This is a genomic window from Novosphingopyxis sp. YJ-S2-01, assembly GCF_016093175.1.
In the GTDB taxonomy this organism is placed as follows: Bacteria; Pseudomonadota; Alphaproteobacteria; order Sphingomonadales; family Sphingomonadaceae; genus Novosphingopyxis; species Novosphingopyxis iocasae.
Map to the genome: position 1 here is coordinate 2,408,762 of NZ_JAEDAI010000001.1, position 57,051 is coordinate 2,465,812.

52 protein-coding genes and 1 tRNA gene (2 of these 53 only partly in view) are annotated in these 57,051 nt (G+C 62.3%); 23 read left to right on the plus strand and 30 right to left on the minus strand.

The window, feature by feature from the left end; translation table 11 throughout:
- From I6A82_RS11820 to I6A82_RS11845, 6 genes are all read right to left on the minus strand, one after another.
- Nucleotides 1-537, minus strand: the 5' portion of a protein-coding gene (locus I6A82_RS11820; RefSeq protein WP_198095028.1) for a cation diffusion facilitator family transporter. 393 nt of this gene lie to the left of the window's left edge; 537 of the gene's 930 nt are visible here — the first part of the coding sequence; it begins with the start codon at nt 535-537; the stop codon falls past the left edge of the window.
- A gap of 93 nt (nt 538-630) precedes the next feature.
- Complete coding sequence (queA, locus tag I6A82_RS11825; RefSeq protein ID WP_198095029.1) at nt 631-1,659, minus strand: tRNA preQ1(34) S-adenosylmethionine ribosyltransferase-isomerase QueA; 1,029 nt, start codon at nt 1,657-1,659, stop codon at nt 631-633.
- Nucleotides 1,660-1,684: 25 nt separating this feature from the next.
- Entirely contained in the window at nt 1,685-2,353 is a 669-nt protein-coding gene (locus I6A82_RS11830) for a peptidylprolyl isomerase (protein WP_198095030.1), read from the minus strand.
- A 103-nt stretch (nt 2,354-2,456) separates the two neighbouring features.
- A complete protein-coding gene (coaD, locus tag I6A82_RS11835; protein WP_187336562.1) occupies nt 2,457-2,954 on the minus strand; it encodes a pantetheine-phosphate adenylyltransferase in 498 nt (165 codons plus the stop codon).
- Between the two features lie 14 nt (nt 2,955-2,968).
- Nucleotides 2,969-3,877, minus strand: coding sequence for a polyprenyl synthetase family protein (locus tag I6A82_RS11840; protein WP_198095614.1), 909 nt, complete (start codon nt 3,875-3,877; stop codon nt 2,969-2,971).
- A gap of 14 nt (nt 3,878-3,891) precedes the next feature.
- A complete protein-coding gene (locus tag I6A82_RS11845; RefSeq protein ID WP_187336563.1) occupies nt 3,892-4,155 on the minus strand; it encodes an exodeoxyribonuclease VII small subunit in 264 nt (87 codons plus the stop codon).
- A gap of 125 nt (nt 4,156-4,280) precedes the next feature.
- On the opposite strand from I6A82_RS11845, the gene I6A82_RS11850 reads away from it, so the two are divergent.
- The 7 genes from I6A82_RS11850 to I6A82_RS11880 all read left to right on the plus strand — a co-directional run bounded on the left by I6A82_RS11850 (nt 4,281) and on the right by I6A82_RS11880 (nt 10,930).
- Nucleotides 4,281-4,727: a hypothetical protein gene (locus I6A82_RS11850; protein ID WP_198095031.1), complete on the plus strand. Its 447-nt coding sequence runs from the start codon at nt 4,281-4,283 to the stop codon at nt 4,725-4,727.
- Between the two features lie 276 nt (nt 4,728-5,003).
- A complete protein-coding gene (locus tag I6A82_RS11855) occupies nt 5,004-5,606 on the plus strand; it encodes a hypothetical protein (protein WP_332310968.1) in 603 nt (200 codons plus the stop codon).
- 63 nt (nt 5,607-5,669) lie between these two features.
- Nucleotides 5,670-6,539, plus strand: coding sequence for a 3-methyl-2-oxobutanoate hydroxymethyltransferase (gene panB / locus I6A82_RS11860; protein WP_198095032.1), 870 nt, complete (start codon nt 5,670-5,672; stop codon nt 6,537-6,539).
- Between the two features lie 155 nt (nt 6,540-6,694).
- Nucleotides 6,695-7,465 carry a tetratricopeptide repeat protein gene (locus I6A82_RS11865; protein ID WP_232343429.1) on the plus strand — a complete coding sequence of 257 codons (771 nt, stop codon included), beginning with the start codon at nt 6,695-6,697 and terminating at the stop codon, nt 7,463-7,465.
- On the plus strand, nt 7,465-8,793 hold the full coding sequence (locus I6A82_RS11870; RefSeq protein ID WP_198095033.1) for an outer membrane protein assembly factor BamB family protein: 1,329 nt from the start codon (nt 7,465-7,467) through the stop codon (nt 8,791-8,793). The genes I6A82_RS11865 and I6A82_RS11870 overlap by 1 nt, the downstream gene beginning before the upstream one ends.
- Before the next feature lie 264 nt (nt 8,794-9,057).
- Nucleotides 9,058-10,413, plus strand: coding sequence for a ribosome biogenesis GTPase Der (der, locus tag I6A82_RS11875; RefSeq protein WP_198095034.1), 1,356 nt, complete (start codon nt 9,058-9,060; stop codon nt 10,411-10,413).
- Nucleotides 10,414-10,495: 82 nt separating this feature from the next.
- The gene (locus I6A82_RS11880) at nt 10,496-10,930 is read left to right on the plus strand and encodes an Hpt domain-containing protein (RefSeq protein WP_198095035.1); all 435 of its coding nucleotides are present in this window, start codon (nt 10,496-10,498) and stop codon (nt 10,928-10,930) included.
- On the opposite strand, the gene I6A82_RS11885 is transcribed toward I6A82_RS11880, so the two are convergent.
- On the minus strand, nt 10,931-12,205 hold the full coding sequence (locus tag I6A82_RS11885; protein ID WP_198095036.1) for a DUF418 domain-containing protein: 1,275 nt from the start codon (nt 12,203-12,205) through the stop codon (nt 10,931-10,933). It abuts the gene before it with no gap.
- Between the two features lie 21 nt (nt 12,206-12,226).
- A complete protein-coding gene (locus tag I6A82_RS11890) occupies nt 12,227-12,901 on the minus strand; it encodes a nitroreductase family protein (RefSeq protein ID WP_198095037.1) in 675 nt (224 codons plus the stop codon).
- Nucleotides 12,902-12,981: 80 nt separating this feature from the next.
- Here I6A82_RS11890 and I6A82_RS11895 point away from each other — a divergent pair, with 80 nt between their 5' ends.
- Nucleotides 12,982-13,782, plus strand: a complete 801-nt coding sequence (locus tag I6A82_RS11895) for a Coq4 family protein (RefSeq protein ID WP_232343430.1) — start codon at nt 12,982-12,984, stop codon at nt 13,780-13,782.
- A gap of 64 nt (nt 13,783-13,846) precedes the next feature.
- Here I6A82_RS11895 and purL read toward each other — a convergent pair whose 3' ends face one another.
- A complete protein-coding gene (purL, locus tag I6A82_RS11900; RefSeq protein ID WP_198095038.1) occupies nt 13,847-16,051 on the minus strand; it encodes a phosphoribosylformylglycinamidine synthase subunit PurL in 2,205 nt (734 codons plus the stop codon).
- 130 nt (nt 16,052-16,181) lie between these two features.
- On the opposite strand from purL, the gene I6A82_RS11905 reads away from it, so the two are divergent.
- Nucleotides 16,182-17,318 carry an endonuclease/exonuclease/phosphatase family protein gene (locus tag I6A82_RS11905; protein ID WP_198095039.1) on the plus strand — a complete coding sequence of 379 codons (1,137 nt, stop codon included), beginning with the start codon at nt 16,182-16,184 and terminating at the stop codon, nt 17,316-17,318.
- A gap of 1 nt (nt 17,319) precedes the next feature.
- On the opposite strand, the gene I6A82_RS11910 is transcribed toward I6A82_RS11905, so the two are convergent.
- From I6A82_RS11910 to guaA, 8 genes are all read right to left on the minus strand, one after another.
- Complete coding sequence (locus I6A82_RS11910; protein WP_198095618.1) at nt 17,320-18,345, minus strand: glycerophosphodiester phosphodiesterase; 1,026 nt, start codon at nt 18,343-18,345, stop codon at nt 17,320-17,322.
- 71 nt (nt 18,346-18,416) lie between these two features.
- Nucleotides 18,417-18,698: a DUF427 domain-containing protein gene (locus I6A82_RS11915; RefSeq protein WP_198095040.1), complete on the minus strand. Its 282-nt coding sequence runs from the start codon at nt 18,696-18,698 to the stop codon at nt 18,417-18,419.
- Nucleotides 18,699-18,757: 59 nt separating this feature from the next.
- Complete coding sequence (locus I6A82_RS11920; protein WP_198095041.1) at nt 18,758-19,621, minus strand: DMT family transporter; 864 nt, start codon at nt 19,619-19,621, stop codon at nt 18,758-18,760.
- A 195-nt stretch (nt 19,622-19,816) separates the two neighbouring features.
- Nucleotides 19,817-20,164, minus strand: coding sequence for an ArsC family reductase (locus tag I6A82_RS11925; protein ID WP_198095042.1), 348 nt, complete (start codon nt 20,162-20,164; stop codon nt 19,817-19,819).
- Entirely contained in the window at nt 20,161-20,844 is a 684-nt protein-coding gene (locus I6A82_RS11930) for an endonuclease III domain-containing protein (protein ID WP_232343432.1), read from the minus strand. Before I6A82_RS11930 ends, I6A82_RS11925 begins: the two co-directional genes overlap by 4 nt.
- Before the next feature lie 55 nt (nt 20,845-20,899).
- Nucleotides 20,900-21,610, minus strand: coding sequence for an endonuclease III domain-containing protein (locus I6A82_RS11935; protein ID WP_198095043.1), 711 nt, complete (start codon nt 21,608-21,610; stop codon nt 20,900-20,902).
- Between the two features lie 17 nt (nt 21,611-21,627).
- Complete coding sequence (locus I6A82_RS11940; protein WP_198095044.1) at nt 21,628-21,849, minus strand: YrhK family protein; 222 nt, start codon at nt 21,847-21,849, stop codon at nt 21,628-21,630.
- A 10-nt stretch (nt 21,850-21,859) separates the two neighbouring features.
- Nucleotides 21,860-23,419 carry a glutamine-hydrolyzing GMP synthase gene (gene guaA / locus I6A82_RS11945; RefSeq protein WP_198095045.1) on the minus strand — a complete coding sequence of 520 codons (1,560 nt, stop codon included), beginning with the start codon at nt 23,417-23,419 and terminating at the stop codon, nt 21,860-21,862.
- Nucleotides 23,420-23,549: 130 nt separating this feature from the next.
- Between guaA and I6A82_RS11950 the strand changes: the two genes are divergently transcribed.
- Both I6A82_RS11950 and I6A82_RS11955 read left to right on the plus strand, forming a co-directional pair.
- Nucleotides 23,550-24,089, plus strand: coding sequence for a hypothetical protein (locus tag I6A82_RS11950; RefSeq protein ID WP_198095046.1), 540 nt, complete (start codon nt 23,550-23,552; stop codon nt 24,087-24,089).
- Entirely contained in the window at nt 24,086-26,647 is a 2,562-nt protein-coding gene (locus tag I6A82_RS11955) for an HWE histidine kinase domain-containing protein (protein WP_198095047.1), read from the plus strand. Before I6A82_RS11950 ends, I6A82_RS11955 begins: the two co-directional genes overlap by 4 nt.
- A 4-nt stretch (nt 26,648-26,651) precedes the next feature.
- On the opposite strand, the gene I6A82_RS11960 is transcribed toward I6A82_RS11955, so the two are convergent.
- Nucleotides 26,652-28,241 carry a class I adenylate-forming enzyme family protein gene (locus tag I6A82_RS11960; RefSeq protein ID WP_198095048.1) on the minus strand — a complete coding sequence of 530 codons (1,590 nt, stop codon included), beginning with the start codon at nt 28,239-28,241 and terminating at the stop codon, nt 26,652-26,654.
- A gap of 7 nt (nt 28,242-28,248) precedes the next feature.
- Nucleotides 28,249-29,682, minus strand: a complete 1,434-nt coding sequence (locus I6A82_RS11965) for a M20/M25/M40 family metallo-hydrolase (RefSeq protein WP_198095049.1) — start codon at nt 29,680-29,682, stop codon at nt 28,249-28,251.
- Between the two features lie 105 nt (nt 29,683-29,787).
- Here I6A82_RS11965 and gyrB point away from each other — a divergent pair, with 105 nt between their 5' ends.
- Nucleotides 29,788-32,361, plus strand: a complete 2,574-nt coding sequence (gyrB, locus tag I6A82_RS11970; RefSeq protein ID WP_198095050.1) for a DNA topoisomerase (ATP-hydrolyzing) subunit B — start codon at nt 29,788-29,790, stop codon at nt 32,359-32,361.
- Nucleotides 32,362-32,430: 69 nt separating this feature from the next.
- Here the strand turns inward: gyrB and I6A82_RS11975 are convergent, their stop codons facing one another.
- A complete protein-coding gene (locus tag I6A82_RS11975; RefSeq protein ID WP_198095051.1) occupies nt 32,431-33,237 on the minus strand; it encodes a BON domain-containing protein in 807 nt (268 codons plus the stop codon).
- A gap of 333 nt (nt 33,238-33,570) precedes the next feature.
- On the opposite strand from I6A82_RS11975, the gene I6A82_RS11980 reads away from it, so the two are divergent.
- Both I6A82_RS11980 and I6A82_RS11985 read left to right on the plus strand, forming a co-directional pair.
- A complete protein-coding gene (locus tag I6A82_RS11980; protein ID WP_198095052.1) occupies nt 33,571-34,659 on the plus strand; it encodes a hypothetical protein in 1,089 nt (362 codons plus the stop codon).
- Between the two features lie 17 nt (nt 34,660-34,676).
- Complete coding sequence (locus tag I6A82_RS11985) at nt 34,677-35,258, plus strand: fasciclin domain-containing protein (protein WP_198095053.1); 582 nt, start codon at nt 34,677-34,679, stop codon at nt 35,256-35,258.
- A gap of 16 nt (nt 35,259-35,274) precedes the next feature.
- Here I6A82_RS11985 and dinB read toward each other — a convergent pair whose 3' ends face one another.
- Nucleotides 35,275-36,372 carry a DNA polymerase IV gene (dinB, locus tag I6A82_RS11990; RefSeq protein ID WP_198095054.1) on the minus strand — a complete coding sequence of 366 codons (1,098 nt, stop codon included), beginning with the start codon at nt 36,370-36,372 and terminating at the stop codon, nt 35,275-35,277.
- Between the two features lie 91 nt (nt 36,373-36,463).
- Between dinB and I6A82_RS11995 the strand changes: the two genes are divergently transcribed.
- Nucleotides 36,464-37,753, plus strand: a complete 1,290-nt coding sequence (locus tag I6A82_RS11995) for a multidrug effflux MFS transporter (RefSeq protein ID WP_232343433.1) — start codon at nt 36,464-36,466, stop codon at nt 37,751-37,753.
- Between the two features lie 26 nt (nt 37,754-37,779).
- Here I6A82_RS11995 and I6A82_RS12000 read toward each other — a convergent pair whose 3' ends face one another.
- The 4 genes from I6A82_RS12000 to I6A82_RS12015 form a co-directional block, all read right to left on the minus strand.
- A complete protein-coding gene (locus tag I6A82_RS12000; RefSeq protein ID WP_198095055.1) occupies nt 37,780-39,198 on the minus strand; it encodes a sodium-dependent transporter in 1,419 nt (472 codons plus the stop codon).
- A 107-nt stretch (nt 39,199-39,305) separates the two neighbouring features.
- Entirely contained in the window at nt 39,306-39,683 is a 378-nt protein-coding gene (locus I6A82_RS12005; protein WP_198095056.1) for a histidine triad nucleotide-binding protein, read from the minus strand.
- Nucleotides 39,684-39,710: 27 nt separating this feature from the next.
- Nucleotides 39,711-40,028 (minus strand): phosphoribosyl-ATP diphosphatase, encoded by a 318-nt coding sequence (locus I6A82_RS12010; protein ID WP_198095057.1) that lies wholly within the window; start codon nt 40,026-40,028, stop codon nt 39,711-39,713.
- Nucleotides 40,029-40,060: 32 nt separating this feature from the next.
- On the minus strand, nt 40,061-40,537 hold the full coding sequence (locus tag I6A82_RS12015; protein ID WP_232343649.1) for a MarR family winged helix-turn-helix transcriptional regulator: 477 nt from the start codon (nt 40,535-40,537) through the stop codon (nt 40,061-40,063).
- A 165-nt stretch (nt 40,538-40,702) separates the two neighbouring features.
- Between I6A82_RS12015 and I6A82_RS12020 the strand changes: the two genes are divergently transcribed.
- Nucleotides 40,703-41,788 (plus strand): branched-chain amino acid aminotransferase, encoded by a 1,086-nt coding sequence (locus I6A82_RS12020; protein WP_198095059.1) that lies wholly within the window; start codon nt 40,703-40,705, stop codon nt 41,786-41,788.
- Nucleotides 41,789-41,902: 114 nt separating this feature from the next.
- Nucleotides 41,903-41,977: transfer RNA gene (locus I6A82_RS12025), tRNA-Gln, on the plus strand.
- A 246-nt stretch (nt 41,978-42,223) separates the two neighbouring features.
- Here the strand turns inward: I6A82_RS12025 and I6A82_RS12030 are convergent.
- The 3 genes from I6A82_RS12030 to I6A82_RS12040 all read right to left on the minus strand — a co-directional run bounded on the left by I6A82_RS12030 (nt 42,224) and on the right by I6A82_RS12040 (nt 46,889).
- Complete coding sequence (locus I6A82_RS12030; RefSeq protein ID WP_198095060.1) at nt 42,224-42,928, minus strand: TetR/AcrR family transcriptional regulator; 705 nt, start codon at nt 42,926-42,928, stop codon at nt 42,224-42,226.
- Nucleotides 42,929-42,994: 66 nt separating this feature from the next.
- On the minus strand, nt 42,995-45,970 hold the full coding sequence (locus tag I6A82_RS12035; protein ID WP_198095061.1) for a TonB-dependent receptor domain-containing protein: 2,976 nt from the start codon (nt 45,968-45,970) through the stop codon (nt 42,995-42,997).
- A gap of 208 nt (nt 45,971-46,178) precedes the next feature.
- Nucleotides 46,179-46,889 (minus strand): hypothetical protein, encoded by a 711-nt coding sequence (locus I6A82_RS12040; RefSeq protein ID WP_198095062.1) that lies wholly within the window; start codon nt 46,887-46,889, stop codon nt 46,179-46,181.
- 6 nt (nt 46,890-46,895) lie between these two features.
- Between I6A82_RS12040 and I6A82_RS12045 the strand changes: the two genes are divergently transcribed.
- On the plus strand, nt 46,896-47,378 hold the full coding sequence (locus I6A82_RS12045) for a hypothetical protein (protein WP_198095063.1): 483 nt from the start codon (nt 46,896-46,898) through the stop codon (nt 47,376-47,378).
- Here I6A82_RS12045 and I6A82_RS12050 read toward each other — a convergent pair.
- Together I6A82_RS12050 and I6A82_RS12055 are read right to left on the minus strand one after the other, a co-directional pair.
- Entirely contained in the window at nt 47,366-48,904 is a 1,539-nt protein-coding gene (locus I6A82_RS12050) for an MmgE/PrpD family protein (protein WP_232343434.1), read from the minus strand. The genes I6A82_RS12045 and I6A82_RS12050 overlap by 13 nt on opposite strands.
- Nucleotides 48,901-50,520 (minus strand): carboxylesterase/lipase family protein, encoded by a 1,620-nt coding sequence (locus I6A82_RS12055; RefSeq protein WP_232343435.1) that lies wholly within the window; start codon nt 50,518-50,520, stop codon nt 48,901-48,903. The genes I6A82_RS12050 and I6A82_RS12055 overlap by 4 nt, the downstream gene beginning before the upstream one ends.
- Before the next feature lie 314 nt (nt 50,521-50,834).
- Here I6A82_RS12055 and I6A82_RS12060 point away from each other — a divergent pair, with 314 nt between their 5' ends.
- From I6A82_RS12060 to I6A82_RS12080, 5 genes are all read left to right on the plus strand, one after another.
- Entirely contained in the window at nt 50,835-52,412 is a 1,578-nt protein-coding gene (locus I6A82_RS12060; protein ID WP_232343436.1) for a carboxylesterase/lipase family protein, read from the plus strand.
- An 83-nt stretch (nt 52,413-52,495) separates the two neighbouring features.
- A complete protein-coding gene (locus I6A82_RS12065) occupies nt 52,496-53,827 on the plus strand; it encodes a carboxylesterase/lipase family protein (RefSeq protein WP_332310987.1) in 1,332 nt (443 codons plus the stop codon).
- 386 nt (nt 53,828-54,213) lie between these two features.
- Nucleotides 54,214-55,497 (plus strand): nucleotide sugar dehydrogenase, encoded by a 1,284-nt coding sequence (locus tag I6A82_RS12070; RefSeq protein ID WP_198095066.1) that lies wholly within the window; start codon nt 54,214-54,216, stop codon nt 55,495-55,497.
- Between the two features lie 61 nt (nt 55,498-55,558).
- Nucleotides 55,559-56,350 carry a metallophosphoesterase family protein gene (locus I6A82_RS12075; protein ID WP_198095067.1) on the plus strand — a complete coding sequence of 264 codons (792 nt, stop codon included), beginning with the start codon at nt 55,559-55,561 and terminating at the stop codon, nt 56,348-56,350.
- A 55-nt stretch (nt 56,351-56,405) separates the two neighbouring features.
- Nucleotides 56,406-57,051, plus strand: the 5' portion of a protein-coding gene (locus I6A82_RS12080; RefSeq protein ID WP_198095068.1) for a polysaccharide biosynthesis/export family protein. It continues 56 nt past the right edge of the window; only the first 646 of its 702 coding nucleotides appear in the window; it begins with the start codon at nt 56,406-56,408; its stop codon lies off the right edge, out of view.

Consider the following 57,051-nt stretch of genomic DNA (forward strand, 5'->3'; position numbering starts at 1 on the left):
CGCGCCCGCAATCACCACGCCCGCCGACACGGCGGCATCGGCGGCCATGTGGAGATAGGCGCCACGGATATTGACGTCTCCCTTGCGCCCGCGCGCGAACAGCATCGCCGTGGCCCCGTTAATTAGGATGCCAATGCCCGCCACAACCATTACCGTGACGCCGGGGATCGGCGGAGGATCGGCAAAACGCTGGATCGCCTCCAGTGTGATCATGCCGACCGCGACCATCAGGACGAGGCCGTTGGCAATCGCCGCAAGGATCGACGATCCGCGAAGGCCATAGGTGAACCGTTCGGACGGTGGGCGCTTGGCCAGTTCCGATCCGCCCCATGCGATCAGAAGCCCCAGCACGTCGGACAAATTATGACCTGCATCGGCCAGAAGCGCGACCGATCCGGTGATCAGCCCCGCAGCCCCCTCGATTGCGACGAAGGCGATGTTGAGCGCGGTGCCGATGGCAAAAGCGCGGCCGAAATCTGCCGGCGCATGACTGTGACCGCCCGGTCCGTGGTGATGATGGCCGTGGGAGTCGCTCATGAAGCCCGCTTAGCGGAGATCGCCGGGGTTATACTAGAACTTCGATACCAGGACACCAAGCGAGTGCATTCGGACGAGGCGGACCGGTGGAGATCAGTCCGGCAGCAACAGACTGCCGTCGCCATAGCTGTAGAAGCGATATTCCTCGGCAATCGCATGGGCATAGGCCGCCTGCATCCGTTCGCGGCCCATCAGCGCGCTGACCAGCATGAAGAGCGTGGAGCGCGGCAGATGAAAGTTCGTCATCAAACCGTCGATTGCTCGGAAACGATAACCCGGCGTAATGAAAATGGCAGTGTCGTCTTCGAAAGGCTGGATCACACCGTTCTCATCAGCCGCGCTCTCCAGCAACCGCAGGACCGTGGTACCGACAGCGATCAGCCGTCCGCCTTTCGCGCGCACAGCGTTGAGCCGTGCCGCCGTCTCGGCATCGATCCGGCCCCACTCGCTATGCATCTGGTGAGCATCGGTATCCTCGGCTTTCACCGGCAGAAACGTTCCCGCACCTACATGCAGAGTCAGTGTTTCGGTCGCGATGTCAGATGCATGCAAGGCGTTGATGAGATCGGGTGTGAAATGCAGCGCGGCGGTCGGCGCGGCGACCGCACCTTTTTCCCGCGCAAACATCGTCTGATAATCTTCGGCGTCGCGTTCATCGGTGGGGCGCTTGGCGGCAATATAGGGCGGCAGCGGCATATTCCCGGCGCGCTCGATCAATGTCTCGACCGGCTCGTCGCCTTCGAACGCCAGGATGAAGCTGCCGTCCTCCAGCCGCTCCTCGGCGATCGCAGCGACCCCTTCATGAAATTCTACGCGCTCGCCGGGCCGCAGCCGCTTGGCATTGCGCACAAAAGCCTGCCACCGGCGCAGGTCGATCCGTTTGTGGAGCGTAACGCCGATGCTGGCCTCTCCGCGCCGCCCCTCCAGCTGCGCCGGAATGACGCGGGTATCGTTGAAAACAAGGACGTCGCCCGCCCGCAAGAGCGAGGGAAGCTCGCGCATTGTGCGATCGGCAAGAGCATCGCCCTGCACCAGCAGCAGGCGCGCGGCATCACGCGGCGATGCCGGCCGCAGCGCAATCCGCTCGGCCGGCAGTTCGAAATCGAACAGGTCTACGCGCACGGCGCGCCTTCCCGTCCCGCCGGGCTCACTGGCCGATCGGCGCGTTCAGATCGGCGGCGCTGGGAGCCGGTGCAGCAGCGCCCGCTGCCGCATTCAGGCGCGCGCGCACCGCGGCATAATCAGGCTCCGGCTTCGGCGCATCGCCAAGCGAGGCCTGAATGATGATGTCCGGATTGGCCGGCGGCTCGCCACGCTGGATTGCGTCGACATATTCCATGCCGGAGGTGACGCGCCCGAAGATCGTATATTTGTTGTCCAGCTTGAAATTGGGCTGGAAGACGATGAAAAACTGGCTGTTCGCACTGTCTTCGCTCTGCGCGCGCGCCATGGACAGCGTACCGCGCAAATGGGGAAGCTTGCTGAATTCCGCCGTCAGATCGGGCAGGTCCGATCCGCCCGTGCCGGTGCCGGTGGGATCGCCGGTCTGCGCCATGAAGCCTTCGATCACCCGGTGGAACTTGACCCCGTCATAAAAACCCTGGCGCGTCAGGGTCTTGATCCGTTCGACATGATTGGGCGCAATGGTGGGATACAGCCGGATCGTCACCCGCCCGCCGCTCGACAGATCGAGATAAAGGACATTGCTGAGATCGGTATCGTCTACCGGCGCGTTAACCGTGCCGACCGATTGTGCGTGGGCGGCAACGCCCAGCAGCATTGCGATGACAAAGGCAAAAAGGCTGGCAATACGCATCGGTTCTGATCGTCCTGACACAAAGGGATGGACAGCGCCTCTAACGAACATGGCTGGCCCTGTCATGAACGAATGGTCTGGCGGGACGTGAGAGCGCGTGTCGTCAGGCGCGCCCTTGTGCCACACGCGCCACCACTTCTTCGCGCACGGCGGGCGTCACGAAGTTCGTGATATCTCCGTCGAAGATGGCGATTTCCTTCACCAGCCGCGATGCGATCGGCTGCAAGGAGACATCCGCCATCAGGAAAACGGTTTCGATACTGTCGTTCAGCTGCTGGTTCATGCCGGCCATCTGATACTCATATTCGAAATCAGCGACGGCGCGCAGACCGCGCACGATGACGGACGCACCGGTCTCTTCGGCGAAATGCATCAGCAGGTTGCCAAAGCTGGTTACCTCGATTTCGGTGCCCTCGATACCCGCCACTTCGCGACGCACCATGGAGAGGCGCTCTTCCACGTCGAACATCGGGTTTTTGGACGGGTTGGTGGTGACGCCGATCACCAGCTTATCGACCAGCTTCGCGCCGCGGCGGATGATATCCATATGGCCCAGGGTGATCGGATCGAACGTGCCCGGATAAATGCCGATTCGCGTCATATCATGCCCCTTGTTTAACGATCGCGCTCAACGATGAAGCGGGCCAGCGCGCGCAGCAGATCGGCCTCCGCGCCAAAACCATGCAGATGGCCCACCGCCTGTTCTGTCAGGATGTGCGCCTGTTCACGCGCGCGTTCGAGACCGAGCAGGGTGACGAACGTCTCCTTTCCCTGCGCCTCATCCTTGCGCAGGGCCTTGCCGGCCTTTTCCTCATCCCCCTCCACATCCATCAGATCGTCAGCGATCTGGAAGGCAAGGCCGATATCGCGGGCATAACCGCGCAGCGCCGTGCGCGCTTCCTCCGATGCACGGCCAAGCGCGGCCCCCATCTCCACCGATGCGGTGATGAGAGCCCCGGTTTTCAGCTGCTGCAACCGGGTAACGGTATGCAGATCATAGCCTTGCTTGTCTGCCTCCAGATCCATCATCTGGCCGCCGGCCATGCCATCCGGCCCGCTTGCCTCCGCAAGAATACGGACGAGCTCGATCCGCACGAACGGATCGCCATGCACGGCCTCATCCGCCAGTAGTTCGAAGGCCAGCGCATGCAGGCTGTCGCCCGCCAGCACGGCCGTCGCCTCGTCAAAGGCCTTGTGTACAGTTGGTTTGCCGCGCCGAAGATCGTCATCGTCCATTGCCGGCAGATCATCATGGATCAGCGAATAGACGTGGATCGCCTCCACCGCGCCCGCAGCGCGGATCGCCGCCCCGCGCTCTACGCCGAACAACTCTGAGATGGTCACAAGCAGCAAAGGCCGCAGCCGCTTGCCTCCGCCCACCGCGGCGTGGCGCATCGCATCATAGAGCCGGGCGCGCGCATCTTCGGGCGCCTTCAGCAGATGTTCGAACAGCGTGTCGATCTCCGCCGAAATACGGTCGAACGCGGAATGGAGGCTGATGGGCTGAACGGTGCTGGACGCCATCATCAGGTCCCTGCTCAGGCGTCGCCAAACGGCGTTGTGCCGCCGGGCGAACCATCTGCCTTGACGCGAATCTGGTCGATCTTCGCGCGCGCCGCGTCGAGGCGCTTCTGGCACTGGGCGCGAAGACGATCTCCCTCGGCGTAAAGGTCGATCGACTTGTCGAGCGGTACATCGCCGCGCTCAAGCTGATTCACGATCTCCTCGAGCCGCTTCAGCGCCTCTTCGAAGCTCAAATTCTCGGTTGCCCCGGCGGGGCCCGTTTCCGCTTGATCGGTCATGGTCGCTGCATGGCCGCCGCTACGGACGGGGTCAAGCAGGGCAGCGCCGAAGCGGGATAATTCACTTGGAACCGAGCGCGCGCAGGTTCATTGTGCAATGCGCAAAAAAACCAATCGGAGTTTCCATGCGTCTTTCTTTCCTCTCCCTTGCCCCAGTGGCGCTGCTGGCACTGTCTGCCTGCAACAACAGCGACAATGCTGCCGAGCCTGAAGCCGAAGCGACCCCCGCCACCGGTGAAGCGCCGATCGAGCTGCCGCCGTCGATCGTCGATAGCGGCGTTTATCGCTGTGCGGACAGCTCCGTGGTTTATGTGGACTTCTATCAGGGCGGGAAGCGCGCGGGCATCCGTACCGAACAGAACGGCCAGCCGATCATCCTGAACGCACCGGAAGCGGACATGGCTTCGTCCGAAGCCACCCCGGAGGCAGGCGCAACGCCCGAGGCCGCGGCGACTTCCGAAACCGGCGATCTGACGCTCACCGGTGGCGACGGCTACGCCTTGAAGGGCACCGGCCAGACCATCGAGGTGCAGCTACCCGGCAAGGAAATGCAGACCTGCAAGTCGAGCTAAGAGCTCGCCAGCAAATAATTTCAGGAGGGGCGCCGGTGATCCGGCCCCCTTTTCTATTCATGGGCACTTCTTGCCCTATCCGGGAACTGCCGCGTTCGCGCCGAGCCGAGCCGCACGAGCGCCCGCATCTGTCCACCCGGGTTGACAGCCCTAAGGGCGAGCGGCGATTGATGCCGCTTACTCGAAGGGTGGGGTCCGCTTATCTTTATCGGTCATTACGCACCGGCGCTCGTCGTTGCGGCGCAGCGCAAATCACCGAAGCTCGGCATCCTGTTCGTGGCGGCGCAGTTCGTCGATTATCTGTTCGCGATTTTTTTGCTGATGGACGTGGAACATATGCGCTTCCTGGAAGGCGCGACCAAGCTCGTTCCGTTCGACCTTTATGACATGCCGCTCAGTCACAGCCTTTTGGGCACGATCATCGCGGCCTTATTTTTCGCGGTTCCCGTCTATGTCTATCATCGAAAAATGCGCCCCGCGATCCTGGCGGGTGTGGTGGTGCTGACACATTGGTTCATCGATTTGCTCGTCCACGGTGCGGATCTCAGCCTTGCCGGCGGCGCGCCGAAATTCGGTTTCGGGCTGTGGAACGCGCCTGCTTACGCCATTGTGCTGGAACTGGTTCTGACGGGGGCGGCGTTCTTTTACTATATCCGCGCCACGCGGCCGCCCGTGCGGCATGCTGGCCACAGCCGGGTTTACATTCTTGCCGGCGTGATGCTGGCATTGCAGCTGTTCAACTGGTTCGGGCCGGAGGATAGCGATGTGACAATGTTCGCGATATTGATGCTGGTCGTGTTCACCGGGCTCGCCTTTCTGGCCGATTGGGCCGGGCGCGGGCGCCGCCCGGTTCCTTTTCGCCGACGTCGCTTCCACTGACCGGGCGGCCCGCCGCGGCTTTTTTCAGGACCATTTTCAGGCTCAATCAGGAAGGTATTCATTATGTCCACGACCTTCACCGTCGATAGCGCCACCAGCCGCGCCACCCCCACGCCGAAACCCATGAAACGCGTCACCATCCCATCGATCATGGCGCGCAAGGGCCAGGATAATGCGGAACCGCTGGTGATGCTGACGGCCTACACCGTGCGCACCGCGCAGCTGCTCGATCCGCATTGCGACATTCTTCTGGTCGGCGATTCGCTGGGTCAGGTGATCTACGGGCTTCCGTCCACCCTGCCCGTCACGCTTGACATGATGTGCGCGCATGGCGCCGCAGTCTCGCGCGGCAGCTATCACGCCGCAGTCGTGGTCGACATGCCATTCGGCAGTTATGAAGCATCCCCCGTCCAGGCGTTCGAAAGCGCCAGCCGCATCATGGCTGATACCGGCGCGGCGGCGGTGAAGATGGAGGGCGGCGCAGCAATGGCCGAAACCGTGCGGTTCCTGACAGAGCGCGGCATTCCGGTGATGGGCCATGTCGGCCTCACCCCGCAGGCCGTGAACGCGCTGGGTGGCTATGGCGCGCGCGGCCGATCGGACGCCGAATATGAAAAGATCGTCGGCGATGCCAAGGCTGTGGCGGACGCAGGTGCCTTCGCCGTGGTGGTGGAAGGCGTTGTCGAAACACTTGCCGATGCGATCGTCAAGGCGCTCGACGTTCCCGTCATCGGTATCGGAGCCTCGGCCAACTGCGATGGGCAGGTGCTGGTGACCGAGGACATGCTCGGCCTGTTCGAGCGCACGCCGCGCTTCGTGAAGCGCTATGGCGACATGTCCGGCATGATGACCGAAGCGGTGAAGCATTATGCGCGGGAGGTGCGCGCCCGCGAATTTCCCTCGGCCGATCAGGTCTACAAGCCGAAGGATTAGCGGACCGGGATCCACTGGGGCAGAGCGGGCGGCTAACGGCATCGGCGGGGTGCACGCCCGCCCCCTTCCCCGTTCCGGCCCCTATTCCTCCCTTGTCACCTACCCACGCGCGAAGCTAAGGCGAGCGCCGATTATCCCGAGACCGGAGAGCCGCCTTGGCGCTTACCCCTACCAAATCTGGCGGCAATGCCAGCGACAAGAGCGATGATGTGTTCATGCGCGAAGTGGACGATGCGGTCCGCCGGTCCGACATGGAAGCGTTCGGCAAGCGCTATGGCTGGTGGATTCTGGGGCTGATCGTCCTCGGCCTTGCAGCGTTCGGCGCTTATATCATCTGGCAGAACAATCAGACTGCCGCGGACGGCAAATTGGCAGAGCAGTACATCACCGCCATGGATGCAGCGCAGGCGGGCGACGCCAAGACGGCGCGGCCCATCCTCCAGAAGCTCGCAGATGGTTCGAACGAGGGATATCGCGCTGCCTCCCTGATGATGGAAGGCAATCTTGCCAGCGAGCGCAAGGACGAGAAGGCTGCCATCGCCGCCTATCAGACGGTGATCGACGACGAGAGCCTGCCGGAGCCGTTTCGCAATCTGGCGCTGGTGCGCCAGACCGCCTTGCAGTTCGATAGCATTTCACCCGATCAGGTCGTCGCGCGGCTCAAACCGCTCGCGATCGAGGGCAATCCCTGGTTCGGCCCCGCCGGAGAGATGACGGCGATGGCCTATATCAAGCAAGGCAAGACCGATCTTGCCGGAACGCTGTTCGCCGCGCTTTCCAAGGACAAGGCACTGCCGGAATCCACGCGGCGGCGCACCCGCCAGCTCGCCGGGGTTTACGGCGTGGACGCTGTTCAGGATGATGAAAGTCCCGCTGGTGCAGCGCCTCAGCAAACGGCGCCCGCGAAGGGAGAAGGAGCCAATTGATGAAGCGATCAACCACCAGTCTGATCTGCGGCGCCGCACTGCTGGCGCTATCCGGCTGCAGCCTGTTCGGCGGCGGCGGCGACAAGAAATCCACCCCCACGCTGGGCGACCGCGTTGCCATTCTGGGCGCGGAAAGCGACGCGGTGGTCGATCCCGCGCTGGCCAGCGTCCCCGTGGTGCTTCCCGCGCCCGTGGCGAACGATAGCTGGGCGCAGCCCGGTGGCAACGCGGCCAAGAACCCTGCCCAGCTTGCGCTGGGGCAAAGCCTTTCGCGCGTCTGGACAGCCAATATTGCGGGCGCCAGCAACCGCGAGCGCTTGGCCGCTGCGCCGGTGATCGCCGATGGCCGTCTTTATGTGGTCGACACCAACGCCAAGGTCCGTGCCTTTGATGCGGCGACCGGCAGCCCCGTGTGGACCCATGAGCTTCCCAGCTCCGGAAGCGGAAGCGCCAGCTTCTTCGGCGGCGGCGTTTCGGTCGATGGATCGAGCGTTTATGCGACCGACGGTCTGGGCGATGTTGCCGCCCTCGATATTGCGACCGGTGCCGAGAAATGGCGCGTGCGCCCCGCCGGCCCGATGCGCGGTGCGCCGACGCTCGCCAACAATAACGTCTATGTCATGACCCAGGACAACCAGATTTACGCGCTGGACCCCGCCACTGGCAAAACCAACTGGAACAAGTCCGGCACCATCGGCCAGTCGGGTATCTTCGGTGTCGCCGCTCCCGCCGCCGCGCAGGGCACAGTGATCGCCGGTTACTCGACCGGCGAACTGGCCGCTTATCGGTACGAAAACGGGCAGGACCTGTGGACAGATGCGCTGTCGCGCACCAGCATCTCCACCTCGGTGTCCTCGCTCACCGACATCGATGCCGATCCGGTGATCGACCGGGGCCGTGTCTATGCCATCGGCCAGGGCGGGCGCATGGCGGCCTATGAGCTGATCAGCGGCCAGCGCATTTGGGAAATCAACATCGCTGGGATCGCCACGCCCGTCGTTGCAGGGGACTGGGTGTTCGTCCTCACCGACGATGCCAAGCTGCTCGCGGTCGCGCGGACCACCGGTAAGATCCGCTGGGTCTCTCAGCTTCCCGAATATCGCAAGGCGAAGAAGAAGGAAGACCCGATCGACTGGAAGGGCCCCGTGCTCGCCGGCGGTCGTCTGATCGTCGCTTCGACGCGCGGCGGCGTCTGGTCGGTCGATCCGCAGGACGGCACGGCAACGGAAATGTTCGATCTGGGCGAATCGGTATCGGTTTCGCCCGTGGTTGCCAATCAGACGCTGTACCTGCTGGACGATAGCGGGCGTATCTCCGCCTATCGCTAAGCGCCTGCTGCGCGCTCTAATGGTGACGCAGGACAGAGTCGGGGCGGGCGTGTTGGCAAAGATCGTTTAGCCTTACATGACCTCGCCTGCCGCTAGCATCAGCATGTGGCCCGGCGGGGTGAAGATCGGGAATTCACCGGAAGTCCGCGCGTGCTTTGTGCGTCGGATAGTCGGAAATATTGTTTCACGTCGCGGGCCACGCTACGGGGAGACTTCGTCGCTTTCGCGCAACTTCCTTTCGCTTTTATCGCAGGAACCGCCCCCGTGCTCCCCACTGTCGCCATCGTCGGACGTCCGAACGTCGGCAAATCCACGCTGTTCAACCGCCTTGTCGGCAAGCGGATCGCGCTGGTCGATGACCGGCCCGGGGTCACGCGTGACCGGCGCGAGGGCGATGCCACGCTGTTCGATCTGAACTTCCGCGTCGTCGACACAGCGGGTTATGAGGATATGGACGAACAGACCCTGCCCGGCCGGATGCGCATGCAGACCGAGGCTGCGGTGGCCGGGTCCGCCGTTTCGCTGTTCCTGATTGACGGGCGCGCGGGCGTCACGCCGCTGGATGAGGAAATTGCCCGCTGGCTGCGCGCGTCGGGCCATCCCGTCATCCTCGCCGTCAACAAGGCGGAAGGAAGCCAGGCCGATAGCGGCATCATGGAAAGCTATTCGCTGGGCCTTGGTGAACCCATCGCGATCAGCGCGGAGCATGGTGAAGGCTTGGCCGATCTGTTCGAAGGACTGGCCCCGCATATCGACAACTTCCAGCCGCCCGCCCGGAACGAGGATGAGGAAGGCGACCGGATTCTGAAGCTCGCCATCGTCGGGCGTCCCAATGCCGGCAAGTCCACGCTGATCAACAAGCTGCTGGGCGAAAACCGGCTAATCACCGGCCCGGAAGCGGGCATTACGCGCGACTCGATCGAGATCGACTGGGTCTGGACCACCGGTCCGGGCGAAGACCGCAAGGTACGCCTGATCGATACCGCCGGGATGCGCAAGCGCGCCAAGGTGAAGGAGAAGCTGGAACGTCTTTCCGTTGCCGACGCCCGGCGTGCCATCGACTTCGCGGAAGTCGTCGTCCTGCTGCTCGATGCCACCAAGGGGCTGGAGCTTCAGGACCTCAAGATCGCCGATCATGTGATCCAGGAAGGCCGCGCGCTCGTCATCGCGATCAACAAATGGGACGTCGCGGAAGACGCGAGCGCGCTGTTCAACGGCATCCGTGCGGCGCTTGACGAAGGGTTGGCGCAGCTGAAGGGTGTGCCGCTCATCGCGGTCTCCGCCATTACCGGCAAGGGCACGGACCAGATGCTGACCGCCGCCTTTGCCGCGCGGGAAGCGTGGAGCCGCCGCGTGCCCACCGCCGCGCTCAACCGCTGGTTCGAACATGCGATCACCCTGAACCCGCCGCCCGCGCCCGGCGGCCAGCGGATCAAGCTGCGTTATATCACGCAGGCCAAGAGCCGTCCGCCCGCCTTCGTTATCTTCGGCACGCGCGTCGATGATTTGCCGCAAAGTTATGAGCGTTATCTGCTGAACGGCATCCGCCGCGACCTTGATTTCGGGGCCGTGCCGGTGCGGCTGACGCTACGCGCGCCTAAGAACCCGTTCGACGACTGATCCGTCCGGCCATCGTCAACGGAACGTTTACCCGTCCCGCGATAAAAGGTCCTGCGACAAATTGGGGGACCGAAGAACTGCTATGACGATCGATACCGGAGAATTGGTGGACTGGAAGGCATTTCAGGCTTGCCGTGCTCAGTTGGGCACGGGATTCGTCCGTATTCTCGGCTATTTCGAAGAGGACGGTAAAAAGTCGATCGCGCTGATCGAAAACGCCATGCGGGACAAAAGCGCGACGGCGCTCGTCAATCCCGCTCACATGCTGAAAGGCGAAGCCTATCAATTCGGCGCACAGGCGCTGGGCAGCACGGCAGAGCGCATCGAGATGGTGGCCCGCCAGTGCATCGAACATCGTATCGATCCGGACGAGGTACTGCCGGACGTCGCCAAGCTTCGGCGCCTGTTCGAACAGACGCTGCAGGCTCTGCAGCGCGAGACCAGCCCACTGGTCGAACGCCGCCGCGGTTTTGGGCAGCGCAGCTTCGGCATGAACCAGAGCTTCGGCCGCCTTTAATTAACGCACGGCCGGTGCCTTGCGCATCGGCTGCGGTCGTCCGCGCGCCAGACTGCGCCACAGCCATTCGAGCGGTCCATAACGATATCGATCCAACCAGGGCTTGGACCACAGCAACATCACGCCGCACATCGCCGCCACGATCCCATAGAGTGCGGCCCGCGGAACGTGCGCGAACAAGCCGAAACCATAGCCGTAGAACAGCGTCGTCATGACGATGCTCGTGCCGAGATAGTTGGTGAACGCCGCCCGCCCTGTCGCCGCGATCCACGGCAGCACCCCGCCGCTGCGCATCGTGCGGATGATCAGCATGAACAGCGCGGCGTAGCCGATGGTGGTCATCAACCGCGCCGGCAGGCTCCAGGCGACGACCAGGTTGAGCGAGAAGATTGGATCGAACCCATGCGACCAGTCCAGCGCGGCAAGGACAGCATAGATCAGCATGCCGGGCAGCAGCAGCGCCCATAGCAGCTGCCAATAGCGCCGCCGATCCCATGTTCCCGTCATGAAGCCGCTGCGCAACCCCGCCATGCCGAGCAGCATGAGGGGAAAGGTCTCCGTGCCCGCCTGGAACAGCAGGTTGAGCGGCCGCCACCATTGAGACAGCCTGAAATCCAGGATCGCTTCATATCCGCTGCGGAACAGCGCGATCTCTTCCGCCTGCGCGGCGGCCGAGAAGCCCTCCATCATCGCTGCGAACCGCTCCACGCTGGCCGGACTGGCCCCGGATGCCTGCGCTGCGGCCTGGATTGAGAACATCGTCCCAAGCGACAGGCACAGGATGGCAAAGCCAGCCGCATAGACGACCAGCGCCGTGACTATGAGCGTTCGCGTTGCGGCACTGCGCATCAGGAAAGCGAAGCAGCCGATCACCGCGTAAAGGAACAGGATGTCGCCCCACCAGATGAGGAAGAAGTGGGCCGCGCCGAAGAGGCCGAGCCAGAACATCCGGCTGTAATGCACCCGCGCCGCGCTCTGCCCCGCTGCCTCCGCCCGCTCGGCGACCAGATAGAGGCTCGCGCCGAACAGGAGTGAGAACAGCCCGCGCATTTTGCCGTCGAACAACAGAAACGCTGCGATCCAGGAACCGACATCGGCAGCCGTGGCCGGGCCGGTACCGGGAACGCGCGGCAGAAAATAGGCGTCTTCGGGTAGCGCAAAGGCGATGATGTTCATCGCCAGAATTCCCATCACCGCGAAGCCGCGAAGCGCGTCCAGCTCGATCCACCGCGTGTCGAGCGCGCTGCCGCGCGGTGCGTTTTCCAATTGATCCATCCCAGCCCCCTGCCCCGTCCGCTAGAGCCAGCTGGCAATCGCGTCCAGCGGCTTCTTGCGGGCCGCGGCGGCGGGATAAACCGCCCCCGCAGCTGGCTTTCCCGCCACGATCAGCATCATCGGTTTTTCGTCCGCGGGCCGGCCACAGATGTCGGACAGAAACTTCATGGGATTGGGTGTGTGCGTCAACGTTGCCAGGCCCGCTTCGTGCAGCGTCGACAACAACAGCCCGCAGGCGATGCCGACGCTCTCCGTCACATAATAATTCTGCTTGGTATCGCCCGGCATCGGCCCACCCTTGCGCTGGCCAAACACCGCGATCAGCCAAGGGGCCTCTTCAAGAAACGGCTTCGAAGGATCGGTGCCGAGCGGGGCCAGCGCCTCGAGCCACTCCTTGCCCGCCTTCCCTGCGTAAAAAGTGCGCTCCTCCTCTTCCGCAGCCTCGCGGATGCGCCGCTTGATATCAGGATCGGAAATCGCGGCGAAATGCCAGGGCTGATGGTTCGCCCCCGAAGGTGCGCTGCCGGCGGCAAGGATAGCCTGTTCAATCACCCCACGCGGGACGGGATCGCTCGCAAAATCCCGGCATGTCCGCCGCGTCGCCAGACGTTCAGCGGCTCCGCGGGCCATCGCAATGCGCATTTCATCGTCATAATCGGGCAACGCGGCATAGGGCTTGGGATCGGGAACGCTCATGCAACATTGTTAAGCGCACATGCGGCGCAACGGGAATGTTTTTCTCTATTGACATTCATGTCAGTATAAGGCAATCAGGCATGATGGATATGAACCATGATTTTTCGCGCGCGGCCCGCCCGATGTTCGCCCCTGATCGCGTGCGCCCGCGCTTCCGCCCGTTCAAGGCCATGCGCCACTTCCGCAATCTGATTGCCGACAAGGAAGACACCAGCCAGGTGTTCCACATTTTCGAGGCGCTGCCTCGGCGCAAGTTCCGTGTGGAAGCGCAAGCCTTTGTTGAAAGTGACGCAGGCCGCGCCGTGATGGAGCGCGAGCCTTATTTGCCCGACATCCTTGACGATCACGAGCGGCTGCGCGCCATGCCCGAAGGTAGCGTCGCGCATGCTTATTGTGATTTTATGGAAAGCGAGGGACTGTCTGCCGCAGGACTGGTGGCGGAATATGACCGCTTCACCGGCGGCCGCCGCTATGGCGATTGGATGGAATGGTACGCCAATCGCAACCGCGACACGCATGATCTTCTGCATGTGCTGACCGGCTATGGTCGGGACGCGCTGGGCGAACAATGCGTGCTGGCGTTCACCTATGGCCAGAACCCGGCGCCCGCGAACCTGTTCATCGCTTATGCCGGTGGGCTGAACCTCAAGAAAACGACCAAGAGCGACGCGCCTGTATTGAAGGCCATCAACGAGGCGCGCAAGCTGGGACGCGCATGCCCGCGCATCAGCGAACAATCGATCCTCGATCTGCTGGCCGAGCCGTTGGAATTGGCACGCAAGCGGCTGAATATTACGCCGCCGGTTTATTATCAGGAGGCACATCGGCGCCTTCGGGCGCGCGGGATCGATCCCTATGATCTGCTGGCAAAGGCGGCCTGAGCGCCGCCCGTCTTCCAGAGCCTGCCGAACCCGATCGAGCTGGCCACGAAATCGCGGCTCTCGTTTAGTTCTCCATCCATTCGCGGAAGAAGCGCTCGTTCGCGTCGCGCAGGTCCGCCAGAGACGCTGACATTTCAGGTCCAGTAATCGCATCTCCACCGGTGCGCCCCACCGGCGCGATGAAAATGCCTGCTTCCCGGGCGCGCTCGATCACCGCATCGGCATCCTTCGCCGTAACCAGATAGCGCGCCTGATCTTCACCGAACAGGATTGCTGCAGGGTTTTCGACATCCGGCAGCGTGATCTCTACGCCGATACCGCCGCCAAGCGCCATCTCCGCAATCGCAACCAGTGCGCCGCCGTCCGACACGTCGTGGACCGCGCTGACAAGCTCGTCACGCACCAGATCGCGCACGAAATCGCCATGGCGGCGCTCCACATCAAGATCAACCGGCGGCGGCGGGCCTTCTTCACGTCCATGGCATTCGCGCAGCCATAGAGACTGGCCGACATGGCCTGCGCTATGGCCGATCAGCAGCAGCGTCTCGCCCTCCGCCTTGAACGCGATCGTCGCCATGCGCGTCACGTCGTCGAGCAGCCCGACAGCACCGATAGCGGGCGTGGGCAGGATGGCGGAGCCGCCGCCCGTCGCCTTGCTCTCGTTGTAGAGGCTGACATTTCCGCTCACGATCGGCATATCGAGCGCGATGCAGGCCTCGCTCATGCCTTCCAGGCAGCCGACAATCTGACCCATGATCTGGGGGTTCTGAGGGCTGCCGAAATTGAGGCAGTTGGTTACTGCCAGCGGTTTGCCGCCTACCGCGCAAATGTTGCGCCAGGCTTCTGCAATCGCCTGACGCCCGCCCTGGACAGGATCGGCGAAGCAATAGCGCGGCGTGCAATCGGTGGTGATCGCAAGCGCCTTGTTCGTGCCGTGAACGCGCACGACTGCCGCATCCCCGCCGGAGCGCTGCGCGGTATCGCCGCCGACCTGACTATCATATTGCCGCCAGATCCAGGCGCGTGATGCGAGATCCGGACAGGCCATAAGCGTCAGAAGATCCGCACCGATATCCGCACTGGATGGTATGTCGGCAAGCGCCGCCGGAGCCGGGGTGGGCTCATGCGGCCGGTCATAAAGCGGCGCCTCATCGGCGAGCGGCCCGAGCGGGATATCGCAAACGGTCTGCCCGCCATGATCCAGCACCATGCGGCCGGTATCGGTCACCTCACCGATCACTGCGAAATCGAGCTCCCACTTGCGGAAGATCGCTTCGGCCTCTGCCTCACGGCCCGGCTTGAGCACCATGAGCATGCGCTCCTGGCTTTCCGACAGCATCATTTCATAGGGCGTCATGCCCTCCTCGCGCTGGGGCACGGCGTCCATATCGAGCCGGATGCCCACGCCGCCGTTCGATGCCATCTCGACGCTGGAGCTGGTGAGCCCCGCCGCGCCCATGTCCTGGATCGCCACGATCGCGTCAGTCGCCATCAATTCCAGACAAGCCTCGATCAGCAGCTTCTCGGTAAAGGGATCGCCGACCTGCACGGTTGGGCGCTTTTCCTCGCTATCCTCACCGAATTCGGTGCTCGCCATAGTAGCGCCATGGATGCCGTCGCGGCCGGTCTTGGCGCCGACATAGACGATCGGGTTGCCGACGCCGCTGGCCGCCGAATAGAAGATCTTGTCCTGATCGGCGACGCCCACGGTCATCGCATTCACCAGGATATTGCCGTCATAGGCGCGGTGAAAGTTTGTTTCGCCGCCCACCGTCGGTACGCCCACGCAATTGCCGTAGCCGCCGATCCCGGCGACCACGCCCTTCACCAGATGCTTCATCTTGGGGTGATCGGGCGAACCGAAGCGCAGCGCATTCATGTTCGCCACCGGGCGCGCGCCCATGGTGAAGACATCGCGCAGGATGCCGCCCACGCCGGTCGCAGCGCCCTGATAGGGCTCGATATAGCTGGGGTGGTTGTGGCTCTCCATCTTGAAGATGGCCGCCTGTCCGTCCCCGATGTCGATCACGCCCGCATTCTCGCCTGGCCCGCAAATCACCTGCGGTCCCTCGGTCGGCAATTTCTTCAGGTGCAGGCGCGAGCTTTTGTAGCTGCAATGCTCGGACCACATCACCGAAAAAATGCCGAGCTCCACCAGATTGGGCTCCCGCCCCAGCGCGCCTAGAACGCGCTGATATTCCTCTTCGCTGAGGCCGTGCTCGGCAACGATTTCGGGGGTGATGGCGGGCGCGGCGCTGTGGTCGGTCATGGGCCAGCCGATTAGCGGTGCAACCCGGCGGCGGCAAGCGGCAGGGTTGCCTTTCCGGATCGACTGCGCAACGACGCACCGGCCCACGGTTTTTGGGCACCCCTAACCTTCGCGTTCCCGGAGACCCGGCATGTTTCGCAAAATCGCCTTCGGCCTCCTGGTCATCGCAACGGTATTTCTGGCGCTCGTCACCATCGCCAGCTTTACCAATTTCAACGACTGGTGGATCCGCCTCTGGGACTATCCTCGACTCGCGATCTTCACCATTGCCGGGCTGCTGTTTTTGGTGAGTGGCTTCACGCTGCGCGGCAAAAGACGTTGGGTTATCGCGGGAACATTGCTCGCGGTCACTTTGTGGCAGGGTTATCGCATCCATCGCTACACCGTGATCGCCAAACCGGAGGTGCAGTTTATAGAAGCCGGGGCGCAAGTCCCGGCCGACCAATGTTTCTCCGTTCTTTCGTTGAACGTGCTGCAGCACAACCGGCAATATGGCCGGACGCTCGATCTCATCCGGCGCTACGATCCCGACATGGTGCTGCTGCTGGAGACGGATCAGGGCTGGGTCGAAGCGCTGAAACCGGTGAGCACGCGTTACCCCCATGTTCGCAACGTGCCGATCGACAACACCTACGGCCTGGTCTTCATGACGCGGCTGCCGACCGACGAACTGACCGTGCACCGGCTGATCGAGAACGATATTCCGTCCATCTTCGCGCGGCTGCGCACGCCGGCAGGACGCCGCTTCGGCTATATCGGCCTCCACCCGCGTCCTCCGCAGGTGGGCACGGACACGCAGGAGCGCGATGCCGAGATCGCGGTCGGCGCGCGCATCGCCGCCAAGGCGGGCCTGCCGGTGCTGGCCATGGGCGATTTCAACGACGTCGCCTGGTCGGACACATCGGAGCTGTTCAAGCGGGTTGGCACCTATCTCGATCCGCGGATCGGCCGCGGCTTCTACGCCACCTTCCCCGCCAGCCTGCCCGCCTTCCGCTGGCCGCTCGACCAGATCTACTTCACCGAGGAGTTCTCGATCGACCGGCTGGAAGTGCTCGGCAAAGTAGGCTCCGATCATCTGCCGATTATCGCCCAGATGTGCCTGGCACCTGCCGTCGGCGAACGGGTGAACGAGGAACCCGAGGCGATCGAAGGCGAAGATCTGAAAGAAGCCAATGAGATTATCGAGAAGGGCATCCGCACCGAAGCGCGTGAGGAAGTGACCGGCAGCACCGATGGGGAGCGGGAAAAGCGCAACCGGGAGGAGTAAGCTATTCCTTGTCCGGTCGCTCGGCTCCTTCCAGGGCCTGGACGGCCAGCCCCGGCTGATCGGAGAACAATCCGTCGATCCCCGCGGCGATGAAAGCCTGGATTTCACCCGCCAGATCGCCGCGCTGGTCCAGCCGGTCGCCGCGCCGCAGGTTGCCGGGCAGAAAGGCATTCTCGGCCCGAAAGGTCCAGGGATGCACCAGCAGACCCGCCCGATGCGCCCAGTCGACCAGCTCGGTCGGCTCATCGAGCTGGCCGTTCTCGCCGATCGGGATCACCAGCGACTTCTGCGGACCGATGGCATCGGCGTAAGAGGCGATCGCCGCGACGCCGCCCTCGGTCAGCATGTTGGCATAGCTGATATCGGGCAGATCGGCGGGACCGCCCTCCTCCTCTACAAGCTGGACGAGCCGAACATCGCTCGCCGCGTTCAGCGCCTTCAGATTTCCAACCTCGAAGCTTTGCACGAACACGGGTGCATCCGCCGCGTTCCAACCCGCCTTGTCCAGCGCCTCTAAAAGCGGGGCCTGATGCGGCAGACCGATCGAGGCGAAATAGCCTGGATGCTTGGTTTCGGGATACACGCCGACGGTGCGGCCCACCCGCGCGCCTTCGCTCTTCGCGAGGGCGATGATCTCGTCGAAGGTCGGGATCTCGAACTGACCGTCATAGCGGGTATTGGCGGGCCGCAGTTCGGGCAGCCGCTCCTTTGCGCGCAGTGTCTTTAGCTCGGCCAATGTGAAGTCCTCGGTGAACCAGCCAGTGGTCTCGACGCCATCGATAGTCCTGGTGGTGCGCCGGTCCGCAAATTCGGGATGATCCGCCACATCGGTCGTCCCAGAAATCTCGTTCTCATGGCGCGCAACTAGGACGCCATCCTTGGTCAGCACCAGATCGGGCTCGATAAAGTCCGCGCCCTGATCGATCGCAAGCTTGTACGCGGCAAGCGTATGTTCGGGCCGGTCCCCGCTCGCCCCGCGATGCGCGATGATAGCGAAGTCGGTCATTGCTGCGGGTTTAGCCGACATCACAGGCTCCACCGTCGCGCAGCTGCCGAGCGATAGGCCGCCCAGCGCCACCAGGAGTATTCCCTGCCATTTCAAGCGCTCACCTCAACGCCTTTCCAGAATGCGTAGCGCCCTGCGATTTCCGAAGCGGCTTCCTTCGGATCCGAATAATACCAGGCGGCATCCTTGTTGGTTTCGCCGTCGACCGTGATCGACTTGTAAGAGGCGGTGCCCTTCCACGGGCAGACGCTGGTGGTGTCACTATCTTCGAAATAGCGCTCATTGATGCTCGCAGCCGGAAAATAGGCATTGCCCTCGACGGTCACGATATCGTCGCTTTCGGCCAAAACCTGACCCTTCCACATCGCTTTCATTGTCTGCTCCTTCGATCGATCCGACCAGCCAACGCCGCCGCGGCGCATCCGCTCCGGCGTCATCCCAATTGCATGAGCGCGAGGCCGATAACGAGCACCGCCGCCGCCACGATCCGGCGCGCGCCGAACCCCTCCTTCAGCAGCATCGCGCCCATCAACGCGCCGAACAACACCGATGTCTCGCGCAGCGCGGAAACCTTCGCCGTCTCCATCAGCGTGAACGCATAGAGCGCCGCGCCGTAGCTCAGGATCGACAGGGCCCCGCCCGCCACACCATAGCGCCAGCGCAGGCGGATCGCTTCGCGCCACTGCCCTCGGCGCCGGACGGCGGCAAGGCAAAGAATGCCTACGCAATCGAACAGGAACAGCCAGGCGATGAAGGTGAACGGCTCCGCCGCCAGCCGCGCGCCGTGCGCATCGGTGACATTGTAGAGCGCGATGCCCACCGCCGTAAGCGCGGCGAACCCCAGCGCGCGCCGATCCGGATGCGCTGCGATCCTTACCCCCTTGGGCGGCCAGGCGAACAACAGCACCGCAAGGGTAGCGATCAGCAGCCCCGCAATTTCGATTGGCGGCAGCGTCTCGCCCAGTAGCAGGAACGCGCTGATCCCCGTCAGCATCGGCGCACCGCCGCGCATGATCGGGAAAACGAGGCTGAGATCGCCGCGCGACAGCGCCGAAATCAGGGCAAGCTGGTAGAGGAAATGCACCGGCACGGTAATCGCCAGCGCGCCCCAGACCGCCGGGCTCGGCGGCGGAACCACGAACAGCACCACCGGCACCATCAGCAGCGACGCGCTCCCCTGCAGGATGGCGCGGCTCGCCAGAATATCGCTGCCTGCCTTCACGCTGTAGTTGGCCGCCGCGAGCGTGACCGCGGAAAAAAGGCCAAGCGCGATGGCGAGGAGATTCGGTTCCATCATGCGAGCGCTTCCATCCGGAAAGTCGCGATGGTCCGCATACGTCCCCCCCTGTTTTCTCCTCTCTCGGCAATTATCACGTCTAAAGCATCGCGGCGGGAGGATCGGCGGGAATCAATCGCGCAAGTCATAGCCCAAGAGCAGCTTCGTAGGACAGGTCAGGCTTCATCAATTCGGCCTGGAAGGGCGGCGGAAAGGCTAAACCAGCCGCTCCGCATAGACGCTCTCATCGAACCCCACGATCAGATCGCCCGCGCCCTCGACCAACGGGCGCTTGATCATCGACGGATGGGCCGCCAGCAGCCGCGCCGCCTTGGCATCGTCGATATCGGCCTTGTCCTCATCGGACAGCTTACGCCAGGTCGTGCCGCGACGGTTCAGCAGCACCTCATGCCCCACCTCGCCGATCCAGCGCTCCAACCGCGCCTCGTCGATCCCGTTTTTCTTGTAGTCGTGGAATTCATACTCCACGCCCCGCGCCTCCAGCCATTTGCGCGCCTTTTTGATCGTATCGCAATTGGGGATGCCGTACATCGTCAGCGTCATGCCTGCTCCTTCTCATCGCCTCGGTGCGCGGCGTACCAGAGGCAGAGATCGGATACAGGGCAAATGTCGCATTTCGGGCTGCGCGATACGCAGATCCGTTTGCCGAACTGGATCAGCCAGAAATGGCCGTCGCGATGCGCCCAGGCCGGTGCGCGCTCTTCCAGCTGCTCGGCAGTCTTGTCCGCGGTCTTTGCGTGCGTGAGGCCGATGCGGTTGCAGACGCGGTGGACGTGCGTATCGACCGCGATCACGTCCGCATCGAAGGTAAAGCTCATCACGATATCCGCGCATTTGCGGCCGATACCGGGCATTTTCAGCAAGCCTTCGCGCGTGTCCGGCACCACGCCGCCATGTTCGCCGATCAACATCTCGCAGAATTTGCGGATGTTGCGGGCCTTCATATTGTAGAGCCCGGCGGGCTTAATCGCGGCGGCGACGGTCTCGTCGTCCAGCTCCAGCATCGCCTGCGGCGTATCGGCAAGCGCGAACAGCGCCTTGCTCGCCTTGGCCGTATTGCGGTCGAGCGACTGGGCGGAGAGCATGCAGGAGATGCAGCTGCGAAAGGGATCGGGCTGTTCCTTCGGCCCCTTCGCATCCTTGGTGCGGCCCGGCATGACATCGCGCAGCCGCTCGAAAACGGTTTCGACGTCGGCGGGGGAAAGCAATTTTGCGTCGTCCATGCCTTGGCGAACGCGCGAGCGGGACTTTCGTATCACCTGCCCTGTCCCAAGCAGCTCAGTGCTCCAGAGACGCCCGCCCCGTCGCGCAGTCCGGACGCGCCGGACAGTCGGCACACAGCATCTCGGAAGGGCGGCAGAGCGTCTGGCCAAGTTTTTTCACCAGCAGATGATGCTCGTCGATATCCGCTGCGGACCACTCGTCCGGCAATATCGGCATCAACGCATCATAAGCGCGCGTCGTATCGGCCTTGGGCGGAACCAGCCCCATGCGCTGCACGATGCGGCGGTGATGGCTGTCGATCACGATCGCGCGGCGCTGGAAACGTGATGTGTTCATGATTCCGGCGCTGATCTTGCGCGCGACGCCGGGAAGCCGCTCCAGCCACGCCATCGCGTCTTCCGTCGGCAGGTTGGACAGATGCCGCAAATCCACCTCGCCTCGCTCCGCCATGATCGCTTGAAGGCATGCCTTCAATCGCTCTGCAGACTGCGCCGGAAAGGTCTGCGTCCGCAATTCGTCGGTCAGAGTCTCGACATGGGCCGTGGCCACCGCTTCCCATGTGCCGAAGCGCTGCAGGAGCCGGTCGGTCGCCGCATTGGAAATCGCCGTTTTGCTGCGCGCGCCGATCACGCCCTGTACCAGCGTCCAGACCGGATCCACGCGCTTTTCATGCTGCCGCTCGATCTGCCCGAAGCGCGCGATCAGCGCGGCGTGCAGCCGGCGGAGGACATCGGTGCGCGGATCGCCGCCGAGGGCCAGTTCCATCGGCCGCGCCTTACGCCTCAGCGCCGCGCATCGACGATCTTCACGCCCAGTTCGCCGATCGCGCCGACCAGCATGAGGAACGATCCGACGATGAACAGCCAGACGCTGAGCGTCTGATAGGCGTCAAAAGCGGGCAGGAACAGAACGCTGCCCACGAAAAACAGGATATTGCCGACCAGGCCGAGCGATGTGTGGACCCAGCCATAATCCTTGACGATCAGCCGCAGCGTATCGCTCATCCCGCGCGCCTTATTCCCATTCGATCGTGCCCGGCGGCTTCGACGTATAGTCGTAGACCACGCGGTTAATGCCCTTCACCTCGTTCACGATGCGCGTTGCGACGCTGCTGAGGAAGGCGCTGTCGAACGGGTAGACGTCCGCCGTCATGCCGTCGGTGCTGGTGACGGCGCGCAGCGCGCAGACATTGTCATAAGTGCGCCCGTCGCCCATCACGCCGACTGTTTTCACGGGCAGCAGCACGGCAAAGGCCTGCCAGATCGCATCGTAGAGCCCGGCTTTGCGAATTTCATCGAGATAGATCGCGTCCGCCTTGCGCAGGATATCGCAGCGCTCCTTGGTCACTTCGCCGGGAATGCGGATGGCAAGGCCCGGGCCGGGGAACGGATGGCGGCCGACGAAGGCGTCCGGCAGGCCGAGTTCGCGCCCCAGATCGCGCACCTCATCCTTGAACAGTTCCCGCAGCGGCTCGACCAGCTTCATGTTCATCCGCTCGGGCAGGCCGCCGACATTGTGATGGCTCTTGATCGTGACCGAAGGGCCGCCGGTGAATGAGACACTCTCGATCACATCGGGATAGAGCGTGCCCTGCGCCAGGAAATCCGCGCCACCGATTGTCTTGGCTTCCGCCTCGAACACGTCGATAAAGGTCTTGCCGATGAACTTGCGCTTCTTTTCGGGATCGGTCTCGCCCGCCAGCCCTTCGAGGAACATCGCCTCGGCATCCACCACGACCAGCGGGATATTGTAGCTGTCACGGAACAACGTTTCGACCTGCTCGCGCTCCTGCGAACGCAGCAGGCCGTGATCCACAAACACGCAGGTCAGCTGATCGCCGATCGCCTCATGGATCAGAACCGCGGCCACCGCGCTATCGACGCCGCCGGAGAGGCCGCAGATCACTTTGCCCTCGCCCACCTGCTCGCGGATCTCGGCGATCTTGGTCTCGCGGAACTCGGCCATCGTCCAGTCGCCCGCGCAGCCGCAGACATGACGCACGAAATTGGCAATCAGCTTTGCACCGTCCGGCGTGTGCACCACCTCCGGATGGAACTGCGTTCCATAATAGCGGCGTTCGTCATCCGCGATCAGCGCGAAGGGCGCGCCCTCGGTGGTGGCGACGATGCGGAAGCCCGGCGCGAACTCCGTCACCTTGTCGCCATGGCTCATCCACACCTGATGGCGTTCGCCGACCTCCCATAAGCCTTCGAATAACACGCAGGGTTCGGACACGGTGATGAAGGCGCGGCCAAATTCGCCGCTATCGCCCGGCTCCACGCGTCCGCCCAGCTGATCGCTCATCACCTGCTGGCCGTAACAGATGCCGAGGATCGGCAGGCCGCTGTCGAACAGCACCTGCGGCGCGCGCGGACTGCCCTCGGCGGGAACCGACGCGGGGCTGCCGGACAGGATGATGCCCGACGGCTTCATCCGCTCGAACGCCTCTTCGGCAGCGCTGAAGGGCGCGATTTCGGAATAGACGCCGGCCTCGCGCACGCGGCGCGCGATCAGCTGCGTCACCTGGCTGCCGAAATCGACGATGAGGATGGATTCGGATTGGGGAGCGGTCATGGTCCGCGCGATATGAGGCTTGCCCGATTTAGTCCAGTCGCTGCCGCCGCGCGGATGGTCTGCCGCAATACGAAGTCGATACAAACATAGAGCAATTGTTTCGCGTTCGGCTTGTTCCTAATTAGTGACGATGCGCTTCGACTTACGCCGCGAGACGGCGCCCCTTCATGAGAATGTTGATGCCGCATTCGGCGCGCTCGATCTTGAGAAACGCAGCGATTACCGGTGTTTCATTCAGGCCCACCGCCTAGCTGCACGCGCTGCAGAAGGACAGCTGAACGGAGCCGAGAACCTTCCTGCGATACAGCTTTCGCCCTTGCTGGAGGCGGACGCCGCTGCGCTCGATCTGCCGGAGGACGATTGGCAGCCATCCACGCTGGAGGGCGAGCAGCATCCTTTGGGCATCGCCTATGTCCTGCTGGGCTCGCGCCTTGGCAACCGCCTGTTGCAACGCGGGGAATATTGGGCAAAGCACGACACCCATGGATCGCGTTCTGATCATTATTTGTCCGACCGTACGCATGAGCCAAGCTGGCGCGCGCTTGTCGAGCAGCTGGGCCGCCTCGATTCGGACGAGAAAGAGCGTGCCGCAATCATGAGCAGCGCCGCCGCCACCTTCGCCGCCTTCGAGGAGGCGCTTCGCCACAGCCGGGATACCTTGCCGGAATGACCGTCGATCGCCGCCACGAACAGGTTGATCTCACCAACTGCGACCGGGAGCCCATTCACATCCCGGGGCGCGTGCAGAGCTTCGGCTGTCTAATCGCAGTCGGGCGTCAATGGATGGTGCGTTACGCCTCCGAAAATTGCGAAGAAATGCTGGGCGTTTCCGCCGAGGCGATGATCGGCAATCCCGTGACCGAGCTTCTTAGCGACAGCGCGGTCCATGACATCCGGTCCCGCCTGCAATCGCTCTCCCTCTCCGACATGGTAGAGCGGCTGTTTGGCATAGATCTGTTCGAAGATGGCCGCCTGTTCGATGCAGCCCTGCATCAGTCCGGCGATCACTTCGTGATGGAGTTCGAACCCGCCGGAGCGGAAGGCCGAGATTTTCAAAGCTATGTGCGCCCGATGATCGCGCGGGTGCGCACGCATGATGATCTGGAAGGCATCTGCAACGAGGGCGCGCGGCAGCTGCGCGCGCTGACCGGGTTCGACCGGGTGATGGTTTATCGCTTCGGCGAAGACGGCAGCGGGCAGGTTTTCGCCGAAAGCGTCAAAAGCAATATGGACGGCTTCCTGTCGCTGCGCTTCCCCGCCAGCGATATTCCGAAGCAGGCACGCGAGCTTTACCAGCGTAATCTTCTGCGCATCATCGCCGATGTGGACGATCCCACCGTGGCGATCCAGACGCAGGATTTGGAGAACGAACCGCTCGATCTCTCCATGAGCACGCTTCGCGCCGTTTCGCCGATCCATGTCGAATATCTGCAGAATATGGGCGTTGGTGCGTCCATGTCCGTTTCGATCATGAAGCGCGGCAAGCTGTGGGGGCTGTTCGCCTGCCATCATTCGACGGCGCACGTCCTGTCTTATTCGGTGCGGACCGCTGCCGAGCTGTTCGGCGAGCTGTTCGCCTTCGTGCTGGACCAGCTTGAAGCGGACTTGCTGCGGGATGAGATGATCCGTGCCGATGCGATGCGCGACAAGCTCATGCCGCGTCTGGCCGATGGCGACGATCTTGCCTCCCAGTTCGATACCATCATCGAGAATATGGCCGACATCGTGCCGCATGACGGCGCGGTCGGCTGGATCAACAAGCGTTTCCATGCGCGTGGTGCCACGCCGAGCGAAGATCAATTCCGCGAGCTATTGCCGCTGCTCGAGGAAAAATTGCAAATGCGCGTCTACGCGACGAAATCGATCGCCGCGGAACATGAGCCTGCGGCCGATTATGCGGCCGAGGCTGCCGGGCTCCTGTCGATCCCGCTTTCGCGTACACCGCGCGACTTCGTGGTGCTTTTCCGGAAGGAAGTGGCCAAGCAGGTCAGCTGGGCGGGCAATCCGAAGAAAGCGGTGGAGAACAGCCGGTTCGGCGACCGCCTGACGCCGCGCAAAAGTTTCGAGGCGTGGACCGAGGAAGTGCGCGGCGAATCCATATCGTGGAGCGATGCTCAGCTGCGAGCCGCCGAAGCGTTCCGCACCACCCTGGTGGAGCTGATTCTGCGCATAGCCGATCAGAACGCACAGGAACGCGCGCGCAGCAGCGAAAAGCAGGAACTGTTGATCGCGGAGCTCAACCACCGCGTGCGCAACATCCTGAACCTCATTCGCGGCCTTGTGCAGCAGAGCAATACCGGATCGGGCAGCGTCGAGGACTTCGCCGAAGTGGTTGGTAGCCGCATCCACGCTTTGGCACGCGCGCATGATCAGATCACCCGCGAACATTGGGCGCCGGCATCGCTGAAAGAACTGATCCGAAACGAATGTCAGGCTTATGCCGAAAATTCGGTGGACCGGGTCAAGGTTAGCGGTCCGGACGCCTATCTGAAGCCCGAAGCGTTCACCGCCATCGCGCTCGTGATCCATGAACTGCTGACCAACTGCGTGAAATATGGCGCTCTGTCGGACAGCAGCGGCACGATTGCGATCGATATCGCCGAGCGAGAGGACCATTCGCTCGATCTGCAATGGCGTGAGAGTGGTGGCCCGGTCGTAAAAGCCCCCAGCCGGCGCGGGTTTGGATCGACGATCATCGAACGCTCCATACCCTATGAGCTTGGCGGCGAGGCCGATATCCGCTTCGAACTCACAGGGCTTCGCGCGGACTATGTGCTTCCGGCCAACTGCATCCAGCGGATCGAAGATCAACCCGCCGCCGAAGACGAACGATCCGTCCCCGAGGCGACAAAGAAAGAGATGCGCGATCTGGGCCGTGCCCTGATCGTCGAGGACAATCTCATCATCGCGCTGGATGCCGAAGAGATGCTGAAGGCGCTTGGCGCGCGCGAAATCGATGTGGTCGGCGGCGTGGGCGAAGCCTTGCGCCGCTTGAACAATGACGACTTCGATATCGCCCTTCTCGACATCAATCTTGGTAATGAGAACAGCGCGCCGGTCGCGCAGCGGCTGACCGAGATCGGCAAGCCGTTCATCTTCACGACCGGCTATGGCGAGAATAGCGCTATCCTGGAACGCTTCCCCGGTACGCCGGTGGTCGCCAAGCCCTACCGCCGCGAAGATGTGGAGCGCGCGCTTACCAAGCTGGACGAGCCCGCCACCGACTGATCCATCAGCCTGCGCGCTCGGGGATCATGGCGCGTAGCTCGGTCTTTAGCACCTTGCCGATGTGGCTGCGCGGCAGTTCGTTCAGAACAAGCACTTCCGACAGGCGCTGCGTCTTGCCGAGCCCGGCATTGACCTGATCGCGAATTGCGGCGCCGTCGCGCTCACTTCCCGACTTTAGGGTCACAAAACCGACCGGCGTCTCGCCCCATTTTTCGGACGGCATGCCCACCACCGCAGCGTCGGCCACCTCGTCCACCGCCATCAGCGCATCTTCCAGATCGGCCGGGTAGATGTTGAACCCGCCGGAGATGATCATGTCCTTGGCGCGGCCTACAATCTGGACGAACCCGTCTTCGTCGATGACGCCGATATCGCCGGTACGCAGCCACAGCTCGCCCGCCTCGTCGCGCCATTCCATCGCGCTGGTAGCGTCCGGGCGATTGCGATAGCCGCTCATCATCGTAGGCGATCGGCCGACCATTTCGCCCTTCTCGCCCGCGCCCAGACGATTGCCCTCCTCGTCGATCACGATCAGCTGATGGTTGGGCAGCGGCTGACCCACGGTGTGTAGCTTGTCCGGAAATTTGTGCGCGTGGAGCATGCAGACCACGCCGCCCTCGGTGAGGCCATAGATTTCGGTCAGCGCGCCGGGCATACGGCGCAGCACTCCGGCTTTGAGATCGGCGGAAAAAGGTGCGCTGGTGCAGAACTTGTATTGCAGCGACGACAGATCGTGATCGTCGAACCCGGGCTGCGCCATCAGCCGCTGATATTGGACCGGTACGAGCATCGTGTGCGTGATGCGCTCCGCCTCGGCGATTTCGCCCCAGCGCGCGGCATCGAACTTGCCCATGATATAGGCGCAGCCGCCCCACAGCAGCGTTGGTAGAAACACTGCCAGTGTGGTGTTCGAATAAAGCGGCGTGGAACAGAGCGTTCGGCTTTCGGTCCCGTAGATCGATTTGAAGCCGCCAGCCGCCTGTCGCCAACGCATGAGATGCGCATGAACGATGCCCTTGGGCGCGCCGGTCGTGCCGCTGGAATAGATGATGTTGAACGGATCGCCGACATGGGGCGAAACCGGTTCGGCGATCGCGCCTTCTTCCGCCATCCAATCGCCGAGCGCGGGCAAATCCCCCTTGCCTTCGTCCAGCATGACCACGCTGAGCGAGGGCAGATCGACACCGCTTTCCTGCAGCTCCGCCCATTTCGCGCGCTCGACGAACAGATGTGCTGCACCGCTGTCGGCCATCATCGCCGCAAGTTGCTTCGGCGCTGCAGAGGTCGTCAGCGGAGCCGCACACCCGCCCGCGCGTATCGCGGCGAGATAGACCAAAGCATAGTCGACCCCGCTGGTACCGAGGATCGCCACCGCCTGCCCACGCACCAGACCATCGCGCTGGAGTGCCGCCGCGATCCGCTCGACCAGCGCCCAGCCCTCTCCCCAGCCGAGGCGTTTGGTTTCGTCGATCAGCATATCCCCATCCGGGTTCGCTGCCGCCCAATCGGCAAGCACGCCGGGCCAGGAGCCGAATTCGGCATCCAGCTTTCGGGCGATCGGTTCGGGAATAGCGGCTTCGCTCGCATTGCTCATGATAGGCTCATCCTGCCAAGGTTTTGACGAGATCGTAGAGATAGTCGCGCGCGGTATAGAGCGCTTTCACCTCGACGCGTTCGTTAAGGCCGTGCACGCCGTTTCCGTCCGGATCGCCCCACACGCTCGGCACCCCGTAGGTCGGGATGCCGACCGCGGACATGTACAGTCCGTCGGTCGCCCCGGTCGACATGCTGGGCAGCACCGGCACGCCGGGGAAATATTTCGCGGCGAGGGTTTCCATCGGCCCGATCAGCGCCGGATCGAGCGGCGGCGATTTAGCGAGCGGTTTATCCTCGCGCGCCAGGGTGATGGTGATGTTCGGATCGTCCACCAGCTTCGCGAGCTGCTCCTTCACCTCCTCCGGCGTGTGGCCCGGGAAGATGCGACAGTTCACATTCGCCTCGACGCGCTGCGGCAGTGCGTTCACCGCATGGCCACCCTCGATGGTCGTCGCGACGCAGGTGGTGCGCAGCATGGAGTGCAGCGCCTTGTCCTTGTTGACGATCGCCATCGCGTCCTCGTCGCCAAGGTCGTTCACCAGCGCCTTCATCGCGGCGCCGGTTTCATCCTTCCGCATGGCGGCGCTTTTCTGGAAGAACGCGCGGGTCGTATCGTTGAACTCCGCCGGGAAATCATAGGACCCAATCCGCTCCAGCGCGCCCGCCATTTCGTAGATCGCGTTGTTCGGCACCGGCTGGGAACTGTGGCCGCCGGGGTTGGTCGCTACCAATTTGTAATCCTGATAGATTTTTTCGCCGACCTGAATGGTCTGCACCATCAGATGGCCCTTGCCGTCGGTGCGCCCGCCCCCGCCTTCGTTCAGCGCGAACGCCGCATCGATCCAATCGCGCTTCTCGTTCGCCAGATATTGCGCCCCATTGAACGCGGTATCAGTCTCTTCCCCGCAGGTGAGCGCCATCTTCACGGTGCGCTTCGGCTTGTACCCCGCTTCGGCGAACCGCACGAGCGTATCGGCCCAGATCGCGGACATCGCTTTGTCGTCCACCGCGCCGCGCGCATAATAATAGCCGTTCTCTTCCACCAGTTTGAACGGATCGCGTTCCCAATCCGAACGCTTGGCTTCCACTACATCGATATGGCCGAGGAGCAGCATCGGCTCTTCCGTCGACGAGGTACCCGGATAGACCGCGACCACGCCGCCATCCTCGGGATGTTCGGGCACGGTGAAGACGGTAACGTTCTCCGGTGCCATGCCCGCCGCGGTCAGCCGATCCGCAATCTGCTGCGCCGCCTGCGTGCAGCTGCCGCTCGACTGGGTCGTGTTGGTCTCGATCAACTCCTTGTACAGCCCGAAAAACTGCTGCTGATCGGGCGTAAGCGCGCCCATCTCTCCCGTCGCGACCTGCGCCGAAACGGGCGCTCCAGCGGTCATGGTGGCGGCGATGGCCGAGGCGGCGATGAGGAACGAGGATTTCATGACTGGAGACTCCCTGCTGGCAGGAGAGGATAGGAGCATTGATTAGCTGTGGATGGAAGGGGGGTTCGCCTTCCAAAGCGGTGAATTTCCGCCTATATCCCTTTCATGAGTGAAGTTCCTGAAAACCCCGCGCCTTCGGGCCCGAATTCCAACGCCTATGGCGCAGACAGCATCAAGGTCCTGAAAGGGCTGGACGCCGTGCGCAAGCGCCCCGGCATGTATATCGGCGATACCGACGACGGCTCCGGCCTGCACCATATGGTGTTCGAGGTATCCGACAATGCGATTGACGAGGCGCTGGCCGGTCATTGCGATAAGGTACTGATCGAGCTGAACCCGGACGGCTCCGTCTCCGTGGAAGACAATGGCCGCGGCATTCCGGTGGACATGCACAAGGGCGAAGGCGTGTCGGCGGCCGAGGTCATCATGACCCAGCTGCACGCGGGCGGGAAGTTCGAGAATACGAGCGACGACAACGCCTACAAGGTGTCCGGCGGCCTGCACGGCGTCGGCGTTTCCGTGGTGAACGCGCTGTCCGAATGGCTGGAGCTGACCATCTGGCGCGACGGGCGCGAACATTGGATGCGCTTCGAACATGGCAATTCGGTCGCCCCGCTGGAAGATCGCGGTCCTGCGCCGGATCGCGGCGGAGAACCTTATAGCGGCACCCGCGTCACCTTCCTGCCGTCCACCGACACGTTCAAAAATGTGAACGAGTTCGATTTTGACAAGCTGGAGCACCGCTACCGCGAGCTTGCTTTCCTCAATTCTGGCGTGCGCATCGTGATCCGCGATTGCCGCCACGAAGACCCGGTCGAGAAGGAAATGTTCTACGAGGGCGGCATCGCGGCTTTCGTCAAATATCTGGACCGGAACAAGACCGCGCTACTGCCCGATCCGATCGCGATCAGTTCCGAACGGGACGGCATCGGCATCGACGTCGCGCTGGAATGGAACGACAGCTATTATGAGAATGTCCTAACCTTCACCAACAACATCCCGCAGCGCGATGGCGGCACGCATCTCGCCGCCTTCCGCGCCGCGCTGACCCGCACGCTCAACAATTATGCCGAGCGTTCGGGGCTGATGAAGAAGGAAAAGGTGAAGCTGACCGGAGACGATATGCGCGAAGGCCTGACGGCCATCGTGTCCGTGAAGCTGCCCGATCCGAAGTTCGGATCGCAGACCAAGGACAAGCTCGTCAGCAGCGAAGTTCGCCAGCCGCTGGAAAGCCTGATGGCGGACCGAATGAGCGAATGGCTGGAGGAAAATCCGCAATATGCCGCGTCGGTGATCCAGAAGATCGTCGACGCCGCCGCTGCGCGCGAGGCCGCCCGCCGCGCGCGCGAGCTGACCAGGCGCAAAGGCGTGATGGATATCGCCTCCCTGCCCGGCAAGCTGGCCGACTGTCAGGAACGCGATCCGGCGAAATCAGAACTGTTCCTGGTCGAGGGTGACAGCGCGGGCGGCTCCGCCAAGCAGGGCCGCGACCGGCATTACCAGGCTATCCTGCCGCTGAAGGGCAAGATCCTGAATGTCGAGCGCGCACGGTTCGATCGGATGCTGTCTTCCAAGGAAGTCGGCACGCTGATCCAGGCGATGGGCACCGGCATCGGGCGCGAGGACTTCAACGTCGAGAAGCTGCGCTACCACAAGATCGTCATCATGACGGACGCCGACGTGGACGGCGCGCACATCCGCACGCTGCTCCTCACCTTCTTCTACCGCCAGATGCCAGAGATCATCGAGCGCGGGCATCTCTACATCGCGCAGCCGCCGCTTTATAAAGTCGGGCGCGGCAAGAGCGAGGTGTATCTGAAGGATAACAACGCGCTCGACGCTTATCTGATCGATGCCGGCCTGAATTCGATGGTGATGGAAACCGAGGGCGGACAACGCGCGGGCGAGGACCTCCGCACGCTCGTCGAACATGCGCGCCGCATGCGCAGCCTGATGGCCTATATCCCGCGCCGCTACGATCCCGCGATCATCGAGGCGCTGGCCTTGGCGGGCGCATTGTCCCCCGATCTCACGCCCGATCAGCGCGAAGCTGCAGCCGCAGAAGCCGCGCGCTGGATGGACGCCGCCGATGAGGAGGGCCGCTGGTCCGCCCATGTCGGCGAGGAAGGCGGTTATCGCTTCGAGCGGTTGTGGCGCGGCGTGACCGACCATCACCGCGTCGATGCCGGGTTCCTCGTCTCCGCGGAAGCACGCAAGCTCCACAAGCTCGCGACCGAGGAGAAGGACAGCTACGCTACCGCCAGCCGTCTGATGAGCCAGAAGGCCGCCGAGCAGGAGGCCGAACTGGCCGAAGCCGACGATCCGCTCGCCGAAGAAAGCGAAGGCCAGGAGAACGAGCCCAACCGCCTCACCGCGCGCGCCGACGACGGCGGCGCGGCGGGCACGCGCATCACCCGGCCGAGCGAACTGCTCGACGCAGTGCTCGCCAGCGGCAAGAAGGGCCTGGCGGTTCAGCGCTACAAGGGCCTCGGTGAAATGAACGCCGAACAGCTCTGGGAAACCACGCTCGATCCGGAAAATCGCGCCCTCCTGCAGGTCGAGATCGAACAGGCCGACGTCGCCGACGAGATCTTCACCAAGCTGATGGGCGACGTTGTCGAACCGCGCCGCGAGTTCATTCAGGACAACGCGCTGGATGTGGCCAACCTCGACGTCTGATCCGCCAAAGGAAAAGGGAGAGCATTGCTGCTCTCCCTTCCCTCGCGTTGCGCGAACTTTTGCGGCTTATCAGCTCGCTTTGTTGGAATAGTCCTGCTCGTCGCCCATCGGACTGACGTCCGCTTCGGGTGAACTGCGCACAGCCGATCGGGGGGTGGCGCCGGCGGTGTAGCCATAGCGCTGATCGCGTGCGAAATTGCGATTCATGCTGTCATCGACCCGCAAGTTGTTCTGCACATGGCCGATACCCGCCACGCTGTCGGCGAGATCTTCGGCGCGGCGTTTGGCCCGCCTGCTGTCAACGGTGCCGTCCATGGTCACTTCGCCGTCTGTAACGCTGAGCTCGATGTTCGATGCATCGAGCCTGGGATCGTGGAACATGCGTTCGCTGACATCCTCCAGCATCTTGTCATCGGAGCGAACATAACCCTTCGGCCCGCGCCCGCGATGGTCGAGATCGCGCCGCGCAGCCGCCTCTTCGTCGCCAAACCAGCTGGCCACTTCGTCACCGGCACGCTCCATCCAGCCGCGATCGCTATCGCGGTAGCGGCGTTCCTCATCCTCACCGCCCCGCTCCACATAAAAGCCCGTTTGATTGCCGAAACCGCCGGTGTGGCGATCATCGTCCAGCGGCGCATAGGTGTCACCAAATGCGCGCTGCTCGCGACCTGAATAGGCGCCTCCACTTCTCGATCGCTGCACGTAGCGCTCGTCAAAGGAGGTTGTGCCCTGGCCATAGGATGCACTCTCGGGGCTTTGCCGTCCGTCGTATCCGCGGTCCCGCTCCATGCGATTGGTAAAACTGCCGAAGCTTTGTTCGCTACGGCCACCGGCGGCTCCGGTGCGAAACGCAGAATTGTCGTAATCACGTGCCATGATCTCATGTCCTCTCTACTCGCGCGCGTGTCTGGAAAGACTTGTCGGCACTCGCGCTACTGCAAGTAAAAATGTTGATCGGGGCCGTTCGTTCCGCTGCTTGCGACGGTCAGATTCGTGAGAGGGCGAGCGCTTCAGAACCCCGAGCGTGAGCTAAGGCGCTGGTTATACGTCAGCAAATCGGCCGTCCTTTGAAGCCGGCATCATGTCTCCTGCTGTTGGCTCCGACCTGGGAAAACGATTAGCGGTGCGCCGATTGCGCCAAGTTTCTACCTCCAAGATCGGGAACCTTTGCAATCAAGCGACCATTGCGCATCCAGAACAAGGAGAATCATGATGCGTAACTTCATGTATGCTGCCGCTTCCATTGCCATCGTCATGGCAGGTCCCGCTTTGGCTCAAGGCAAGGGAAACGGGAATGGCAACGGTCATCAGGGCCAAGGCCCTGCCCATGCCGGCAAAGCCGATCACGGAAATGGCCAGGCTAAAGGCAAAGGGCCGAAGATGGATCGCGGCCCTTCCGGCCCGGAACGGATCGCTCAGCAAATTGGCAATCCGGGTAAGGGAAATGGCAAGGCCGATCGTGGGCCTGCCAATCGTAACGACATTCGTGAACAGGTGCGCGGTGCGCAGCGGGATATCGAAGGTCGCGTTTCGCGGAGCGTCCAGCAAGCGCGCCGTGACATTCGCGGTAATATCGACGAGGCGCGCCGGGACGTAACCTTACGCGGCAACGATGTCGTCCGCCCGCGCGATCGCTATGAATTCTTTGAGGATGGCCGTCTGCGCTTCGGGGACCGGCGACAGGTCGATTACGGCCTGATCAACGGGTGTCCTCCGGGCCTTGCGAAAAAGAACAATGGCTGCCTGCCGCCGGGCCAGGCGCGCAAGCTCTACGATCAGCGTCAGGCTTATTATCGCGACGATCGCGGCTCGCTGCTGAGCTATCTTGGCCTCGAACCGCGCTTTCGCGATTCCAATTTCGTTTATTCGGACGGCTACGCCTATCGAATGAACAACAACAATTCGCTGGTCACCGCTTTCCTGCCACTCGTCGGCGGTGCGCTGTTCCAAGGACAAACCTGGCCGCAGCAATATGGTTCGCAGGCCGCCCCGACCTATTACAGCGACTATTATGGCCGCAATAATCCGAACTACACTTATCGCTATGCCGATGACACATTGTTCGGGGTGAACCCGCAAAACGATACGATCAGCACGATCGCGGCACTTTTGACCGGCAACAACTTCGCTGTCGGCCAGCCGATGCCGGCGGGCTATGACGTTTACAATGTGCCCTATCAGTATCGCGATCGCTATTATGATCGCCCCGATGCCATGTATCGGTACAGCGACGGCTACGTCTATCAGGTCGATCCGAAAACCCGCTTGATCCAGTCGGTTATTCAGTTGCTGACCTGAAAACAGGGGACATTTCCATGACGATTTCCAAGATGACGGCGCTCGCCGGGGCCGCGCTGTTGTTCAGCCTTTCGGCTTGCGGTCAATCTGCGGACGATACCGCGAAAACGAGCAGTGCGGCAGAGAAAGCCGATCAGGCCGATCTGGTCGAAACGCTCGGCGATGCGGGCGATCTTTCGACGGCGGCAGGATTGATCAAACAGGCGGGGCTGGAGGCGGCGCTCGAAGGCCCTGCCCCCTATACGCTGTTTCTGCCGTCGAACGAGGCGCTCCAGGCGGTTAATGCCGAACAGCTCGACCGTCTGAAGAGCGATGCGGGAAGACCTGAACTGATCGCACTCCTACGCTACCACATCGCGCCCGGCGTTCTCGCCCAGGAAGATCTGGTCAACGCGATCAAGAGCGGGGACGGCACGGTTGAGATTGCCAATGTCGCGGGATCGAACCTTGAATTTACCCAGCAGGGCAACCGGATCGGCATTGGCAGCGGCGATCAGGCCGCGATGGTCACCGGTGAGCCAATCGTGGCCGGCAACGGCGTTATTTACACAATCGACCGCCTGATCCAGCCGGACGGTTCCGGCGCGCCCTCTTCCTGAGCGATCAACTGATCGATCAGTCGAAGGCGAAGGTTTGCTGCACCGGTGTGGCCGCCTTCGCCTCCTGCTCATCGCGCTCCAGGGATCCCAGGGTTAAACCGAGCAGTCGCACGCCATTCTCCACCGGCAATATGTCGGTGAGCAGGCCATGCCCAATGGCGGAGAATTCCTCCCGCGATGCAACCGCATGCTCGATGGAGCGCGCACGGGTGATCTGACGGAAATCGGCGAATTTCACCTTCAGCGTCACCGTGCGTCCCCTGACCTGCCGTTCGGCTATACGGTCCCAGACAATTTCCACGATTCCGTCCAGCGCTTCGCGCAGGTCGCCCTCGCTCCATTTATCCTCGCCATAGGTTCGTTCTCCGCCCAGAGACTTGCGAATACGGCTCGACCGAACGGGACGATGATCGATCCCGCGCGCCATGCGGAAAAGCCCCTCCCCCCAACTGCCGAAATGTGCCGTCAGCCAGGCCACATCCTTTTCACGCAGGTCCGCACCCGTCTGGATGCCGAGCCGTGCCATCTTCTCGTTGGTTTTCGGCCCGACGCCGTGAAAGCGCTTCACCGGCAGCGAGGCGACGAATTCCGGCCCCTGCTCAGGCAGAATCACGCATAGGCCGTCAGGCTTGTTCTGGTCGCTCGCCAGTTTGGCGATGAACTTGTTGTAACTCACCCCCGCGCTGGCGGTGAGGCCGGTCTCTTCGCGGATTGCCGCGCGGATGGCCTTGGCAATCTTCACTGCCGATCCGATGTCCTGCTTGTCCTGCGTCACGTCCAGATAGGCTTCGTCTAGCGACAGCGGCTCGATGGCGTCGGTGAAACGCTGGAAGATCGCCCGAATCTGGCCGGACACTTCGCGATAGACGTCGAAGCGCGACTTCACGAAAATGAGGTCCGGGCAGCGCCGCGCCGCAGTGACGGACGGCATGGCGGAGCGCACGCCGAACACGCGCGCCTCGTAACTTGCCGCCGCCACCACCCCGCGCCGCGACGATCCGCCCACGGCCACCGGCTTTCCGCGCAATTCGGGATGATCGCGCTGCTCCACACTCGCGAAAAACGCGTCCATATCGACATGGATAATCTTTCGAAGGGGCGGCGCGTCGGGCATGGGATCGCCAAGCGATATAACGCTATGCTGGCCTTTTTACACGGCTTCGCCCGGCTTACCGCGCGCGCAATAGCGCTTGTCCCTTTTGTCCATGGCAATTCAGACCCCTGCGCCTCATATTGCTGCGATGCAAAATGAAGCCGCCCTCTCCCGCGGCGTGAAGCAATTCGCGCTCGGCCCCAAGGAATTCGTCGCGATGATGGCATCGCTGATGGCGATGAACGCACTGGCGATCGACGCTATGCTGCCAGCGCTTGGACAGATCTCGGACGATTTCGGCCTGAGCGACCCGAATCTGCGGCAATGGATTGTCAGCGCCTATTTGATCGGCACCGGTGCCGGCGCTGTGTTTTACGGGCCGCTCAGCGACCGGTTCGGTCGCCGCCCCGTTCTGCTGGGCGCGGTTGCCACCTACACCTTCCTGTCGATCCTTTCGATCTTCAGCGGTAGCTTCGCCATGCTCGTCGGTCTGCGTCTGGCGCAGGGCATCGCGGCCGGTGCGTTTTCCGTGCTGGTCGGATCGATTGTGCGAGACCGCTATTCCGGCGATGCCATGGCGCAGTTGATGAGCTTCGTGTTCATCGTGTTCATGGGCGTGCCCGTCATCGCGCCGAGCCTGGGTTCCGCGATCCTGGCCTTTAGCGAATGGCACATGATCTTCGTGCTCCTGGCGCTGATGGGCGCGGCGGTGGCGACTTGGGTGTTTATGCGCCTTCCCGAAACGCTGAAGCCCGAGCATATCATTCCCATCAAACCCTCCGCCATCGTGGACGTGTGGGGCAAGGTGATCACCCACCGCCAGGCGCTGGGCTATATGTTCGGCTCCGGCATCGCCTTCGGTGCGCTGTTCGGCTTCATCAACAGCGCGCAGCAGATTTTCTTCACCACTTTCGGCGCGGAAGATGTCTTTCCCTATGCGTTTGCGGGCGTCGCAGGCGCGATGGCATTGGCCAGCTTCTTCAACAGCCGCATCGTCATGCGTTTCGGGGCGCGGCGGGTGAGCCATAGCGCGCTGATCGCTTTCATCGCGCTGTCCGCAATTCACCTCGTCAGCGCGTGGAACGGCGAATCGCTCACCGCCTTCCTGATCCTCCACGCGCTCACCATGAGCATGTGCGGCTTCATCGGCGCAAACTTCTCCTCGATCGCGATGGAGCCGTTCGGCAACATGGCGGGCGCCGCGTCGAGCTTCCAGAACTGCATGCGCATGCTGTGCGCCGCCGGCCTCGGCGTCATCATCGGCCAGGCCTATGACGGCACGGTGGTGCCCCTCGTCAGCGGGTTCCTGATCTGCGGCAGTTGTGCCCTTTTGCTGCTGTTATGGTCGGAGAAAGGCAAGCTGTTCACCCGGCCCCGTACCGCCAAGCAAGTGATGGTCTGACCCGCCCCCATCGGGAGCGGGCACCGTCAGCTTATCAAGCCGAACACCAGGATCGCGCCCACCGCGATCGGGCAGAGCCAAGCGATCAGGAAGCGCCACGTCAGGTGCAGCCCGCCGCTGATGCCGTTCTCGTCATCGGTCAGGCGCTTGTCCGCGATCCAACCAACGAAAACGGAAACCAGAAAGGCCGACAGCGGCAGCAGGATTTTGCCGGTAAAGATATCGACGATCGAGAAGAAGTTCTGGCCTTCGAAAATGCTGAAGTTCAGAGGATGCCAGTTTTCCAGTGAGTTGAACGACATCGCCGACAGGATACCGATCGCAAAGGCAAGGATACCAAGGCCGATGGCGGTCACCGCCCGTGGCAGGCCCAGGCGCTTCATCACCCATGCCGTAGGCGCTTCGAGGAGTGCGACCGAGCTCGTCAGCGCGGCAAACAACACCATGACGAAGAACAGCAGCCCGATGAACGATCCCGCCGGCATGGTCTGGAAGCTGGCCGGTAGCACCTGAAACATCAGCGTCGGGCCGCTATCCGATGCCAGGCCTGCGGCGAAGACAATCGGGAAGATCGCCAGCCCCGCGATGATTGCAACCGACGTGTCCGCCGCGGCGATGATTGCGGACGTGGATGCAAGGTTCGTCTTGCGGTCCGCATAGGCACCATAGGTTATCATCATCGCCGAACCCAGCGAAAGCGAGAAGAACGCCTGGCCAAGCGCGGACAGCATGACATTGCCATGCAGCAGCCGCGACGGATCAAAGGCGAACAAAAAGGCAAAGGCCTCTCCCGCCGCGCCCGTCGCAAGGCTGTAGAGCGTGATACCGATCAGCAGGATGAAGAAGGTCGGCATCAGATAGACCGCGATCTTCTCGATTCCGCCGCCCACACCCCGTGCGATGACGAAAACGGTCACCGCCATGAACAGGGCATGCAGGCCGATCATCAATCCGTTGTCGGCGAAAAGCGCAGGCAGATAGCCCTGCACCTGCTCCAGGCTCTCTCCCTGGAAAGCGCCGCCCAGCAATGCACCATTGCCGATGCTGGTGGCGACATCGCCCGCAAACAGGCCGATATAATAGATCACCCAGCCCGCGATCACGCTGTAGAAGGTAAGGATCAGGAATGCGCCCAGCATGCCGATGCCCGCCAGCGCGGACCAGGCGGTGGACGCACCGCTATCGCGCGCCACCGTCTTGGTGCTCTCGATCGCGTCCGCCTTGCCGTGCCGCCCGATCAGCGTTTCCGACAGCAGCACCGGAAGACCGATCAGCACCACGCAGAAGATGTAGAAAATGACGAAAGCGCCGCCGCCATTGGTGCCGGCCTCCGACGGAAACCGCCAGAGATTGCCCAGCCCGACCGCCGATCCCGTCGCAGCCAGAATGAACCCCCAGCGCGAGGACCAGCCCTCGGTCGTCTGCTTACCGGCCGCTGCCGCCATATTATGCCCCTCGCTCGCAATTTATTTTCTTTGAAAGACCGCTTATATGCGGTGCGGCGCGAAGATCAAATTCGGCCGGCGAATGCTGGCCGCCTCAGCGAGCGCAATTAGCCTGCCAGCATCGGGCCCAGCTTCTTGCCGGCGAACAGGTGGACGTGCAGGTGGCCGACCTCCTGATGCGCATCGCTGCCGATATTGGCGAGCAGGCGATAGCCCGGCTCTACCAGCCCCAGATCGCGCCCGACCTTGCCTACCGCGCGTACGAATCCCGCAATTTCCGCCTCGCCCGCTTTTTCCGAAAAGTCGTTCCAGCTGACATAGGCCCCCTTGGGGATCACCAGCACATGAGTGGGGGCCTGCGGGTTGATGTCCCTAAATGCCAGCGCGTGATCGTCCTCATAAACCTTGTCGCACGGGATCTCGCCGCGCAGGATCTTGGCGAACACATTGCCCTCATCATAGGGCTGGGTGGCATCGACGCTCATGGACAATCTCCTAAGATGTGCGCGCGCCTACGCTTGGCGGGCGGCTTTTTCGGTAAGGCCGGACAACCCCTCGCGCCGTTCGAGTTCGGCCTCCACCTCGGCCAGCGATACGCCGCAATCGGCGAGCAGCATGAGATGGTGGAAGATCAGATCGGCGGATTCGGCAATCACGCCGTCCCGGTCGTCCGTCACCGCGGCGATCACCGTTTCGGTCGCCTCTTCGCCCAGCTTCTGCGCGATCTTGGGGCGTCCCTTGGCGCGCAGCCTGGCGACATAGCTCGCCTCCGGATCGCCTGCGCGACGCTCGGCAATCACCGCTTCCATCCGGTTCAGAATATCGCTCATGTTCCCCGCGTGGCCCGCCTCGGCCCCATCCGTCAAGGCCGATCGGTGCCGCGCCGCGCCAACCCGGCCACCATACGCCGCTCGGCCGGGGCCAAGAGCCCTTCCAGCACTTGCCAGAAGCCCGTCACCGCGCCCTGCCCGGCATCCCCATAGGCCGCCGCCATTCGCTCGCGCATCGCTTCGAACAGCGCGGCTTCGATGCGCCGTCCTTCGTCGGTGAGCGAGAGGAGCCGTTGGCGCCGATCGTTGCGACCCACCCGGCTTTCGACCAGACCGCGCGCATCCAGATCGTTCAGCACGCGGCCGAGCGATTGCTTGGTAATACCGAGATAGCCGAGCAGCGCCTTGACGCTGAGGCCGGGATCTTGCGCGATGAAGTACAGGCAGCGCGCATGGGCCCGGCCCAGCCCCGCTTCGGCCAGCGCCCGGTCCCCCGCGGCCTCCAGCGCGCCGGACGCGAAATGCATCAGCTCCAGCCCGCGCCGCACCTCTTCCTCGCGCAGGAACATGGGCGATGCGGGGGGAAAGTGGCTGCTGCGTTCGGGCAAGGCGGCGGGTCCTCTGCGGCGTCGGGGCGGTGCAGGATGGCTGGCGCGCGCTGCTCTGGCAAGCATGGTAAAATCGCCGACATCCGCCGGTGGAAATGGCCGCGAAGCCGCGCTAAAGCGGCGCGCATGACAAACTTCCCGGCCGAGCCACACCCCCATCCCGTCCCCGCGAGCGAGCGCGATAAGCTGCTGGAGAATCCCGGCTTCGGCAAGCTGTTCACCGATCACATGGTCACGCTGCGCTGGAGCGAGGATGAGGGTTGGCATGACGGCAAGGTCAGCGCGCGCCGCCCGATCGAAATGGACCCGGCCACCGCCGTCCTGCATTATGCGCAGGAAATCTTCGAAGGCATGAAGGCCTATCGCCTCGGCGATGGCGGCGCGGCACTGTTTCGGCCCGAACAGAACGCGCAGCGCTTCCAGCGTTCTGCTCGCCGCCTCGCAATGCCGGAATTGCCCGAGGCCCTGTTTCTGGAAGCGATCGAAACACTCGTGGCGACAGACGCCGACTGGATCCCGCCGGGCGAAGGCGCCGCTTTGTACCTACGCCCCTTCATGTTCGCGAGCGAAGTCTTCCTGGGCGTGCGGCCGGCGAAGGAATATCTTTTCATCGTCATCGCCAGCTCGGTGGGCGCCTATTTCCAAGGCGGCGCCGCGCCGATCTCGCTCTGGGTTTCGTCGGATTACAACCGCGCCGGCCCCGGCGGCACGGGCGCTGCCAAATGCGGCGGCAATTACGCCGCCAGCTTGCTGCCGCACGGCCATGCGCTCTCCAAAGGCTGCGATCAGGTGTGCTTCCTCGACGCAGCCGAGCACAAATATATCGAGGAACTGGGCGGCATGAACCTGTTCTTCGTGATGGATGACGGCAGCCTCGTCACACCGCCGCTGACCGACACGATCCTGGCCGGCATCACCCGCGATTCGATCATCACCCTGGCGCGCGACGCCGGGCACGAGGTGCGCGAAGAGCGCTATGCCTTTGCGCAGTGGAAGGCCGACGTGGAAAGCGGCCGCTGCGTGGAAGCCTTCGCTTGCGGCACCGCCGCGGTGGTGACGCCGGTTGGCCATGTGAAGTCCGAACAGGGAGATTTTACCATTGGCGACGGCAAACAGGCCGGAGAGGTCACAGCCAAGCTTCACACCCTGCTGGAAGCAATCCAGCGCGGCGAACGCAGTGATGCGCATGACTGGGTGAAACGTCTCGGCTGAACTCTTTGAGCCATTCCGGTCATCGAAAAGTGGCTTGCAGAGTTTGGCTGCAAACTACCCTTCCAAACGCAGCGATGATCCGTATATAGGCGCGCAGGACGCAAACGCGCCTGCTGGGGTGTAGCCAAGCGGTAAGGCACCGGTTTTTGGTATCGGCATGCGCAGGTTCGAATCCTGCCACCCCAGCCACTAAATTAGGCTGTCTTGAACGCCTGAAAGTGACCCGCCCTTCGGCGTCTCACGCCTGCGCTTCCGCCTCGCGCTTACAATTTCTAGCCTTAGGTCGACGTGACCAAAGCCGCTAGACTTCCTCCTTGAATAAACCGAGTGCACGTCTAACGAGCACATAGAACTTGCACCCGCTCCTTATTATTCTTCAAGAAACGTGGATTGCACTACTAAAGGTTAAGCTGCCGGGCCTTCTTCTCGCAAAACTTACTCTCTTCCGTCTATCGCCGGAAAGTCCCTGCTCTCTTCGAGCATTCGCTCGGTAATCTGTTGCTTATACCAAGATAGCAGTTCGAACGCCTCTTCGGCCTGATCTTCATTTCCGGTGATCACCCATTCTAGCACCAATCCCCGCATCGCCGCTTGGTGCAGGCGGTTCATTGTATCGATCAGCTTATCCGATGTGATGCCTGCACGGCGAGCGAGCTTTTTCGCTTTAACCGCCTGGAATCGATCGAGCTTGGCCAAGGTGCGGGAGAGATCGGTAATTTGCGGATCACTGCGCGAACCGATCATGATTTCCATGATGGCAATGGACTCCGGCTCGCGAATGTTGGCCCACGCCGCATCAGTCAACGCAATGAAGCGATCCACGCCTTCCTTTGCGTTTCCGAGAGCCGCTTTGCGCTTGGCCGTCAGGCGCCGGATAGATTCGCGGGCCACAGCCTCCAGCAGTTCGGGTTTGCCCGGAAAATGATGCAACAATCCGCCCCGGCTTATTTTCGCAAGCTCCGCCACATGGATCATCGTAGTGGCCGCATAACCCTCCTCGGCCAGGCAGTGGATCGCTGCATCAACGGCGCGCCGACGAGACTCTTCGCGCCGCTCAGCTTGGGAACGCCGTTGACGTGGTTTGATACTACCATCGCCCGCCGATGCGGCGCGCTTGTCGGGAGGCGATTGCTTGGTCATTCGCGGTCTTTCGCACAGGCTGCGGTTCGCCGCCAAGTTGCAAAATCGTGGGCGGCGACGCGGCCTTTAAAACCGCGCCGTCGCTCCTACAAAAAAACGCCGCCCGATAACGTCATACGTAGATGTTGGCGTTACCGAATTTCCGCCGAATTCGGGCGGCTGGCGATCGGCAAGATTGGTGATGCCGCCACGCAGTTCAAAATCGCGGTTGACCACCAACCGCCCGATCAGATCGAAATAGCTGATCGCCGGCACCCCTTCGGCGTCCGTATTGGGATCGGTGACGATGATGGAATTATCCTGCTGACCGATATAGCGCCAGCGCAGCGACAGTGACCCCAGTTCCCCGCCGACGCCCAATGTCGTGACGTGTTTCCACGCAGGATGCGTACTCGAAAACCCGTCAATTTGGGCATTGCCGACAGTGCCCGCATAATCGCGTACCGGTTCCGAATCGACGGACTGGATCTTGTAGTCGATCACGTAGGTCACTGCGCTTTTCAGGAAGAGACGACCGATATTTGCGACATCCAGCGATGCGTCGACCTGAAAATCGATACCGGACGTCTGATATTGCGCCAGGTTGAAGAGCGGCTCCTGGATATTCGCGAGAAGGCCCGAGGCATCCCGTTCGATCAGCTGGCAGGCGAAGTTCTGTGGATCGTAATCAGGGTTCTGCCCGCCGAAATTATAGCATTGGTTGAGCGCGATCGGGCTGGTCACATAGCCGATCGCATCGTCTACCTTGATATTATAGTAATCGACCGACAGCGAAAAACCGTCCAGCACACTGTCCATGAACAGCGGTTGCAGTACGGCGCCGATGGTGTAGCTGTCCGCGGTTTCTTCCTGCAAATCGGGATTGCCGATCCGGAAGGCAGCGTTGGCCGATCCGGAATAAGTATAACCATCGACCAGCGAAACCGGCACGCCCTGCGCAATGCATAGGGCACGTACCTGATCGGGCGAAACTCCCTCGATGCGCCCGTTGCGGGCATCGCCAGTGACATCGCAAGGGTCACCTCCTCCGCTCGCCGCACGACCGATAATGCCAATGGCACCCTCTCTCGGCGCGAAAAGATTGCCGAGGCTGGGCGCGCGAATGGCGCGCGAATATCCACCGCGGATGGTCAGGCCGCGCATCGGCGTCCAGTTCGCGCCGGCCTTGTATGTATGAACCCCGCCGATCCGATCATAATCGGAATAGCGATAAGCCAGATCGAACTCGAGCCCGCGCAGGACCGGCAACAAAATTTCGCCGTAGATTTCGGACACCGAGATGTCGCCGCCCGACGACGATTGGCCGGACGTGCCCAGCACCTCAGGAGCGGTGGTGACGCCCGGCGTTCCGGTCGGCTGGGGGCTCAGGCGCGGATCGATCGCGGCATCGTAGCTGTTGCGCCGGTACTCCGCACCAACGGCGAATCCCGCCGTTCCGCCCGGAAGCTCAAACATCTGGCCGTTCAGATTACCCTGCACCACCGTCTGTTCGAATGTAAAACGGTTGGCCGTATCGATGGTCAGAAAATCCGAGCAGGATTGGGAAGCAGGTGCGAAACCGAACGGATCATAACCCCCTTCGCACAGGCTTGCGCCGCCGTCCGCCGCACTGACGACCTGATTGAAACGGCTGCGGCTGATCTGGTTGAAGGTTCGCGAATTCTGCGTTGTCTTCCCGTGGCTAACATACACATCGAAGCCCAAGGACGATCCCAGCTGCCCTTTAAGGCCGCCCAGCGCCTGATAGACGTCATATTGCTCCTCAACCCGCAAGCGGCCGATACGCGTTCCCGTGAAATAGTAGGAGAAAGGTGCGGTCGGGACCGGCCGTGCATTCAGCAATATCCGGAGATCGGGCGTAATGAACGGGTTGCTGACGGGGATCTGGATGGGATCCACCACCGATTGTAGCACCCCGGACGCAGACGTCTGATCGACGGTGTAATTGGCGTAGTTCAACTGCGCATAAGCGGTGATATCGGATGAGATATCAAACTCGCCGCGGCCGAAACCGGTATAGCGCTCGATCGGCAGTTGAACGGTGGAATCGTAAAGGCTGCGCTGACGGATAACGCCCTCGGCTACAATATAGCCGGTCCCCTGCGTGTTACGCAGATTGAGGGCGCCGTTGCGGCCAATAATCGTGCCGTCGGCATTGATGTTGTAGCTGCTCGAAACACCGGGAATGCTGGTGCCATAGGTGTTGGCGAACAGATTGCGGAATGCCGCGACATTTTGCGGCCTTCCGAAGCCGAAGGGATTACGACCGGACTGAATGATCAGGCCACTGGTGGGCGATGACGTACCATCCTGGTTATCAAAGAAGGCGCGGGCGTTCTGAGAAGCGGTGTCGCGCTCTAGATAAGATCCCGAAAGGAAAATTCGGCCGCGCTGATCTGCGAAGTCCGCTCCCCAGGTCAACGATCCGCTATAGGTGGCGGCATCGCCGAGCTCGGAAATGCCTGCGCTGCCTTCCAGTTCGAACCCGCGGAAACGGTTGTTGAACTTGAAGTTCACTACCCCGGCAATCGCATCCGATCCGTAGACGGCGGAGGCGCCCCCAGTGATCACCTCGACCGTCGAGATCAGCGCAGAGGAGATCGTGTTGAGATCGACCGCGCCCGATGTGTCGGAGGGTTGCAGTCGGCGCCCGTCGAACAGCACCAGCGTGCGCTCAGCCCCCAGACCGCGTAGATTGGCATTGGCCCGCCCGCCCGAGCCCCCGGTGATGGCCGAGGTTTGAGAGCCTTGCGTGGCCTGGAATTGGGGAAGAGCGTTCAGCGACTGCTCTATTGTGGCCGGGCCGGAATCCTGGATGAAGTCCTGATCGATCGTCGTAATCGGGCTTTCGGCGGTAAAGTCCCGCCGTACGATGCGCGATCCGGTGACCACGATGGGCTCGGCCACGGGCGCGGGATTGCGATCTTCAAGGCCCAGCTCGTTGCTTTCGTTCGTGGGGGTTACCTGCTGCGCCAAAGCGGGGTTTGCCATCCCGGCCAGGCACACGCCGCACAGTGCGGCGATGCGTACATGCCTCATCATCACTCTCCCATGTTTGGAACCTGCTTTTTGCAGTGTTCCCGCCGACTTGCGGCGTTCGACCGGCACGATGCGGCCATTAATATAAACAGTCAAGTATGTTTGTAACTTAAGTGACTAGCTGATTGACGCTTCTGAATTGGCTCAATTTTTTCCAACGATCGACGGACCAGTGCGGACGGAAAAACCGCGATGGAAGCCACACCCATGTTCATTCCACGGAATAATTGGGTAGGGCTGACAGCGCGCTCATCCTGACGCCCCGCGCCCAAGCGGCACGGCCGACCACGAACTGCTCTTCCGGATCGTCGGTAAACGGAAGCCCGGAGGCTGCGAACGCGCTTCGGATACGGCGGCGCGCCTGCGCATCGAGGACGGGTACCGCCCCCGCCGGTGCATGCGGGTCAGGTGGAAGCAGGCCGCCATTTCCTCCGCCGAGCCAGGAATAATAGCGCATATGCGCCCAAGGATGCGCGCCCTTGCGTATGACATCAGCTTGGATGGCGAAGAACCGGTCCAGAACCGGTTGCAACTGCCGCGCCGTACGATCGAGTTTTCGGAAATCCGATAGTAGCGAAGCCCGCAGCAGCTCGCTCCCCAGGGGAAGCGCAGGCGTTTGCACCGCCTCCGCATTCCACTGCCCGCTCCAGCCGATCTCGATATGTCTTGCGAGAAGCGGGAGGAAATCGAGATTGACCGGCCCCATGGAAAGCCGATCGCCAAGGCGCGCGCAAAGCTGCATCGTAGACAGGAGAGACACGGGCTGGGAAATCTTCATCGACGTCACATTCGGCAGATCCGCAAGCCGGTCATAGACATCCAGTGGCTGGCCCGCGGGGCCGAGGTGAGGGAAATTCCTGCCCTCGCCCAGCGCGGCGTACAGCATGATCGGTAGCTCGGTGGCCGTGATCCGATCCTTCATGGAAGTATGGAGATCGTGCGCATCAATGTCCGGGGGATGGCGCGGTGCAAGCAGGACCAACTCGACCCCGAGCTTTTCCAGCGCCGCGATCAACGCCCGGTCATCCGCCGCGCGCGCGTTAAAGACTATGCCGTGAACCGGAAGGCGTCCGGCCGCTTCGTCGATGATAATCCGATGGAACTGTTCCCACCGTGGATCACCCGGAACGGTCCAGTTGACCATCGGCAGGGTGCCGCTGAAGCCGTGGGCTATCGCTTGATTGACGTCGCGGCGGATCGCCTCTTCATCCAGCGTTTGAAAATCCTCCAGGAAGCTGGGGAGAAAGAGGTTCATGAGGCCGCGAAGATGGCGCGCGCTCCATTCGCGCTGGACGGTCGAGCGGTCAGGACGCAAACGCTCGGCCGTCGGGGCGAACACCGAGAAAGAGGCGGTTTCTCGAGCGGCGGGACCGCCGGACGTCGGGTCGGGCCGCGCCATCAGCTCGTCTGAAAGCGCATGAGGGCCACCAAGGGCTCAATCGATGACACGTCGTCGAGCGATGCGCATAGCGCAATCAATCTTTTGGCCCGGTCTTTTCCCAGAACCGGCACCACCAGCTCACGCGCCTTTTGTTCGACCTCATCCGTCTGCAAGGGATGCGTGGGAAAGCCCGGCACAAATGGCACGAACCGCTGATGCGTCTTTCCGTCCTTGGTGGTCAGGTTCACACGAGCGCTTTCGGTGCGGGCCTCCCCCTCCCCCGTTTCGAGTGTCGGATCGGCTACCACCTCCACCTTCGTCGCAAGCGCTTTCGCCCGCCTATCCGTGTTCATCCGATCGAGCGATTGCGCGTCCACGAAGTCCAGCCGCCCGTCGATCATGATGATCGCGGCGAGATAGGGGATGTTGAGCGCGGGCATGTTGGCGCTGCGGAACGTGTCCGCCGACCCCGGCATCTCTACCCGAATGGCGGCGATCTCCTGCGTTCCGATCTCGCGCCGCAGATCGAGTAACGCGCGGACAGCAGGTTGAGTGGGGCCGCCCACCGGATAGCGCTTCATCGCAGCATGGCTCATCTCGAACGTTTCGCCAAGGCCTTCGATCAAGACGGACGGATCCGCGCCCTCCCCGCTAAGCGCTGGCCAGCGGAACCAGCCCTTGGGGGCATCCAGACTATCGGGAACGCCGGTGAACCCCATGGATGCCATGAGCGCGGCCTGCAGCCCATTGCGCGCGCCCATTCCTGCAAAAACGAACGCCTTTTCGACATGCTGGACGTCCAGCATCCATTGCCAAGAGCCCGAGGCCTGCTGAGCGCAGTAAGCCAGCATATGATTGACCTGCCGCTCATCAAGCCCCAGCAGTGCCGAGCTCGCGGCGCCAGTTCCGAACGCTGGGCCGATACCGTGATTGGCCAGACCCGCCTTCCAGAGATTGCGCGTCCCGATGGCTTTGGGCATGCGGCCCGCCAGTTCGTAACCGGCTACCAGCGCGCTGATCAAATCATGGCCGGAGCGACGGTGCTTGTGCGCCAACGCGATCCCAGCACTGACGATTGCCGGGCCGGGTTGCACATATGCGGACGGAATGAAGTCGTTAATCTCCGCGGCATGCGCGGTCATCGCCGAAGCGAAGGTCGCATCGATCAGGCTTGCGCGATGCATGGAGCCCAGGATCGGGCTCTCCAGTCCGCCGCTCAGCGTCACCGCGTATAGCCGCCCGTGCCGCGCCGCTTCCAGCGAGCTGCAGGCGATGATCGAAGCAAGCGTGTCCAGAATATGTAAGCGTGCACGCTCACGGATGGCGGACGGCACGGCGGCGCTGGTGGCTCCGGCGATATAGCGCGTGATCGCGGGCATGACGGCGATCCAGTCGCCGCCGTCGCTTTCCTCGTCAGTTCCGGCGCTGGCCTGCGCCGGTTTCAGCGACGTAGGGCCGAGCGCAGCCAGCACCCCTCCCCCCACGAGCGCGGAGCGACGACTGATGTTGGTGAGGGCACGCTCTGCCTCGAGAACGGGCGCGCCCTTCTGCGTCATTCGACGTCCCCGCGCCCGATATCGATCCCGTCCCAGAAGCGGCGAATTTCGGCGCGCGGATCCTGTTCGACATGCGCGTCCAAGTTCATGATCATGGTGGATCGGTTCGCTTGATCATAAGCGGCCCAGGCGGGCAGCTTATCGTTATTCGGGTCACCACTGGCGGCGAAGCTGGCCCAGCTGGACGCGATCTTGTCGGCCATCGCCAGGCTTTCGTTACTGGGCCCGTTGAGGCCGCCGCGAATGCTGTGAAGGCTGGGTGCAACGTCGATGCCATGAACCGCGCCGTAGCGCCCACCGAAGGCCGGGCTGGGCCAGGTCCACAAATAGGTCCAAAGCTTCGCACCGCTCTGCGCCGCCTTGCGCTCGGCCTGCGCGAAAGCACCCTTGCGGAACCAGATGTCGCTATCCATGCGGGCCGCGAGCAGGAACGGCGTCTCGCCCGGCGCTTCGGCACGGTAGAGGTCAAGCACCTCAGCCGCTCGATCGCCAGCCCGCTTACGCGCGAATTCCCGCAGGCCCTGTTCGCTCATGTCGAAATCGACCATCCGGTAAGATCGCTCGTCCAGTGCGGTCGAGATGATCATCGGCACTTCGGCGCTCACCTTGGGCGCGTCCGGATCGAACGGATGCCGCGGAAGCACGACGCCGTCGACCACCGGCGCAAAGGATGTGGGTGCTTCGCCCTTCGCCCGCGCCGCCGCTTCCAGCTTGGCCTGCGTTTCGAGGAGGCTCGTCCAGGGAACGGACTGGAGCGCAGAGACATCTTGGATATCCAGCGCCTTCATAAGCTTGGCCGCGTTTTGGACGGCAATCTCCTCGGGCATCATGCGCAGCGCCGATCCGCTCATGACACCCGCCCGGTGAAAGAGGCCCTTGCCACTCGGCATCGCCATCAGCGTGCTCGTCTTGGCACCGCCGCCGGATTGGCCGTAGACCAGCACGCGGCCGGGATCGCCGCCGAACTCAGCCACATTGTCGCGCACCCAGGCCAGCGCGGCGACGATATCTTGCATTCCTACGGTGCCGGAGGATGCGAACTCCTCACCGGCGACGTCCGCCAAATGCAGGAAGCCCAATGCGCCGAGGCGATGGGTGACGGAGATGACGACGCTGTCCGAAAAGCGCGCCATCTCCTCCCCGTCCATGCCGATATTGTTGCCCGATCCGCCGTAGAAACCGCCGCCGTGGAGCACGACGATTACCGGTTTTGCCGCTTGCCGATCCAGCGTGGGGGACCACAGGTTGAGCGCGAGATTGTCCTCGCCGGGGCCCCGCGGCTGATTTTCAAACATGATGAGATCGGCATAAGCATGCCGCCGATCCCCCGGGACCTGCGGAGCCGTGTCGGAATATTGCAGCGCACCGCGCACGCCGGACCATTTTTCGACCGGTTGCGGCGATCGGAAGCGATTGGCCCCGGAAGTGGGTGCGGCGTAGCGGACGCCGAGAAACTTGGCGATCCCGCCCGCCAACATTCCGCGCAATTTGCCGTTCGTGGTTTCCACCACCGGGAAAAGCGATTGCGCTGCTACGGGACGTGTCGCGATCAATGCGCCGCCTGCGAGCGACATCCCCATGAACCGACGCCGGTTCGGCCTGACAAGCATATCCATAAGCCCTCTCCCTTGTGCCCGCCTGCCCCGATCCGGGCGGCGGTTATCGAGGGCATGATGCCTGCCGCCGGCAATCTAATCAAGAAACAATCGTGACTGTCTGTAAAATACGCGCTACACACTCTCGGTGATCCGGTATGCCGCGCCGAGTTCCTAACGAACACGGTGACTGGTCGAATGACGAAGCCGTTCGAAGAAACGGTACGAGGAAAACGGGGCGATCGAGAGCGCCCAGAGGAGAGGAAACACTTATGACAACGACTTGCAGATCACGTAGCTGGATGCCTGCCATTGCCTTGATGGCATCCGCTGCCATGACCGCATGCACAACCGTTCCGGCAGGTTCCACAAGCACCGAGAAGGCTTCCGCCGTCCCGATTCTGGAAACGAGTAATGGACCGGTTATCGGAACGCGCAGCGAAGACGGAAAAGTCAGCATTTTTCGCGGCGTCCCCTACGGCGCATCCACGGAGGGCAGGCGCTTTCAAACCGCTCTGTCCCCAGAGCGCTGGACCGAGCCTCGAGACGCGACGCAGTTCGGCGCCGATTGCCCGCAGCGCCCGTCAGGCGACGTACCAGTCTTCCGGTCCTGGGTGAACGATCTGCCGCAAAGCGAGGATTGTCTGTTCGTCAACGTCTGGACCCGGGGGCTTTCGGACGGAAAGAAACGGCCGGTCATGGTCTGGCTACATGGCGGCGGCTACGTCACCGGGTCGGGCTCAAGCCGCGGCTATGACGGAACGCGGCTGGCCGAGCGCGGCGATGTCGTGGTCGTCACCCTCAATCATCGGCTGAACGGGTTCGGCTATCTCTATCTCGCCGGCGTCACCGACGATCCGCGTTACGCCGATGCCGGCAACCTGGGCAGTCTGGATACCGTCAAAGCGCTCGAATGGGTGCGCGACAATGCATCGGCGTTCGGCGGCGATCCGGACAATGTTACCATTTTCGGCGAATCAGGCGGCGCGGCCAAGGTGTCGACCTTGCTCGGAATGGAGCAGGCGGACGGCCTGTTCGACAAGGCGATCGCCCAGTCCGGATCGATGTCCCTCTCCGGTTTCACCCCCCGGCTCGCAACCGGTCTGACCCGCGATATCTTCAAGACCGCAGGTCTTGAGCAAGGCGACGTCGCCGGGCTCGCGGCTTTGCCGACAGAGCAATATGTCAAAGTTCTCATGCAGTCGAAGACACATGCGGCGTTCTTCCGCCCCGTAGTCGACGGGCGATCGCTGAAGCGTCAGCCCTTCGCACCCGATGCCACCCCGATTTCCAAAGACGTTCCTCTGCTCGTCGGCACGAACCGCACGGAGATGCGGCTGCAGGCAGGCCTTGCCGATCCAGCGGCCTTCGATCTCACCTGGGAGGAACTGCCCGAAAAGCTGAAGCCTGTCGTGGAAGATGCCGACGTAACCGCCGTGATCGACGGAATGCGAAAGGCCTATCCCGATGCGGATGCGAGCGAGGTATATTTTCAGGTGGCCACGTTCCGCAATTATCGCAGCACGGCCATCCTGCAGGCTGAACGCAAGAGCGCCCAATCCGCAGCCCCCGTTTACATGTACCGGCTGGACTGGGAGACTCCGGTGGAAGGCGGCCGCCTGAAAGCGCCCCACGCCCTCGATATCGCCTTCGTATTCGACAATGTGGCGCGTTCTACATCGTACACCGGGGTCGGTCCGGAGCAACAGCGCATGGCGGACCTCATGTCGGAGGCGTGGATAGCTTTTGCGCGTACCGGCAATCCGAACACGAAGGACCTGCCTGCCTGGCCGCGCTACGATGCCAGGGGCCGCGCCACCATGATCTTCGAAGTGCCGCCGAAGGTGGTTGACGATCCCGATCATGAGCGGGAGCTTCTGCTGCGCCTCCTTCCGGAAGGCCGCGGTCTGTGAAACGTTCGCTAGGACTAGCCTGTGCGCTGATCGTCACGGCTTGCACGACCCCGGGCGAAGTGCAGCGTATCGGCAGTGATCTCGTGCGCACGACCTCCGGCCCGCTGAGAGGAAGCGTAGATAACGGCGTCAGGGCGTTTCGCGGTGTTCCCTACGCGCAGCCACCCGTCGGAGAGGGACGCTGGGCGGCTCCTCGCCCGATCAGCTGGGAAGGTGTTAGAGACGCTGTCGCCTTCGGCCCGGCCTGTCTTCAGCCGATCAATGCGGATGGCACGCCCAATTTCGGCGGCTATCATGGCCCCGTTTCGGAGGACTGCCTCACCCTCAACATCTGGGCACCGAAGACCGCGACGAAAGCGCCGATCATGCTCTGGCTGTTCGGCGGTGGCGGCGTGGTCGGCGCGGGCAGCCTGCCGACCTATGACGGCACGGCTTTCGCGCGCGACGGCGTGATTCTCGTCACGATCAACTATCGTCTCGGCGGGCTCGGCGGCTTTGCCCATCCCGCTCTGACGCGCGAGAAGAACGGCGGGCCGAACGCCAACTACGCTTTGTTGGATGCGATCGCTGCGCTCCGCTGGGTCAAAGAAAACGCTGAGGCTTTCGGCGGCGATCCAGACAATATCACCCTTTTCGGGGAAAGCGCCGGCGCCACGATGACTGCCAATCTGGTCACCTCACCCATGGCGAAAGGGCTGTTTGGCAAGGCAATTATCGAATCCACCGGATCTCTTCCCACCCCCGCCACTCCGCTGGCGAAGGCAGAAGCGATCGGCGCGAAGGTGGCAAGCGATCTCGGGCTTCCCGGGGCAGATGCCAGCGCCGCGCAGCTTCGAGCACTCGATGCGAGGCGTTTTCTGGAACATAAGATCGGCGGCTTCGGCTTCCGCACGATCTCTGACGGCGTTGTGCAGCCCGGCTCCATCATGGACGCCTTCGAGAAGCGTGCAGAAAATGATGTCATGTTGATGCTTGGCACCAATTCGGACGAAGGGCGCCTCGCCGGCACCCAGCGCGTTGCGGCACTTGCAGAGGGGCACCGGCCTGTCTTCCACTATTTTTTCGATTACGTCCCCTCGGCGCTGCAGTCCGAGCACCCGAACGGTGCCCCGCATGCAGGTGAGTTGCCCTTCGTTTTCGACACGCTGGACAGCTACGCGCCAATTGAGGATGCAAGCCCGACCGAGGAAGACCGGGCCGTAGCGCGGCTTGTTCATTCTTGCTGGGTTGCCTTCGCCGAAGCTGCACCGGATGCCAAGGAAATTGACTGCGGAAAGATGTTCCGATGGCCAGCCCGCAGCCAGGCCAACAATTACGCCGCAGCATTGCTGAAGCCAAAACCCACAGTCGTTCCGGCCGCTACATTGCAATCTCCCCCGAATGGAGCGGAGCCGGGAAAGACGAGCAGACCCTGAGGAGGTTTCATGCTCTGAGCCTTCTTGCTCTCACGCACCCCCTGCTCGGTTTCCACCGCAATTTCGCCAATGCATTACGCCCAGTACTGCTCGCGGAAGCGAGCTAGGCGGTTCGTTTTCGGCTGGTTGTTTCTAGGGATATTCGTAGGCAATAAGGCTTATCGCCAACGGGTGGCCCGGTGGACTTCGCCAGCTTAGTTTGATTTTTTGGGAAAAATGAAGCCGCGCGATGCTGCTGGCGGCCTGCTTGAATTGACCATTCGGAACGTAACGATCTGCGTTACCACAAGACGCTGTTACCAGCTTGCAGACTACTGCCTTGTATCGCGCTCTCCGATCGCTAAACGGCGACGTTGCCGAAGAAAGACGGAATGAAGGGTTTTAAGATGGCGCATCAGAAACGCGTAGTGGTGGTCGGCTTGGGTTATGTCGGGCTCCCGCTGGCGGTCACATTGGCCCGATCGTGCCAGACTTGGGGCCTCGATATCGACACCGGACGCATTGCTGAACTGGAACAGGGGCACGATCGTACCGGTGAGATCGACCGCGACCGCCTTGCCGCGACGGAAATAAGTTTTACGGCCGACCCCGAAGCCTGCCCTTCGGCCGACATATATATCGTCACCGTGCCGACGCCCGTGGACCAGGACAATCGGCCCGATCTGTCGATCCTAATGGCGGCGACGCGAACCGTCGGCCAGATGCTGAGGACACGCGAACGCGACAGCAGCCCTGCCATTGTCGTATATGAAAGTACGGTCTACCCTGGTGTGACCGAGGATCTATGCGGTCCTGCGCTCGAACAGGCGAGCGGGCTAATCTGCGGAAAGGACTTTTTCCTCGGCTACTCGCCGGAACGCATTAATCCTGGCGACAAAGTGCATACCGTGGACAAGATCGCCAAGGTCGTGTCCGGGCAGACACCCGAAGTGCTCGAAGAGATTGCCGATCTCTACAGCAACGTTACCAGCGGTGAAATCTTCCGCGCCGCCTCAATAAAGGCGGCCGAGGCGGCGAAGGTGATCGAGAACGCCCAGCGCGACATCAACATTGCGTTCATCAACGAAATTACGCAAATTTTTGACCGCATGGACCTTTCGGTTTGGGACGTTCTGGCGGCAGCCGGCACGAAATGGAATTTCTTGAAGTTCGAGCCCGGCCTCGTGGGGGGCCACTGCATAGGTGTTGATCCCTTTTATCTCGCCCACCGTGCGAGTGAACTAGGCTTAGATCCACGGATCATCCTCGCCGGACGTGGCATGAACGACGGAATGGCCGAGTGGACCGCCAAAACGGTTCACGAATGGGCAGGCGGCACGCCGGGTCGGACTTTGGTTCTCGGGCTGGCATTCAAGCCTGACGTGCCCGATCTACGAAATTCCAAGGTCGCCGATTTGGTCACGGCGCTCCGCGCTTTGGGTCACCAGACCGATGTGCATGATCCGCTTGTGTCGGCCGAGGAAGCCCGGCATGAGTATGCGATCGATCTCGTTTCCGATCCGTCCGATTCAACTTACGACCTTATCGTACTGGCCGTACCGCACAGGGAATTCATCGAAGGTATTGGTGGGATCGTGCAAACACTGCGCGAGAATGGCCGAATCGCGGATTTGAAGAACGCTTTGGCCAAAACTGATTTGCCTGCCGGCGTTGAGCGCTGGACGATGTAGCCGGGTCAGTTTCACACGACGTCATGCGCTGCTTCCTCGTAGCGCATATTTTGAGGTATCTGTGGTTCGCAATCTGTTTCGCCGAGTGAAGGACAATTTTAGCTCTGGCCGCTCTAGTTCGGGTCCGGCGGGTAAACGTTTGTACGCCGTGGGGGACATCCATGGCCGCAGCGATCTGCTGGACGATCTTCTTGCGCGGATCGAATCCGACATACTGGCCCGCCCTATCGCTTCGGTAACACTAGTTTTTCTAGGAGATCTGATCGATCGGGGTCCGGATTCCGCTGGGGTGATCGAGCGGCTTCTTCACCTTCAGGACTATCCTGCGCGTTGTGTTTTCCTGCTCGGCAACCATGAAGAGGTACTGCTGCGTGTTCTCGATGGCGAAGACGGCGTCGCTTATGATTGGCTGGGGTTCGGCGGAGACGCTTTCGTCGAGAGTTACGGACTGTCGCCGGCCGCATTGAAGGCTATGGAAAGCGCGCAGATCGCGCGAGCGCTCGAGGACGTTATTCCGCAGCAGCATGTCGAGTTTCTGCGTAGTTTCGGTGACACCGTTCGCTTCGGCGATTATCTTCTTGTTCATGCCGGTATTCGGCCGGGCGTCGCGATCGAGGATCAACAACCTCAAGACCTTCGCTGGATCCGCCAACCCTTTCTTTCCGATGGGCACGATCACGGTTGCGTCGTCGTTCACGGTCATACTGTCACCGAAGCGGTGGATCGACGTACCAATCGTATCGGAATCGATACGGGCGCCTATCGTACGGGCGTGTTGACCGCGATCGTACTCGAAGAAGAAACAGTTCGTTTCTTAGCGACGCAACGGCAGGCGGCGCTTGCTGATCAGTAGAGATAGTTGTAACGCGCGCGCTCGGTTGCGTGCAGAGATTTCAGGACATTCCATTATGAAGAGCGAAACAGTAGCACGCGTGTTAGCCATTGCTTTCGCGCTTCTCTTATCTGCCTGTACATCCGGAAGAGGCGGCAACATCCCTTACAATGTGCAGAACTTCGGGCCACCCGATGCGCCCCAGGTGGTATCGAGTGATGCCGTCTACAAGCTGGCTCCGCTCGATACCGTCAGCGTGCTGGTATTCGATGTTCCGCAGCTTAGCGGAGACTATGTCGTCGATCAGAGCGGAGTGCTGACCATGCCTTTAATCGGCAAGGTTCAGGCGGTAGGTTTGAGCACCAACGAATTGTCGGCGAAGGTGGAAAGCGGATTGCAGGAAAAGTATCTTCGCGATCCCGACGTTACGATCGCCTTGAAGGAGTCCCTCAGCCGGGTGGTGACAGTCGATGGGTCGGTCGTGAAGCCAGGTATCTATCCGATCCGAGGGAATTCGCTCACGCTTATTCAGGCAATTGCGGCCGCTAATGGCACGAACGAACTTGCCAACCCTCATCGCGTCGCGGTGTATCGGGTGATTGATGGCAGGCAGGTAGCCGCTGCTTTCGATCTCGAAAGCATTCGAGACGGTGAGGAAAAAAACCCGCAGATTTATGCTGGCGACACCATCATCGTAGACGGCTCGGGTCTGAAGCAGGCGC

Coding starts and splice junctions, on each gene's coding strand:
- I6A82_RS11830 (WP_198095030.1), bottom strand. CDS start 2,353: ATGCGTATTGCCAGCCTTTTTGCCTTTGTCATCGCAATGCTGCTGGGC.
- coaD (WP_187336562.1), bottom strand. CDS start 2,954: ATGACGCGAATCGGCATTTATCCGGGCACGTTCGATCCGATCACCCTG.
- I6A82_RS11840 (WP_198095614.1), bottom strand. CDS start 3,877: ATGGCGTCCAGCACCGTTCAGCCCATCAGCCTCCATTCCGCGTTCGAC.
- I6A82_RS11845 (WP_187336563.1), bottom strand. CDS start 4,155: ATGACCGATCAAGCGGAAACGGGCCCCGCCGGGGCAACCGAGAATTTG.
- I6A82_RS11850 (WP_198095031.1), top strand. CDS start 4,281: ATGCGTCTTTCTTTCCTCTCCCTTGCCCCAGTGGCGCTGCTGGCACTG.
- panB (WP_198095032.1), top strand. CDS start 5,670: ATGTCCACGACCTTCACCGTCGATAGCGCCACCAGCCGCGCCACCCCC.
- I6A82_RS11870 (WP_198095033.1), top strand. CDS start 7,465: ATGAAGCGATCAACCACCAGTCTGATCTGCGGCGCCGCACTGCTGGCG.
- I6A82_RS11880 (WP_198095035.1), top strand. CDS start 10,496: ATGACGATCGATACCGGAGAATTGGTGGACTGGAAGGCATTTCAGGCT.
- I6A82_RS11885 (WP_198095036.1), bottom strand. CDS start 12,205: ATGGATCAATTGGAAAACGCACCGCGCGGCAGCGCGCTCGACACGCGG.
- I6A82_RS11890 (WP_198095037.1), bottom strand. CDS start 12,901: ATGAGCGTTCCCGATCCCAAGCCCTATGCCGCGTTGCCCGATTATGAC.
- I6A82_RS11895 (WP_232343430.1), top strand. CDS start 12,982: ATGATGGATATGAACCATGATTTTTCGCGCGCGGCCCGCCCGATGTTC.
- purL (WP_198095038.1), bottom strand. CDS start 16,051: ATGACCGACCACAGCGCCGCGCCCGCCATCACCCCCGAAATCGTTGCC.
- I6A82_RS11905 (WP_198095039.1), top strand. CDS start 16,182: ATGTTTCGCAAAATCGCCTTCGGCCTCCTGGTCATCGCAACGGTATTT.
- I6A82_RS11910 (WP_198095618.1), bottom strand. CDS start 18,345: ATGTCGGCTAAACCCGCAGCAATGACCGACTTCGCTATCATCGCGCAT.
- I6A82_RS11915 (WP_198095040.1), bottom strand. CDS start 18,698: ATGAAAGCGATGTGGAAGGGTCAGGTTTTGGCCGAAAGCGACGATATC.
- I6A82_RS11920 (WP_198095041.1), bottom strand. CDS start 19,621: ATGATGGAACCGAATCTCCTCGCCATCGCGCTTGGCCTTTTTTCCGCG.
- I6A82_RS11925 (WP_198095042.1), bottom strand. CDS start 20,164: ATGACGCTGACGATGTACGGCATCCCCAATTGCGATACGATCAAAAAG.
- I6A82_RS11930 (WP_232343432.1), bottom strand. CDS start 20,844: ATGGACGACGCAAAATTGCTTTCCCCCGCCGACGTCGAAACCGTTTTC.
- I6A82_RS11935 (WP_198095043.1), bottom strand. CDS start 21,610: ATGGAACTGGCCCTCGGCGGCGATCCGCGCACCGATGTCCTCCGCCGG.
- I6A82_RS11940 (WP_198095044.1), bottom strand. CDS start 21,849: ATGAGCGATACGCTGCGGCTGATCGTCAAGGATTATGGCTGGGTCCAC.
- guaA (WP_198095045.1), bottom strand. CDS start 23,419: ATGACCGCTCCCCAATCCGAATCCATCCTCATCGTCGATTTCGGCAGC.
- I6A82_RS11950 (WP_198095046.1), top strand. CDS start 23,550: ATGCGCTTCGACTTACGCCGCGAGACGGCGCCCCTTCATGAGAATGTT.
- I6A82_RS11955 (WP_198095047.1), top strand. CDS start 24,086: ATGACCGTCGATCGCCGCCACGAACAGGTTGATCTCACCAACTGCGAC.
- I6A82_RS11960 (WP_198095048.1), bottom strand. CDS start 28,241: ATGAGCAATGCGAGCGAAGCCGCTATTCCCGAACCGATCGCCCGAAAG.
- I6A82_RS11965 (WP_198095049.1), bottom strand. CDS start 29,682: ATGAAATCCTCGTTCCTCATCGCCGCCTCGGCCATCGCCGCCACCATG.
- gyrB (WP_198095050.1), top strand. CDS start 29,788: ATGAGTGAAGTTCCTGAAAACCCCGCGCCTTCGGGCCCGAATTCCAAC.
- I6A82_RS11975 (WP_198095051.1), bottom strand. CDS start 33,237: ATGGCACGTGATTACGACAATTCTGCGTTTCGCACCGGAGCCGCCGGT.
- I6A82_RS11980 (WP_198095052.1), top strand. CDS start 33,571: ATGATGCGTAACTTCATGTATGCTGCCGCTTCCATTGCCATCGTCATG.
- I6A82_RS11985 (WP_198095053.1), top strand. CDS start 34,677: ATGACGATTTCCAAGATGACGGCGCTCGCCGGGGCCGCGCTGTTGTTC.
- dinB (WP_198095054.1), bottom strand. CDS start 36,372: ATGCCCGACGCGCCGCCCCTTCGAAAGATTATCCATGTCGATATGGAC.
- I6A82_RS11995 (WP_232343433.1), top strand. CDS start 36,464: ATGGCAATTCAGACCCCTGCGCCTCATATTGCTGCGATGCAAAATGAA.
- I6A82_RS12000 (WP_198095055.1), bottom strand. CDS start 39,198: ATGGCGGCAGCGGCCGGTAAGCAGACGACCGAGGGCTGGTCCTCGCGC.
- I6A82_RS12005 (WP_198095056.1), bottom strand. CDS start 39,683: ATGAGCGTCGATGCCACCCAGCCCTATGATGAGGGCAATGTGTTCGCC.
- I6A82_RS12010 (WP_198095057.1), bottom strand. CDS start 40,028: ATGAGCGATATTCTGAACCGGATGGAAGCGGTGATTGCCGAGCGTCGC.
- I6A82_RS12015 (WP_232343649.1), bottom strand. CDS start 40,537: ATGTTCCTGCGCGAGGAAGAGGTGCGGCGCGGGCTGGAGCTGATGCAT.
- I6A82_RS12020 (WP_198095059.1), top strand. CDS start 40,703: ATGACAAACTTCCCGGCCGAGCCACACCCCCATCCCGTCCCCGCGAGC.
- I6A82_RS12030 (WP_198095060.1), bottom strand. CDS start 42,928: ATGACCAAGCAATCGCCTCCCGACAAGCGCGCCGCATCGGCGGGCGAT.
- I6A82_RS12035 (WP_198095061.1), bottom strand. CDS start 45,970: ATGATGAGGCATGTACGCATCGCCGCACTGTGCGGCGTGTGCCTGGCC.
- I6A82_RS12040 (WP_198095062.1), bottom strand. CDS start 46,889: ATGAAGGATCGGATCACGGCCACCGAGCTACCGATCATGCTGTACGCC.
- I6A82_RS12045 (WP_198095063.1), top strand. CDS start 46,896: ATGGAGATCGTGCGCATCAATGTCCGGGGGATGGCGCGGTGCAAGCAG.
- I6A82_RS12050 (WP_232343434.1), bottom strand. CDS start 48,904: ATGACGCAGAAGGGCGCGCCCGTTCTCGAGGCAGAGCGTGCCCTCACC.
- I6A82_RS12055 (WP_232343435.1), bottom strand. CDS start 50,520: ATGGATATGCTTGTCAGGCCGAACCGGCGTCGGTTCATGGGGATGTCG.
- I6A82_RS12060 (WP_232343436.1), top strand. CDS start 50,835: ATGACCGCATGCACAACCGTTCCGGCAGGTTCCACAAGCACCGAGAAG.
- I6A82_RS12070 (WP_198095066.1), top strand. CDS start 54,214: ATGGCGCATCAGAAACGCGTAGTGGTGGTCGGCTTGGGTTATGTCGGG.